43 protein-coding genes, 1 tRNA gene and 1 riboswitch (1 of these 45 running past the window's edge) are annotated in these 57,671 nt (G+C 43.2%); of the genes, 17 read left to right on the top strand and 27 right to left on the bottom strand.

The window, feature by feature from the left end; genetic code table 11:
* The 3 genes from QZ076_RS11540 to QZ076_RS11530 form a co-directional block, all read left to right on the top strand.
* Positions 1–641, top strand: the 3' portion of a protein-coding gene (locus QZ076_RS11540; protein ID WP_293713464.1) for a serine hydrolase. 538 nt of this gene lie to the left of the window's left edge; the window shows 641 of its 1,179 coding nt (coding positions 539–1,179); its start codon lies beyond the left edge, outside the window; the stop codon is at positions 639–641.
* A gap of 22 nt (positions 642–663) precedes the next feature.
* Positions 664–1,779, top strand: coding sequence for a carbohydrate-binding family 9-like protein (locus QZ076_RS11535; protein WP_293713463.1), 1,116 nt, complete (start codon positions 664–666; stop codon positions 1,777–1,779).
* A 314-nt stretch (positions 1,780–2,093) separates the two neighbouring features.
* Positions 2,094–2,744: an HAD family hydrolase gene (locus tag QZ076_RS11530; protein ID WP_293713462.1), complete on the top strand. Its 651-nt coding sequence runs from the start codon at positions 2,094–2,096 to the stop codon at positions 2,742–2,744.
* 39 nt (positions 2,745–2,783) lie between these two features.
* Here QZ076_RS11530 and QZ076_RS11525 read toward each other — a convergent pair whose 3' ends face one another.
* Together QZ076_RS11525 and QZ076_RS11520 are read right to left on the bottom strand one after the other, a co-directional pair.
* Positions 2,784–3,371 carry a YIP1 family protein gene (locus QZ076_RS11525; RefSeq protein ID WP_293713461.1) on the bottom strand — a complete coding sequence of 196 codons (588 nt, stop codon included), beginning with the start codon at positions 3,369–3,371 and terminating at the stop codon, positions 2,784–2,786.
* Between the two features lie 2 nt (positions 3,372–3,373).
* Positions 3,374–3,652, bottom strand: coding sequence for a DUF2089 family protein (locus QZ076_RS11520; RefSeq protein ID WP_075558769.1), 279 nt, complete (start codon positions 3,650–3,652; stop codon positions 3,374–3,376).
* Between the two features lie 259 nt (positions 3,653–3,911).
* On the opposite strand from QZ076_RS11520, the gene QZ076_RS11515 reads away from it, so the two are divergent.
* From QZ076_RS11515 to QZ076_RS11505, 3 genes are all read left to right on the top strand, one after another.
* Positions 3,912–4,475, top strand: a complete 564-nt coding sequence (locus QZ076_RS11515) for a Crp/Fnr family transcriptional regulator (protein WP_293713460.1) — start codon at positions 3,912–3,914, stop codon at positions 4,473–4,475.
* A 110-nt stretch (positions 4,476–4,585) separates the two neighbouring features.
* A complete protein-coding gene (locus QZ076_RS11510) occupies positions 4,586–5,737 on the top strand; it encodes an acyltransferase (RefSeq protein ID WP_293713459.1) in 1,152 nt (383 codons plus the stop codon).
* Between the two features lie 142 nt (positions 5,738–5,879).
* Positions 5,880–7,280, top strand: a complete 1,401-nt coding sequence (locus QZ076_RS11505) for a C1 family peptidase (protein WP_293713458.1) — start codon at positions 5,880–5,882, stop codon at positions 7,278–7,280.
* Between the two features lie 151 nt (positions 7,281–7,431).
* On the opposite strand, the gene QZ076_RS11500 is transcribed toward QZ076_RS11505, so the two are convergent.
* The 7 genes from QZ076_RS11500 to QZ076_RS11470 all read right to left on the bottom strand — a co-directional run bounded on the left by QZ076_RS11500 (position 7,432) and on the right by QZ076_RS11470 (position 22,205).
* The gene (locus tag QZ076_RS11500) at positions 7,432–9,753 is read right to left on the bottom strand and encodes a GH92 family glycosyl hydrolase (protein ID WP_293713457.1); all 2,322 of its coding nucleotides are present in this window, start codon (positions 9,751–9,753) and stop codon (positions 7,432–7,434) included.
* Between the two features lie 100 nt (positions 9,754–9,853).
* The gene (locus tag QZ076_RS11495; protein WP_293713456.1) at positions 9,854–11,770 is read right to left on the bottom strand and encodes a glycoside hydrolase; all 1,917 of its coding nucleotides are present in this window, start codon (positions 11,768–11,770) and stop codon (positions 9,854–9,856) included.
* A 17-nt stretch (positions 11,771–11,787) separates the two neighbouring features.
* A complete protein-coding gene (locus tag QZ076_RS11490) occupies positions 11,788–14,919 on the bottom strand; it encodes a glycoside hydrolase family 2 TIM barrel-domain containing protein (RefSeq protein WP_293713455.1) in 3,132 nt (1,043 codons plus the stop codon).
* 99 nt (positions 14,920–15,018) lie between these two features.
* Positions 15,019–16,527 (bottom strand): RagB/SusD family nutrient uptake outer membrane protein, encoded by a 1,509-nt coding sequence (locus QZ076_RS11485; protein WP_293713454.1) that lies wholly within the window; start codon positions 16,525–16,527, stop codon positions 15,019–15,021.
* A gap of 28 nt (positions 16,528–16,555) precedes the next feature.
* A complete protein-coding gene (locus QZ076_RS11480) occupies positions 16,556–19,714 on the bottom strand; it encodes a TonB-dependent receptor (RefSeq protein WP_293713453.1) in 3,159 nt (1,052 codons plus the stop codon).
* 185 nt (positions 19,715–19,899) lie between these two features.
* Positions 19,900–21,534, bottom strand: a complete 1,635-nt coding sequence (locus QZ076_RS11475) for a tetratricopeptide repeat protein (protein ID WP_293713452.1) — start codon at positions 21,532–21,534, stop codon at positions 19,900–19,902.
* A gap of 221 nt (positions 21,535–21,755) precedes the next feature.
* Positions 21,756–22,205, bottom strand: coding sequence for a helix-turn-helix transcriptional regulator (locus tag QZ076_RS11470; RefSeq protein ID WP_293713451.1), 450 nt, complete (start codon positions 22,203–22,205; stop codon positions 21,756–21,758).
* Between the two features lie 199 nt (positions 22,206–22,404).
* On the opposite strand from QZ076_RS11470, the gene QZ076_RS11465 reads away from it, so the two are divergent.
* Positions 22,405–22,842, top strand: a complete 438-nt coding sequence (locus QZ076_RS11465; protein ID WP_293713450.1) for a hypothetical protein — start codon at positions 22,405–22,407, stop codon at positions 22,840–22,842.
* 110 nt (positions 22,843–22,952) lie between these two features.
* Here the strand turns inward: QZ076_RS11465 and QZ076_RS11460 are convergent, their stop codons facing one another.
* Together QZ076_RS11460 and gltX are read right to left on the bottom strand one after the other, a co-directional pair.
* Complete coding sequence (locus QZ076_RS11460) at positions 22,953–24,191, bottom strand: glycosyltransferase N-terminal domain-containing protein (RefSeq protein WP_293713449.1); 1,239 nt, start codon at positions 24,189–24,191, stop codon at positions 22,953–22,955.
* A 3-nt stretch (positions 24,192–24,194) separates the two neighbouring features.
* Positions 24,195–25,712: a glutamate--tRNA ligase gene (gene gltX / locus QZ076_RS11455; RefSeq protein WP_293713448.1), complete on the bottom strand. Its 1,518-nt coding sequence runs from the start codon at positions 25,710–25,712 to the stop codon at positions 24,195–24,197.
* A gap of 94 nt (positions 25,713–25,806) precedes the next feature.
* Here gltX and QZ076_RS11450 point away from each other — a divergent pair, with 94 nt between their 5' ends.
* Entirely contained in the window at positions 25,807–27,837 is a 2,031-nt protein-coding gene (locus tag QZ076_RS11450) for an HDIG domain-containing metalloprotein (protein WP_293713447.1), read from the top strand.
* On the opposite strand, the gene QZ076_RS11445 is transcribed toward QZ076_RS11450, so the two are convergent.
* The 11 genes from QZ076_RS11445 to mutA form a co-directional block, all read right to left on the bottom strand.
* The gene (locus tag QZ076_RS11445; protein ID WP_293713446.1) at positions 27,812–28,300 is read right to left on the bottom strand and encodes a low molecular weight protein-tyrosine-phosphatase; all 489 of its coding nucleotides are present in this window, start codon (positions 28,298–28,300) and stop codon (positions 27,812–27,814) included. The genes QZ076_RS11450 and QZ076_RS11445 overlap by 26 nt on opposite strands.
* A 178-nt stretch (positions 28,301–28,478) precedes the next feature.
* Positions 28,479–30,941, bottom strand: a complete 2,463-nt coding sequence (gene priA / locus QZ076_RS11440) for a primosomal protein N' (RefSeq protein WP_293713445.1) — start codon at positions 30,939–30,941, stop codon at positions 28,479–28,481.
* Between the two features lie 69 nt (positions 30,942–31,010).
* Positions 31,011–31,604: a porin family protein gene (locus QZ076_RS11435; RefSeq protein ID WP_293713444.1), complete on the bottom strand. Its 594-nt coding sequence runs from the start codon at positions 31,602–31,604 to the stop codon at positions 31,011–31,013.
* Positions 31,605–31,869: 265 nt separating this feature from the next.
* A riboswitch (cobalamin riboswitch) is annotated at positions 31,870–32,069 on the bottom strand.
* 41 nt (positions 32,070–32,110) lie between these two features.
* Positions 32,111–32,932: an N-acetylmuramic acid 6-phosphate etherase gene (murQ, locus tag QZ076_RS11430; protein WP_293713443.1), complete on the bottom strand. Its 822-nt coding sequence runs from the start codon at positions 32,930–32,932 to the stop codon at positions 32,111–32,113.
* Positions 32,933–32,945: 13 nt separating this feature from the next.
* The gene (locus QZ076_RS11425) at positions 32,946–33,779 is read right to left on the bottom strand and encodes an acetate and sugar kinases/Hsc70/actin family protein (RefSeq protein WP_293713442.1); all 834 of its coding nucleotides are present in this window, start codon (positions 33,777–33,779) and stop codon (positions 32,946–32,948) included.
* Positions 33,780–33,799: 20 nt separating this feature from the next.
* A complete protein-coding gene (locus QZ076_RS11420; protein ID WP_293713441.1) occupies positions 33,800–35,086 on the bottom strand; it encodes an MFS transporter in 1,287 nt (428 codons plus the stop codon).
* Positions 35,083–36,027 (bottom strand): DUF4922 domain-containing protein, encoded by a 945-nt coding sequence (locus QZ076_RS11415; RefSeq protein WP_293713468.1) that lies wholly within the window; start codon positions 36,025–36,027, stop codon positions 35,083–35,085. The genes QZ076_RS11420 and QZ076_RS11415 overlap by 4 nt, the downstream gene beginning before the upstream one ends.
* Before the next feature lie 3 nt (positions 36,028–36,030).
* Positions 36,031–37,491, bottom strand: a complete 1,461-nt coding sequence (locus tag QZ076_RS11410; RefSeq protein ID WP_293713440.1) for a glycosyltransferase family A protein — start codon at positions 37,489–37,491, stop codon at positions 36,031–36,033.
* A gap of 98 nt (positions 37,492–37,589) precedes the next feature.
* Positions 37,590–38,801 (bottom strand): J domain-containing protein, encoded by a 1,212-nt coding sequence (locus QZ076_RS11405; protein WP_293713439.1) that lies wholly within the window; start codon positions 38,799–38,801, stop codon positions 37,590–37,592.
* Between the two features lie 125 nt (positions 38,802–38,926).
* A complete protein-coding gene (scpA, locus tag QZ076_RS11400) occupies positions 38,927–41,074 on the bottom strand; it encodes a methylmalonyl-CoA mutase (protein ID WP_293713438.1) in 2,148 nt (715 codons plus the stop codon).
* Positions 41,075–41,086: 12 nt separating this feature from the next.
* On the bottom strand, positions 41,087–42,949 hold the full coding sequence (mutA, locus tag QZ076_RS11395; protein ID WP_293713437.1) for a methylmalonyl-CoA mutase small subunit: 1,863 nt from the start codon (positions 42,947–42,949) through the stop codon (positions 41,087–41,089).
* A gap of 274 nt (positions 42,950–43,223) precedes the next feature.
* Here mutA and QZ076_RS11390 point away from each other — a divergent pair.
* Positions 43,224–43,296, top strand: a tRNA-Glu gene (locus QZ076_RS11390).
* 237 nt (positions 43,297–43,533) lie between these two features.
* Positions 43,534–43,749, top strand: coding sequence for a winged helix-turn-helix domain-containing protein (locus tag QZ076_RS11385; RefSeq protein WP_028726872.1), 216 nt, complete (start codon positions 43,534–43,536; stop codon positions 43,747–43,749).
* 72 nt (positions 43,750–43,821) lie between these two features.
* On the opposite strand, the gene QZ076_RS11380 is transcribed toward QZ076_RS11385, so the two are convergent.
* From QZ076_RS11380 to QZ076_RS11365, 4 genes are all read right to left on the bottom strand, one after another.
* Positions 43,822–44,178 carry an RNA-binding protein gene (locus QZ076_RS11380; protein WP_293713436.1) on the bottom strand — a complete coding sequence of 119 codons (357 nt, stop codon included), beginning with the start codon at positions 44,176–44,178 and terminating at the stop codon, positions 43,822–43,824.
* A gap of 219 nt (positions 44,179–44,397) precedes the next feature.
* Positions 44,398–45,597 (bottom strand): ectonucleotide pyrophosphatase/phosphodiesterase, encoded by a 1,200-nt coding sequence (locus QZ076_RS11375; protein WP_293713435.1) that lies wholly within the window; start codon positions 45,595–45,597, stop codon positions 44,398–44,400.
* Between the two features lie 84 nt (positions 45,598–45,681).
* A complete protein-coding gene (locus QZ076_RS11370) occupies positions 45,682–48,843 on the bottom strand; it encodes a carboxypeptidase regulatory-like domain-containing protein (protein ID WP_293713434.1) in 3,162 nt (1,053 codons plus the stop codon).
* 111 nt (positions 48,844–48,954) lie between these two features.
* A complete protein-coding gene (locus QZ076_RS11365; protein WP_293713433.1) occupies positions 48,955–50,958 on the bottom strand; it encodes a tetratricopeptide repeat protein in 2,004 nt (667 codons plus the stop codon).
* A 269-nt stretch (positions 50,959–51,227) separates the two neighbouring features.
* Here QZ076_RS11365 and QZ076_RS11360 point away from each other — a divergent pair, with 269 nt between their 5' ends.
* The gene (locus QZ076_RS11360; protein WP_293713432.1) at positions 51,228–51,419 is read left to right on the top strand and encodes an Arc family DNA-binding protein; all 192 of its coding nucleotides are present in this window, start codon (positions 51,228–51,230) and stop codon (positions 51,417–51,419) included.
* A gap of 160 nt (positions 51,420–51,579) precedes the next feature.
* Here QZ076_RS11360 and QZ076_RS11355 read toward each other — a convergent pair whose 3' ends face one another.
* Positions 51,580–52,599 (bottom strand): SPOR domain-containing protein, encoded by a 1,020-nt coding sequence (locus QZ076_RS11355; RefSeq protein ID WP_293713431.1) that lies wholly within the window; start codon positions 52,597–52,599, stop codon positions 51,580–51,582.
* 85 nt (positions 52,600–52,684) lie between these two features.
* On the opposite strand from QZ076_RS11355, the gene cbiB reads away from it, so the two are divergent.
* Genes cbiB through cobC form a run of 6 tightly spaced genes read left to right on the top strand, consistent with a single transcriptional unit; the run spans position 52,685 to position 57,164 of the window.
* On the top strand, positions 52,685–53,635 hold the full coding sequence (cbiB, locus tag QZ076_RS11350; RefSeq protein ID WP_293713430.1) for an adenosylcobinamide-phosphate synthase CbiB: 951 nt from the start codon (positions 52,685–52,687) through the stop codon (positions 53,633–53,635).
* Positions 53,636–53,651: 16 nt separating this feature from the next.
* A complete protein-coding gene (locus QZ076_RS11345; RefSeq protein WP_293713429.1) occupies positions 53,652–54,260 on the top strand; it encodes a S4 domain-containing protein in 609 nt (202 codons plus the stop codon).
* Positions 54,261–54,263: 3 nt separating this feature from the next.
* Positions 54,264–54,782, top strand: coding sequence for a bifunctional adenosylcobinamide kinase/adenosylcobinamide-phosphate guanylyltransferase (locus QZ076_RS11340; RefSeq protein ID WP_293713428.1), 519 nt, complete (start codon positions 54,264–54,266; stop codon positions 54,780–54,782).
* A 15-nt stretch (positions 54,783–54,797) separates the two neighbouring features.
* A complete protein-coding gene (gene cobT, locus QZ076_RS11335; protein WP_293713427.1) occupies positions 54,798–55,835 on the top strand; it encodes a nicotinate-nucleotide--dimethylbenzimidazole phosphoribosyltransferase in 1,038 nt (345 codons plus the stop codon).
* A gap of 33 nt (positions 55,836–55,868) precedes the next feature.
* Complete coding sequence (locus QZ076_RS11330; protein WP_293713426.1) at positions 55,869–56,621, top strand: adenosylcobinamide-GDP ribazoletransferase; 753 nt, start codon at positions 55,869–55,871, stop codon at positions 56,619–56,621.
* Positions 56,622–56,633: 12 nt separating this feature from the next.
* A complete protein-coding gene (gene cobC / locus QZ076_RS11325; protein ID WP_293713425.1) occupies positions 56,634–57,164 on the top strand; it encodes an alpha-ribazole phosphatase in 531 nt (176 codons plus the stop codon).
* The last annotated feature ends 507 nt before the right edge of the window (positions 57,165–57,671 follow it).

The following is a 57,671-nucleotide window of genomic DNA, read 5'->3' as shown; positions in this document are numbered from 1 at the left end:
TATACTACGGCGACGATTTACAGAAGATAGCATTCGGCATGAAAGAAATAGAGGAGCCGGGCGTCAACTTTATCTATCAGAGTGGCGTAACCCAACTATTGGCTTTTATCGTCGAGAAAGCAACCGGAGAAAATATCAGTACCTACGTCTCCCGTAAATTCTGGACACCGATGAACGCGGAAGAAGATGCACTCTGGAGTCTGGATAAAAAAGACGGTATCGAAAAAGCATATTGCTGCTTCAACAGTAATGCACGCGATTTCGCCCGTTTCGGACAACTGATACTGAACAATGGCAACTGGAACGGCCAACAACTTATCTCCGACTCTTACCTGAAAGAGGCAACGACCCCCGATACCCATTTATTATTCAAAGAATATAATGAGACAAACCATTGTTACGGGTTCCAGTTCTGGCACCTTACCTACAACGGTATGGAGATACCTTACATGCGTGGCATCCTCGGACAATACGTCTTCATCATCCCCGAACTGAATGTGGTAATCGTACGCCTCGGTCACAAACGCAGCGAAACACGTTCCGAACAACATTATCCGGATGATATAGATACCTGGCTCGGAGCTGCTGTGGAAATGATACAGGCTATTCAAAATAATAAAGATAATAACGAATCAAAATAAACACTCTAAATTAAATCGACAAATGAAGAAAACAGTATTTACTGCGCCTGTCGCAGCATTATTACTCCTTTCTTGTGCACAAGCGCCACAAGACAAAGGTAAAGAGATTACTTACACACCGCAGGCCCCCTACAACCCGCCGACGTATGTGTGTTACAAGGCTCCGGCTCCTATCAAAATCGATGGTAAACTGTCGGCTGAAGAATGGGATGCTATCCCCTGGACAACCGACTTTATAGATATCGAAGGCGACAAACGCCCCAAACCTCTCTTGCAGACACGGGCAAAAATGACTTACGATGATAATGGTATGTACTTCGCCGTCCTGATGGAAGAGCCTCATGTATGGGCAACAATCACAGAACACGACGCCGTAATCTATCAGGACAATGACTTTGAAATATTCCTCAACCCGACAAACGATACACACAATTACCTGGAATATGAAGTTAATGCATTGGGTACGGAATGGGATCTGTTCCTGAGCAAACCTTACCGCGACAACCCTCAGGTACTGAATAACTGGGAGTTTGGCGGCATGAAATCTGCCGTATATGTGGATGGCACGTTAAATAACCCGAAGGATACCGATAAGTCATGGAGCGTAGAGGTATTTATCCCCTGGTCGTCCATCTACCAGGTCGCAAGAGGGAAAAAGGCTCCTGTTGCCGGCGAACATATCCGTACCAACTTCTCACGTGTGGAATGGACAACCGAAGTACAGGATGGCAAATACGTGAAAGTGCCCATCAAAGGTGAAGACAAAATACGTGAATACAACTGGGTATGGGCTCCGACAGGGGTAATCAATATCCACATGCCTGAATACTGGGGATTTGTACAGATATCGGATAAGGTAGCGGGAACAGGTGAAACTCCATTTGTAACAGATCCGAATGATGAAGTAAAATGGCTTCTACGCAACCTGTATTACCGTCAGAACGAGTATGCAGCCACATTCGGCGAATATGCTCCATCCGTAGCAGCTCTCAAACCCGAAGAATTATGTCCGGCTGAACAAGCAAAGCAGATCAGTCTGTTCAACACTCCTTCCATGTATGAAATCACATTGCCCGGCACAGACGGTAATGTTTGGCATATCAGACAGGATGGTTTGGTTTGGGCCTCTAAGAAATAAATAAGTAATGATTAGAAAATATTGAACCTACTTTTGGCTTGATCCAAAAGTAGTCAAAAGATCAAGGCTGCACCTGTTATAAAGTATGTCAGTATCGGCAATCCCAAAAGAACGCTTTGCGTTCTCTGAAAGGCCTTCGGCGGGTGAGCGTTCGCGAAGGGGAAAGACGAAGCGTTAGGGAGGCTGCGCTGTTTGAGCGAAGCGAGTTCGCAGACGACAGCGGAGTCTTTCACCGTAGTAGCGAAGCCGGTACAGCCTTGAACTTTTGGTTACTTTTCTTTCAAGAGAAAAGTAACATTCAAATCTGGCAATAAATGAAACAATACAAATACCTCTTTTTCGACCTCGACGGTACTATCACCGACTCTGAAACCGGGATCACACGTTGTGTTGAATACGCACTGAACCATTTCGGCATTCAGGTAAATGACTTACGGGAATTATCCCCATTCATCGGTCCTCCCCTTTTGGACTCATTCAAGGACTTTTACAACTTCACCGATGAACAGGCAACTATTGCCGTTGCCAAATACAGGGAAAGATACGCCGACAAAGGCATTCTGGAAAATGAATTATATCCGGGAATCAAAGAATTACTCGCAGATGCTCAAAAAGACGGCAGAACAGTAATACTGGCCACTTCCAAACCGGAAATCTTTGCCAAACGCATCCTCGATCATTTCGGGTTGAGTAACTATTTTTCCTTTGTCGCCGGTAGCGGCCTGGATGGCTCTCTTCATACTAAAACAGATGTTATCAAATACATCTTACAATCGAATAATATAACGGATCTAAGTTCAGTTGTAATGATAGGCGATAGAAAACACGATATTATCGGTGCAAAAAACACAGGTCTTGACTCTATCGGCGTCTTATACGGTTTCGGTAATTATAAAGAACTATCAGAAGCCGGAGCAGACCATATTGTAGAAGATATCCCGGCACTCCGTAAATTACTCTTATAGCAGTAATTTACGGAATATACCATATTTCTCCCATCTATATCAATAACACAAACCAATCAGATAACGGCAAAGAATATCCCCACCAAACACAGCCACACAATAGAGAATACCCAACGAATACCCTTTCAGATTACAGGAGACCTTCAGCGCTTTGAACATCCAGACTAATACCCAGACCAGAAATATCACACCAATCAATGAAAGCCATATTCCTACCAGAAAACCAGGTTGTGCCAACAATTCTGTCGGCGGCACATTCATATCCACTTTTGCCAGATTTTGCATCGGAGGCAACATATTGAACAAATTCATAAAAATGAAAGGAATCTGGGCAAAAGCGACTGTCCCCAACACATCGATCACCCTGATCCGGGAACGCGACAAGACCAATCCCCCCAGATAAAACAAAACAGCCGGTACAATCCAAACCACCAGATGTTCGACAGCATAACACCACCAGGCTGGATTCAGGGCCGGCCCAAAGTGCAGTAAACCATGATAATGCCATCCGGAAAGATAACTGATAACAGTAGAGATAACCATTCCTAAAAGTCCCCACCCTAGCGCTTGAAAACCGGCAATCCATTCAAACGGATTAATAAGAAAATTCAACCATTGTTTTTTCATAACTATTCAATCTTATTTAATTTATCAATCAGATCATCCAAGATATTCCTGACAGTCGGATAACTCACCCCCATATTCTTCGCCATATCTTTCAAGCTGCCGCTCGACTTGATAAAATCAACGATAAACAGTTGCTCCTTCTCGGTCAACCTTGCCAAAGGAGGCAGCTCGAAGTTTCCACAAACCTCTGTATCACATTGTTCGCAAAACAACCGTCCCACTCTCAGGGGAGAATCACAGGCCGGACATTGCAAGGGTAACCGTTTCTTTTTCTCATCCATTTTGTTCTATCTTTACACAACAAAGATAATAACATATTCAATATTATCAAGTACAATATAAATATTATTCATATTCAAATAAATATTATTACACAACATATTCTATTACACGCAATCTCCGGTCCGAATAAATGCTTCTCTTATTTAGATTGATTAATCTACTTTATCACCTTTTCTATGAAAATATCTTCCCGATAGAAGAAATGTTGGGTTATTCCTCTTATTTTTGCAAAGGATGGAAAACAATCAAGAATCTCTTATGGTAAATATTATAGACAAGATAAACTCTTCATACCCAATTTCCGATACAACGATACAAACATTAAAAGAACATGTTACTTTATGCCATTTCCCTAAAAAGTATCAGTTGATAAAGGAAAATATGTTTTGCAAATCGGCCTACTTCATCGAGAAAGGCATGACTCGTTCCTTTTGGCTGGTGAATGGAGAGGAAATAACGACCTCCTTTGCCCATGAAGGAAGCATTGTCTTTAGTATGGACGAACTATATTATAATAAGGTAAGTGAAGAGTTTGTAGAAACACTCGAAGATGTAGTAGCCTATCAAATATCATTGACCGATTTACTTCAGCTTTTTAAAACCAATATTGAATTGGCGAATTGGGGAAGAGTTATTCATCAAAACGAATACAGGCGCTTGCACCGTTCACATAAAGAACGTCTTACGTTATCAGCAAAAGAAAGATTCGAAGAATTCAAACAACAATTCCCAGAAGTTTATCAGCGAGTACAACTGGGATATGTCGCATCCTACCTGGGGATAACACCATCGACACTCAGCCGCCTCAGAGCACAGAAATAATCATTATCCGGTAAAATTTGACATAGGACAAATTTTAGCACGCATAAGTTTTATAATTTTGGAGCTTCATTAGTTACATGTAGTAATAATCTAAATAATAAACTCTTATCATGCAAAACATTTCTTCCGCTGCGTTTACAGACAGTAAACCTCATTACGATCTTCTCGACGGATTAAGAGGAGTAGCAGCACTTTTAGTCGTATGGTATCACGTCTTCGAAGGCTACGCTTTCGCCGCAGGCACTACCATCGACACTATCAATCATGGTTATCTGGCAGTGGATTTCTTCTTTATCCTGTCCGGTTTCGTTATCGGCTATGCTTATGACGACCGCTGGTCGAAGACGCTGACTATGAAAGATTTCTTTAAACGCCGTTTGATCCGTCTTCACCCGATGGTTATCATGGGAGCGGTTCTGGGAGTTATCTCTTTCCTGATTCAAGGCAGTGTAAAATGGGACGGGACACACGTCTCTATCTCCCTGGTCATGCTATCCCTACTTTGTTCATTATTCTTCATTCCTGCGATACCGGGAGCCAATTATGAGGTCAGAGGAAATGGTGAAATGTTCCCGCTAAACGGTCCCAGCTGGTCGTTGTTCTTCGAGTATATCGGCAATATTCTTTACGCCCTGTTCATTCGCCGTTTGTCCACAAAAGCATTGACTGTTGTCGTCTTTTTGATGGGAGCGGCACTGGCAGCATTCGCCACCCTCGACGTATCCGGTTACGGTAACATCGGAGTCGGGTGGACATTGGACGGAGTGAATTTTATAGGCGGATTATTACGCATGCTCTTCCCCTTTTCTATGGGTATGCTTTTATCCCGTAACTTCAAACCCATCAAGGTGAGAGGTGCATTCTGGATCTGTTCGATCATATTACTGGGATTGTTCTCTGTACCATTCGTGGAAGGGACAGACCCGATTTCCATGAACGGACTTTATGAATCATTTTGTATCATCCTGATTTTCCCTATCCTTATCTGGGTGGGAGCATCGGGAACCACTACCGATACAAAGTCGACAAAGATATGTAAATTCCTGGGAGACATTTCTTTTCCACTCTATATCATACATTATCCTGTGATGTACCTGTTCTATGCCTGGTTGATCGACAAGGAACTTTACACACTCGCAGAAACCTGGCAGGTAGTCTTGTGTGTTTGTGCTTTAAATATAGTTCTAGCTTATTTATGCCTGAAACTATATGACGAACCGGTAAGAAAATGGTTAAGTAAGAAGTTTCTAGCCAGAAAATAAGAAATACTTCATCCGAAAGGAATTTTAGTTTCATCCGAAAGAAATATCATTTTCATTCGGGAGAAACTGAAATTCCTTTCGTTTTTTCCGGCTATTTATCGTAAGTTTGTGAACCAATATAAACTTACAAACTAAATATATCATGAAACAAAACAACCTATGGATAACCGCCCTCGCATTGGGTATTACGTTATCCGCCTTCGGACAGCAGGCCGACAAAGGAATTTCTCCGGAAATGCTGCAACAGATCAAACAATCGTACAAAGGAACTCCTACCGACAAGGCTATTCATAACGCCATCAGTAACAACGACATCAACAAGCTGGCAGTAAATGCCGACAGCAAGAACAATTTCGATACTTACTTCTCTAATAAAGTAAACAGTAAAGGTATTACCAATCAGAAGTCTTCCGGTCGCTGCTGGTTGTTTACCGGCTTGAACGTATTCCGTGCACAAGCGATTGCTAAATATAATATGGGAGATTTCCAGTTCTCACAAAATTATTCCTTCTTCTGGGACCAGTTGGAAAAAGCCAATCTGTTCCTGCAAGGGATCATCGACACACGCGAAAAGCCGATGGATGACAAAATGGTGGAATGGTTATTCAAAAATCCGCTTAGCGACGGAGGACAATTCACCGGCATATCCGATATCTTAGGTAAATATGGCGTGGTTCCCTCTGACGTAATGGTGGAAACCAATAGTAGCGAAAGTACGGGAAGAATGGCCAACCTGATCGGTCTTAAGTTAAAAGAATTCGGCCTGCAATTGCGCGACCAGTCTGCCAAAGGAGCCAAAGTCGCTGCATTGGAAAAAGACAAAACAGAAATGTTGGGAACCATTTACCGCATGCTGGTCCTCAATCTGGGTGAACCGCCTACGAAATTCACCTGGACACGTAAAGATGCACAAGGCAACCCGGTTGAAACAAAAGAATATACTCCTAAATCATTCTTCGACGAATACATCGGCAAAGACCTGACAAACAATTATGTCATGCTTATGAACGATCCGAGCCGTGAATACTATAAGTTATATGAGATCGATTTCGACCGTCACCGTTATGACGGAAAGAACTGGACTTACGTAAACCTGCCGATCGAAGAGATCAAAGAGATGGCTATCGCCTCTATCAAAGACAGTACAATGATGTATTTCTCTTGCGACGTAGGTAAATTCTTCGATCGTGAACGTGGTCTGTTGGATGTGAACTATTACGACTACGGTTCACTGATGGGAACTACTTTCGGTATGGATAAAAAACAGCGTATCCAAACATTCGCCAGCGGATCGTCACACGCCATGACCTTGATGGCCGTCGATCTCGATGCAAACGGTACACCTAAAAAATGGATGGTAGAAAACAGCTGGGGACCGGGTGCTAACAGTGGCCACCTGATTATGACCGACGAATGGTTCAACGAATATATGTTCCGTCTGGTAGTCGAAAAGAAATATATCACTGATAAAGTGAAAGACGTTCTCAAACAAACACCGACCCGCCTTCCGGCCTGGGACCCGATGTTTACAGACGAAAATTAAGAATTGTATTGAAAATACGGAGAAAAACAACCCCGGCAGATTATTGGTCACTGTCGGGGTTATTTTTACTTCTTATCCAGGTTCCTTGTTTCCACAAATACTCCACCCTTGTTTATGATGAGACCAGCCAGTAACGGCTGAAGTCTTTGTCTCATTTTCCCCAATCCGAAGGCTTTGCCCCCATCTGCAATACCAACGTTCCGCCCTTCATCAGGTCGGCATGCATCAGATAACATTTATCGTAAGGATTTCCATTTAAAGTAGCCTGCTGGACATATATATTTTCAGGGCTATTATTGCGAGCTTCAATCACAAATGTTTTTCCCTCAGCATAGTCCGGGTCTAAATTGAAGACGATCTTCTCAAATACCGGACTCGTCAGTTCATACCGCTGATCTCCTGGACAAACCGGATGTAATCCACTAGCCGCCAATACATACCAAGCCGACATCTGTCCTACATCCTCATTACCGACCAATCCCAGCACTGAATTTTTATAAGCATTCCGGCAGATATCCCGTGTCCATTTCTGGGTAAGCTCGGGAGCACCCAGGCGGTTAAACAGGAACGGCACATGGTGAACCGGTTCATTGGCATGGTTATAATATTGATTCCATAGGTAACCTTCGGGAGTCTGTTCAAACATATCCGTCAGATCGGCCAGCACTTTTTCACGGCCGCCCATCATTTGAACCATGCCTTCCACATCGTGTGGAATAAACCAACCCTGCTGGTATGCGTTACTCTCCGTACAACCATATCCTTCCGCCAATCTTCCCTCTTCGGGTAAAGGCTGGAATTCACCTTTATCATTACGTGGCCTGAACCAACCATAATCGGTATCATAGATTGTAGAATAGGTCATAGCTCTGCGGTCGAAATATTCCTTATCGGTATCCTTGTCCAACCACTCAGCCAGACGGGCCATACACCAATCATTGTATGCATATTCCAATGTATGAGAGATAGACCCCGGCGTATATCCTTCTTCGTTATTACCAAACAACCGGGAAGTATTCAAAGCATAACGATAAGCCTTATCTATATCATAAGAACGGATTCCTTTTGAATAGGCGTCACACAAAACGGACAGAGCCGGATTTCCCAACATACAACCGGAATAGGCATTCAACAATTCCCATCGCTCCAGATATTCGTTCCCGCTCTGATCGGCAATCTCCACCAACGAGTTGATCTGGTCATTGATCAGGGTGGGATTAATAATGGTTTGCAAAGGCATCTGGCTACGGAAAACATCCCATCCACTGAAAATAGTCCGTTTAGTGAATTGATCCGTCATATGCACCTGCTTGTCTGCTCCCATATATTCCCCGTTCACATCACTGCAAATCCTCGGGTCGATCATAGTATGGTAAAGAGCAGTATAAAAGATATGTTTTTCCTCCTCCGTTCCTCCGGTCACAGTTATTTTGGACAGAGCATCGTCCCATAACCGGCGACAGTCAGCCAGTGTTGCGTCAAACTCCCAGGCATTCATTTCTGAATGCAGATTCTCTTCCGCATTCTTCATACTGGTAAAAGAGATCCCGCTTTTCATGAGGATTTGTTCGCCCGCATCGGTATCGAATTCGGCATAAAAACCCAAATGCTTTCCGGTCAACGACTTCACATCAGGAATAACGCGGGCATTCCGGACAACTTCATGATAACGTTCGCTCTCGATGTCCTCCCGTTTACGCGTCCAATCGTCGGGAATATCAGCCGACCATACGCCATGCGACCGGAAAGGACGGGAAAATTCAGCATAGAAATAGACTGTGTAATCCGATTTTCCTGCACCATTCCCCCAACCTCCGCCTTCAGGAGGACATTTCATTTCGCCCCTGATCGTATGGTCATTGATCACTTCGACCGCTTGCCAGGTGGAAGTTCCTCCTACCCTGCGTGCCAGGTCTATTTGTATACGAGCCTCTTTACTCTCCGGGAATGTAAAACGCAACATACCGCTATGAGGGAGGGCCGTAGCTTCCGCTTTTATCTGATAATCGGTAAGCATTACAGAATAATAACCGGCAGAAGCCTTCTCCGATGCTTTATCATACCGGGAACGATAACCGTTATCCGGATCTTCCAGCGTACCCGAAAAAGTATGTAACTTACCGACTGTCGGCATTACCAGTAGATTCCCCAGATCGCCATACCAGCCGATCCCACTCATTTGTGTAAAAGCAAAACCTTCAATAGAAGTATGTTCATCACTATAACCGGACCCGTTATCGCCTCCGGTAATCGTATTAGGACTGAGCTGGACCATACCGAACGGAGAGGTTGCCCCCGGAAAGGTCTTACCCAAACCATGATATGAACCTCCCGCCTCCATACTGGTCGAAGCTCCGATAAACGGGTTTACATAAAAGGAAAGAGGATACTCTTCTGGCTGATCTTTCACAGACTTGCAGGAAGATGAAATGACACAGAGAACCACCAAACACAAACGAACTATTTTCACCATATTATTATTGATTAAAGATTAAGAACGGAAGCAAAGATACTATTTCATAAAAAAAGCCACCTCATAATGAGACAGCTTTTTCTTCTTTATACATTATATCTTACTTTCCATATTCTTCATACAGCATTAGCAAATGCGCCGAACTCCAACTGAAATGAGGAGCTTTCAGGCGTGCTCCATTATGAGTATCATAATTTTCATGAATAGGGGCATCTTCCTTTAGTCCCTGCAAGCGGGTAAAGACCTGATCGGTGAAAGCATCTGCTTCTTTTTTATATCCATACTTACGGATGCCGGATATTCCGAAGTAGACCTGATCCAGCCAGATAGGTCCCCGCCAATAACCAGCCGGCATAAACTTCGGATTGTCTGCCGCAATCGTAGGGAAAGGGATATAAGTAGCGAACTTCGTGGTATCGCTGAATATTTTCATGGCAGCAGCAGCCTGCTCCCGGGATGCGATCTCCGTCCACAAAGGTATGCATGCTTCCGTCCCTTCTTCCATAACGTATGTACCATCCAACCGTTTATCAAAGAAGAAGCCGGAGTCGGAAACAAAAAAGTAATCCCGTATTTCCGCCGATCTGTCAGGATCTTCAAAAACTTCTCCGGCGATGGGTGCCAGTTTACCTAATAAGCGATGCTCGAGTGCAAGAAAAGCATTCAGATCGACAGACTCCTGATCCATACTCCATGCACCATCGCTGTTCTTTACCATAACAGCGTCGTCGAAACGGATCGCATTGTCCATACCGCTTTCCCAGGCAGCAGCTTCAAGGGTTCCGTCACAGGCTCCAAACTCACATATACCATTATTGTTATGGTCGCGATGGGTAAACCACCATTTATAATAATGAAGTAATTTGGGATACATCTCTTTTACAAAAGCAGTATCATCCGTTGCTTTATAAATCTCATCTACAGCCCATACTGCCAAAGGAGGCTTACTGTCTCGCGCATTATTCTCGGAGGCATCACTATAAATACAATCGATAATCATACCTTCCGGTGTCTGATAATCAAACATAGTACGTACCTGCTCCTTTGCCAGGTCAGGAGCAAAACGAGCCAAGGCTACTGCATGTTTCCATGAGTCCCATCCCCAAAATCCGACAAAGTAGCCGACAGCATGACTGGGAACGACTCCATCATGAAATAAATCGCCACGTGCACTCCGCCAGTTGGCAATCAAAGTGACTACTGCCTTAACCGCTATCCTGTTATAAACTTCCGGCATGTCGGGACGAAGAACTTTCTGCAGATAGCCTTCCCAACGGGAAGCTGTAGACTCCCTATATTCTACCGGAGAAGCCTGAACAACGGCAGCTCTATGCAATACCGCCTGCCTGGACGCTTCATTTTCAAAAAAAGAAATGACAACATTCGATTTACCAGGAGTAAGCGTTAAAGTTTCATATCCTTTCTCAGACGACAGGATACCCATTTCCGGACTGAATGTCAAAGCAACTCCCTCACCCGAAGGCCAGGTCAGCAAAACCCGGTTCTTATCTGTCGTACAAGTAATATCACCAGGAAGAACCTCTCCGGCAAAACGAAGCAAAGTATTTTGATCGGAAGAACAGGTCAACAGGGCCGTAGATTTATCAACAAAGACCAAACGTTGTTCTATCCGTCCGGTTTCAGAGGAAGAGGACATATATAATTCACCCGGAAAATAAGAGACAGAGTCCGGAGTATACACGACATCCGGATCTTCACCGTCGAAGCGGACTTTTACCAGAGCATCCGAAAGCCACTGACGTTTATTCATATCCAGATGAAAAGGGCCGCAGAAGCCGTTCACCCATTGTTCCTGCCGCGGTAAAGTAAATCCATACCATGCACCGGCATCCGTAAACCAACCCCGGCAACGCGAAGCTGAGTCAGGCGTATAACGAATGTCTAAAATGTTACTGTAATTGTAAGCCGTACCGGATGATACCGGCTGCTGCACAGAGCAACCGCCCCATCCGATGATAGCTATCAATAAAGCACTAATCAACAGTTTGTGTTTCATATCAGCCTCCTTCTAATTTATCTATTCAGTTTAGAAACTTTGATCAGGTCTGTTTGCTTATTAACAGGAATAATAAAGAAACTATACTCTTGTCTGACAGGTGTAATTGTGTATTCCGGATGTGTCTGGGCTCCCCAGGTATTATCTCCGCCAACACCCATTTGCTTGCTGTCGATATTAAGCCAAACCATATCTTTCTTTTCAATGCTACCCCCATGAACATGCTGGATACTGGAAGGTATATATTCTATATCCTTCATAGGGAAATTCCAGGCACTGACGGTCAACGGTTCACAACCGGACTTAACCAGGATACCGTTGCCTGCCTGATCCTGAAGGGCTACCCAACGGACATCCGACTTGTTGGCTGTTTCCTGCGCACGTACATAAGGATGATACTGTTCCCAAACGGAGGCTTTATACAAATCTATATCGGCTCCCGATTTACGGTCCCAGTAGTTTTCCTGCGGGCCACGGCCAAACCAGGTCATCTGATCATAATCGCCTTTCAGTATCATACGCATACCTACCCGGGGTATTTCCGGTAATTGTTTGTCGCCGGGGACAAAAGAGTAAGCAGTCTTTATAATGCCATCAGCATAAACCGTATAGACTACGGAGGTGGATGATTCCTGAAGAGGCATATCATAGGTAACTTTCACGACAACAGACTTTTTATCGGTAGCAATATCAGTAGAGAACGCTTTTAGTGACAATTCATTTCCGGCATTTTTCCACGTTTCACTACGATCACCCAGTTTATTCGCCACATCGTTATCTGTAAGCGGTCGCCAGAAGTTCGGGCGAAGTCCCTCTTTCAGGTAGTTGTTTCCATCTATCATATATTTAGTGATCTCACCGTTCTTCTTTGAAAAAGTAACCGACACAGAAGCTCCATTGATCGTTATATTCTCTGCCTCATCGACAGTAGAAAGAGTCCCGGACAAAACCGGTGCGGATACCGATGAAGAGGCCACTGGTAATTTCCACTGCTCCGAGGCGGCCAGATGTCCTTTTGGAACCAAAGGTGTTTCCTCTCTGGTCAAAGCCGATATATGAAGAAAATACTCAGTACCGGGTTCACCTTGTATAGTAGGTATCCGGACAGGAACTTCTGCCGATTGATGCGGCGCAATAACAGGGACATCCAGTTTGCCCTGATAAAGAGTTTTCCCGTCTGCTTTTACAGTCCATACATAATCATAAACGTCGGAAGATACAAAGTCGTGACGGTTGGTTACTTTAATCAGACCGGATGAAAACGGCACTCCCTCAAAATGCATATACTGATAAATTTTCTTTACCTCCCAAATATGCGGATGCAAACTGCGATCGGCAGCAACCAGTCCATTGGCACAAAAGTTCGAGTCGTTCACAATACCTACAAATCCCATATCACCTCCATAGGCTTGAATATCGTGTCCTTTTTTATCTTTGATGGCAAAAGTCTGGTCCACCCAGTCCCAGATAAAACCTCCCTGCAGATTATCGTATTTATAAATCAAATCCCAATAGTCATTCAGGTTTCCGACACTATTACCCATCGCATGCGCATATTCGCAAAGGATAAGTGGACGAGGCTGGCGTTGGTTTACCCATTGGCGCAACAACCAGACACGGCCATACATCGGACAATAAATATCGGACAGCCCTTTTACGCCTCCGCCTTCATACTGAACCGGGCGGCTGGCATCACGTTTTTTCGTCCAATGATACAAGGTTTCAAAATGCTTTCCATATCCGGACTCGTTACCCAAGCTCCAGGTAATGATGGCTGTGATATTTTTATCGCGTTCCACCATGCGTTCCATACGTTCCATAAAGGGAATATCCCAACCTTCCATATTGGCAAGCGTACCATCGGGATGAGCTTCCATTCCATGTGATTCGATATTCGCCTCATCCACCAGGTAAAGACCATATTCATTACAAAGGTCATACCATTCTTCATAGTTGGGGTAATGACAGGTACGTACGGCATTAATGTTAAACTGTTTCATCAGGCGGATATCTTCTATCATACTTTCCACCGAAATGGAACGTCCTTTATGCATATCGTGCTCATGACGGTTCACGCCTTTTATCAGTATCGGAGTTCCGTTTACCTGCAACATGCCATTTTTCATCTCCACTTTTCGGAAACCAAAACGCTGAACAAAAGATTCTGTCACCCTACCCTGCTTGTCAAGTGTATTTACTACCAGCGAATAAAGATTGGGAGTTTCTGCCGTCCAATGTTTTACACCGGGGAAACGTTCGGTAAAGATGAAGATACTGTCTGTTTTTGCTTTAGCGGTAAACTGTCGGGAAGCTATTTCTTTTGTTCCATCCAACACTTTGAGTTGAACGCCCGTTCCTTTCCCGATCTTCCGGTTGTCCAGCGTCACTTTCACATCCAGAAGACCATCCTGGTAATTATTGGTCAGATCTGCAGATATTTCAAAGTCTTTCACACGTTCCTGCGGACGGGCGATCAGTCTTACATCGCGCTCGATACCACTGTATTTCCAATAGTCCTGCCCTTCCAGATAAGAACCGTCGCTATATCGGTACACTTCAACAGCCAGTGTGTTTTCTCCCGACTTCAAATATTTATTAATCAGAAATTCCGAAGGAAGACGGCTGTCCTCGGCATACCCTACAAAATGGCCATTCAGCCAACAATAATAGGCTGACTCCACGCCTCCAAAGTTCAATAGGATATCCTTTCCCTTAAAATCAGCAGGAACCGTAAAAGTCGTTACATACGAACCCACCGGATTATAGTCTGCCGGCACATGAGGAGGCTCTGCCGGAAACGGATAACGTGTATCTGTATAAATGGGAGCATCAAAGCCCTGAAGTTCCCAGCTACCGGGCACTTCTATATCTTTCCAGCCCGATACATCGTAACCTTCTTCATAGAAAGTAACCGGACGACTGGCTGGATTTTTAGCATAATGAAATTTCCAGGTTCCGTTCAGGGAATAGCGCTGTTCTTTCGATGCATCCCTCTGTAAAGCCCCTCTCTCAGAAGAATAAGGAATAAAATGAGCATGTATCGGTTCGCGGTTGATCTGATTAACCCGTTGATCCTCCCACTCTTTGGGTTGTGCTTGCAAAGCGAGACTCACCAAAAGCGCACTGGCCGCATAAAAAAGATGTTTCATACAAAATTGTTTTTATAAAAAAAGGTGCCTCTCGCATGAGGCGAAGAGACACCCGGTTATAGAAATAGTTGTGTCTATGATACTTTTGTTAAGCTTTCATCAATGAAGCGCATTATTTGTGTTTATTTCCTGGATAGGAATCGGATAGAAGCTATTCTTTTCCGGATTAAAATCACGACCTACGGCCTTCAAGGCTTCCTGTGTCTTTCCCCAACGACGAAGGTCATAAAAACGGAAGTTTTCCAGTGGAAATTCCAGTATGCGTTCGTGTTCAATCTGTTCACGAACCTGTGCTTGTGATGTGCCTTTCATATTCGGCATATCTGCCCGTTCACGAACCTGATTGATCAGGGAAATGGCTTCAGCCGTTTGTCCCAGTTCATTCAATGCTTCGGCTTTCATCAATAATACGTTTGAATAGCGCATCAACGGAATGTTCGGAGCAAAGTAATTGTTTTCCATACCTTCGTAATCGACCGGCATAAACTTCCGGAATGCAGGTTTGTTCTTTCCATCAAACCAATCATCGTAAGTATATCCGTATACACGACCGGCCTCCGGATCATTAAAATAATCGCACTGGAAGAAAATAGTTTCATACAAACGACTGTCGTAACGGCCTGTCGTTGCAATCTGGCCTTCTTTCATATATTCATTCATCAACATCGTGTTCGGAAGGATTTCATCCCAACCCCAGAGTTCGGAGCATCCGATCCAACGGTGAAGCTGTGTTTTATACCATGCACCGTTTGCATCAGACATCGACATCTGCAATTCGAAAATACCTTCTTTGGAGTTTTTATTGCTTCCATCGAACATCGACTTGAAGTCTTTCACCAGATCATAACCCTGCACATTATTAAAAGCATCTACGGCAGCTTTCAATTCTGAATCTTTATTACCTGATTCTTCATAAGCTCTTGTCAGATGTGCCCAACCGATATAAGCATAAGCAGCCCCTTTGGTTGCACGTCCTAACTGATCGGAAGTACGACTTTCCGGCAGTGCGGTTGCCTTGGTTAATTCGCCGATAATGAAATCCCAGGTTTCTTCACGTGTAGCCAATGCTTTATCCAACTGGTCCGTTGAAGAAATATAAGCATCACGAATAACGATTTCTTTCCAGTTCAAAAGAAGTTTCATATGATAATAACCACGTAGGAAATGGGCTTCATTCAAAATGGTATTCCGTTCTTCTTCCGTTATCTTCTCGGTCGGAATATTCGGCACGTTTTCTATAACCTGATTACAGTAGTTTACACCTCTGTAAGCATCCTGCCAATAATAGGTGAACTGGGAATTACCATTTGTATAAGTAAAGTTTGCCAACTCTACCCAGTTCGGATAATTCAATGCATCGGAACCTAAATTAACAATATCCTCGCGGTATGCCTCCACCGGCCATTTTACTTCCGAAAAACCCCAGGTATCAGTAAATGATTCCAACTGGGAATAAGCCGCAGCCAATCCTGCCTCCGCATCTGATTTGTCACGCCAAAAAGAATCGGTAGTCAATTGGTCCGGTGACGATACTGTTAGAAAATCATCGCAACCCGTGATTGCTCCCATTAATAAGAAAGAAGCAACTATATATTTTATCTTTTTCATTGTCTATATGATTTTAAGTAATTTGTAATTAGAATGTAAGCTGCAATCCTACGATATAAGAACGTGTGAAAGGATAAATTTCCTTATCCACACCTGTATTCAATATCTTTTCTGTAGAGAATTCAGGATCGATACCGCTGTATTTGGTTATTGTAAACAGGTTCTCGCCACTTACATATAATCTAAGTTTATCAACAAACAGTTTTTTCAATAATGCTGAAGGTAATGTATACCCGATCTGTAATTGACGCAGGCGAACAAAGTTTCCATTTTCCAGGAAACGGTCGCTTTCACGTGAGTTATTGTTCGGATCCTGCAAAACTGCACGGGGAACACTTGTATTGGTATTACTTGTAGTCCATGCATCTAATGTGGAAGCCAGCATATTGGTACCCGAGCTCATTCCTTCAAAGAAATAACGGTTACCGTTATATAGCTTATGTCCCCAACCGCTACCCAGCAAGAAAGAAAAATCAATGCCTTTATAAGAGAAACCAGCAGAAAGGTTGGCTTCCAGTTTCGGCATACCGGAACCGCAAGACTCTTTATCATCTTCGTCTATCTGGCCATCTCCATTCACATCACGAAAACGGATATCTCCCGGGCGGGCATTCGGCTGTAATAAATCACCATCGGCATTCACATGAGCGGCTACTTCTGCTTCATTCTGGAAGATACCGTCGGCACGATACAGGTAGAAACTAGCAATAGGTTCACCTACACGCGTCTGAGTCGGGAAGTGTTCCGTACCCCATTTCAAACCATCACCATATAAAGCTTGCTTCGGATCTGAAAGTTCCAGAACTTTGTTGCTTGTTGTTGTCAGGTTCAGTCCTACATTATAATCCCAGTCGCCTTTCTTATCAGCCCAGTTGATCTCCATTTCAAAACCGGAGTTACGGATTTTACCAACATTCATCACCGGGTTATTCAGACCTACGGAAGGAGCCAGTTTCTTGGTGATCAGCATATCCTCCGTCTTGTTATAATAATAGTTCAATGCTCCCGATAAACGACCGTTCAATAAACCATAGTCGAAACCAATATTCTTTGTATCGGTTGTTTCCCATTGCAGGTTACGGTTTGCCAATCCGGTAGCTATACTTCCCGGCCATGGACTCGAGCCGTTACCCTGAACAGCACCCATCGACATATCGTTTCCGCTGGTAATCAATGCCTGGAAGTCATAATAGCCAAGTGCTTGCTCATTACCTAAACGTCCCCAGCTGGCACGCAATTTCAAATTACTGATCACACCGTCTTTCGGGAAGAATTCTTCTTCCGTTATTCTCCATCCTAAAGCAACTGATGGGAAAACACCCCAGCGGCTATCTTTACCGAATTTGGAAGAACCGTCTGCACGAACAGTAGCTTGCAACATATAACGTCCGGCATAAGAATAATTTACACGGCCAAAGAAAGAGGCACGGTTATAATCGTATAATGAACCATCGCCACTATAAGTACCGCCTTTACCTGCTCCGATAGTAGCGAAATTAGGATCTAAGAATCCTGACGGTTTCTCAGATGTTACCAACTGTCCGTCTTTTACCTCATAAACAGTTGTTTTACCATCCACCTGTATTTCATTCCAGTTGTATTTACGTATCTGAATAGAATTACCGGCCATTACATTCAGGGAGTGATCTTTGAATTGTTTATCAAAAGTCAATACGTTATCTATCACCTGATCTTCCCAATAATAGGACTTTTCATATTGAGAAGGGTAATCCTGTTTTGCCTTTACGTCTGCCACATAAGCCGGCATGTGACGCTTGTAACGATAATGTTCTCCACGATAAGAGTAAGCGGTTTTGAAGGTAAGCCATTCAGCCAAATGCATCGTCAATGCGGCATTGGCATCCATATTATATGTTTTACCACCACCCTGACGATAAGTATAATCCGCCATCACGTTACGGTTGCTGGGCAGTCCATCATGGTCTGTCAGTCCAAAACCGTATTCTTTCGTATCATCATACACCGAAACCAGTGGAGAAATACCATATACTTCTTTCAGGGAATATTGCGGCTGCTTTTCATCTTTAGCCATAAAAGACAGGTTGGCATCCAAGTCAAATATATTCTTGGTAACAGACAGTTTCATGCGGGCATTATCTTGTTTGAAGCTATTACCCAACAGGACACCTTTATCATCCGAGTGATTATAAGACACCGAATAACGGGCTTTTTCACTTCCACCGCGAACACTCACCTGATAGTTTTGTGTCAATCCGCCACGGAACATTTCGTCTTGCCAGTTTGTATTAGGATAAGAGGAAGGATTAGCCAGGTAGTTTGTTATATAAGCCGGATAATCGACCGTTTTATTCGGATATTGAAGATTATAATTGTCATACATCTGTTTATGTACCTGTACATAACCCTCCGAGTTCAAAAGTTCCAGCCGGTTAGCTACTTTCGAGAAGTTCAGATAAGCATTTACGTCTACCTTCAGATCTCCTTTTTTACCGTTTTTAGTTGTTACCATAATAACGCCATTGGCGGCAGTAGAACCATAAATAGCGGCAGCAGCACCATCCTTCAATACTTCCATTGCAGCAATATCCTGAGGGTTCACATTGCTTATATCACCGGGAAATCCATCGATAATATACAATGGTTCATTATTACCGAAAGATTTCACACCACGTATCTTAACAGAGATTCCCGCACCTGCGTTACCTCCTTTTTTCTGGATACTGACACCGGATACTTTACCTTGTAATGCTTCTGCCGGATTGGTTGTTGCACGGCTCGTCAGTTCTTCCACATTAACCGAAGATATAGCACCTGTTAAATCGCTCTTTTTCATTGTACCATACCCTACAACGATAACCTCATCCAGTTTTTCTGCATCTTCTGCTAATCGGACTTCCAAACGAGGTTGCCCGGTATAAGTAATCTGTTGCGTTGTATAACCGATATAAGAAAAGAGAAGAATATCTCCTTTTTTTACAGACAACTCAAACTGACCATCCATGTCGGTTGTTGCCCCTTCCGTAGTTCCTTTTTTCAGGATGTTCACACCGATGGCCGGTGCTCCGGTTTCATCATAAACAACACCTTTTACATTTACGTTTTGAGCAAAACCTAAAAAGGGTAAAAGGGAAAGGAGCATCAAGACGATCGATGTCCTCAGGAAAGAACCGGTAGTTAACCGGGATTTACATTGCGATATTCCCATGACTGTTTTAATTAGATTAAATTAATAAAGTTTTGCTGCAAGAATAGCTGATTCTTATTCCTTTGTCAATACTTTATCGGCCTATCTAATATCTACATATCTCTGAAAAACGGGAAGTTTTTATCTACATATAAAAACAGAGTGCAATTGATTATCTGATAATTAGCTCATAAAAAGATACTACATCATATACTTTTCATATATTCAGTCAGACTCTCGTCCGTTTCCAGATTCAGATGTTTACGCAACCGGTATCTTGCCATGTTTACCGTCTTCGGGGTCGAGTCTATTACGGATGCTATTTCTTTTGTCGACAAACCTATGCGAAGTAAAGAAGCCAGACGTTGTTCGTTTTTCGATAAATCCGGATGGAGTTTGGAGAGCTTATCGATAAACCGGGCATTTACTTCATCTATTAATAATTCGGTTTCTGTATTCCTTGCATTAAACTGGGATATATAAGCGTTAATACTTCTCAAATGGGCATCCATTTCCGAACCGGATAATTTGTAACCTTCTTTAAGCATCGACTGAATGTTTGCCAGTAAGTCATTACGACTACGTACAAAAAAGGCGAAGTTTGTTAATTCGTGCCGGTTATAGTCCAATTCCTGCTGCGCGGTCTGGGTTTCTACTTCAGCTTGTTGCAGCTTCAAAGCAATCAGCTCCCTCTCTTGCTCTTCCAGCTTTCTGGAAGCTTCCAATATTTGTATTTTCTTTTGTTGGCGGGTGTGGAAAGTAACATATAATAATATAAGTAATACAGCAATGGCAATAAGTATCGCTATAAAACTTTGCATTCTCAGGCTCTTGATCTGAAAGGCCTGTTCCTGAACTATCATTTCATGCTCTTTCGCTTTTAAGCGTTTCTGAATAAGGTTCAGCTCTATCTGTCTCATCTCATCTTTTGCAGACAGGTTCTGTTCCATATCATAAAGATCTTTCAGGTTTGCATAAGCACGGGGATAGTCGTTCATCGCCTCGTGGATCCACGAGGCGTACCGATAATTATCGGTAATCAATTCTTTCGCATTGATTTTACGGGCATATATCATGGCTGTATCCAATGCGGCCAATCCTTTCTTATACTCCTTTGCGTAGAAGTACTGTGTTCCCAAGTTATTATAATTTTCTCCTAAAGACCAAACGGTTCCTAAAGAGTCGTTAATAGCAATCGCCTCCCTCAACATCCGGATTTTTTCATTCGTATCACCTTCATACAAACAGAGGTTATTAAGATTTACAGCAACCAACTTTCTTTCTCCCAACTCTCTGTTTATCTCTAAAGCGGCTTTAAAGTTTTCTTCTGCTTTTCTATTATCCGGCGCAAGTATATAAACCAGGCCACGAGCATTGTAACACATCGCCAGGCTTTTCTGATCATTGGCTTCTTTACAAATATCGATCGCCTTATCGACATATTGAAAAGCAGCATCCAAATCCCCTAACTTAGTATAACACCCCGAGAGTCGCACATAGATATAGGCACTCAGGTTTGGCCTGTCGGAAGGGACATTCTCCAAAGCATTGGTCATAGATTCAAAACCCATATCAAAATCACCCTGATTCATATAAGCTTCTCCCAATGTAGACTGTGCTTTGGCTAAAAGACGCTTATCGTCCTTTTTCTGCGCTTCGGTTATCGCCACATTAGAGTAATAGATCGCTTTGGAAGGATCTATTTTAAGCATTTCTTCTGCCTTACTTATCAAATCAGTGATAGTATCTTCCGTACTATTTTTTTGCGAAGACGCAGACAAACAGATTAACAGACAACATATGGTACTCCAAAGAAAAGCGGTTTCAACTAGTTTTTTCATCTAATCCTGCTGTTTAAATTTCACAAATGTAAATAAATCATGCGAGAATAGAAAAAAGAAGCACAGTTGTGCTGCGTTGGTGATACTACTATACCGGCTGAGTAGCTTACCTATGCCGGAAATCCAGGTCGGTAGTATCGTCGCTTCTCTCCTTATTGCCTACGACCGGGACAATATGAGGAAATAATGAGCCATAGCATATTTACAAGACGATGAAATACTTATTTCTTCTCGTTCAATAGCTTTTCGAGTAAGGCTACTTTCTCTTTTTCGTTTGCCAGCATACGTTCGTATAAGGTGGCATTCTCCTTACTTAGTTCGATGATCTTTTCGACAGGGTGAATCGTTTTATAGTCATTAAATTCAGTAGAATAACCGATATTATTGCTACAACTACCATTTTCATACTCAAAGTTATTATTCTCAATAACTACCGAAACCGGAGTTTCTTCCATATTTTCAATAACCTCCGGTGCGACATTAAGAATAGCCGCTATTTTCACCAGATAATCTTTTCCTATTTCACGCTGTTGTTCCAGCCAGGAAACAAGTTGTTGAGTAACGCCCAGTTTTTCAGCCAATGTCTCCTGCTTTACACCTTCATACCTGCGTATCTTGCTTACATTAGCTCCCTGATGAACTCTAGTATCGTTTATCTTTTCAGTTTCCATGTTATTATCTTATTTAAAGAGTGAAACAAATATATGAACAAATCTCCATATTTCGATGAAGACACGGGATTATAACAAAACATCCGTTCTTTTTTCTCTTTATATGCGTTTGTAAAATACAAACAGTCATTTGTATTTTACAAACGAAATGCTCACAGCCATTCAAAATTATATGCTGTCTTTTGCAAAAAAGATCGTTATGAATAAAATATACACATTACTTCTAATGTCGCTAGCCTTATCTTTTGTGGTATTCTGGAAGAGTTACAAAAAGAAAGAGAAAGAGCCGTTTTGCGTTACTTACCATGTGGCTGTACATACACTGCCTGTACGCAGAATAGTAATTACATACACAGATGAAAAAGGGCTGGAACAGGAAACTTTTACCGGTAAAAGATGGGAGAAAAAGGTTTGTTTATCGCCGGATGGGATTGCTTCGTTACGGATAGATGAGATTTTCGATTCCAAAGATTATTATCCCGGTTACAATACTTTCGAAGAAGAAATGCATGACTCGATAGCTAAAGATTTTATTATGAAGCCACTTTCGATATGGATTGAACATCAAAAGAAAACTGTTCTTAATGCAGGAGACAGGCATTTACGGGTATCTTTACTGGCTTCGGAGATAGATTGAAAGGAATAACAATGCTTTATTATGATGGCGTCTGTAAGGGTGGTTCGCGAATCACCCCTACCAACGACACACATTCATATTATTGTAATCGTTTTGCTTTCTGACGATTTTTACAAACCAAGCTTCTTCAACACCTGATCCGTCGCTCCGGCATTGCCGCTGACGAAATTTCCGGCAGCGCTACCCGAGGCATCCAGGACTTCATGATAAGTAAGCAGTTCGTCCATTTTGTCACAGAAAGCCTGCTTATCTGAAACAGAGAAGCCTCCCCCGACTTTAATCAAGTCGCGAGCTTCTTTAAATTTCTGGTATTTAGGGCCGAATATAACAGGGATACCATAAACGGCAGCTTCCAACGTATTATGTATGCCGGCACCGAAACCACCTCCGATATAGGCAATCGTTCCATAGCGGTAAATAGAAGATAAAAGGCCGAAGCTGTCGATAATCAGACAGTCTTTTCCTTCCAACAAACTTTCATCCTGCATCACATCCGACAGACGTACCGAAGGGCGTTTCAATAACGACTCGATATACATCAGATGTTCGCGGTGTATCTCATGAGGAGCTATAATCAGCTTCATTTCAGGATGTTCGTTGAAGTAAGGGATCAAAATCTCTTCGTCCTGCGGCCAGGAACTTCCGGCCACTAACGTCAGGCTTCTTTTTCCGTCTTTATCATATACGAAATGTTCCACCTGCGACAGGTCGCGAGCTTGCTTACGAACATCCAACACACGGTCGAAACGTGTATCTCCCGTAATAGTCACATTCGTAATGCCGAACTCTTTCAGCAATCCGGCCGAACGGTCATCCTGCACAAAAAGATGGGTGAAGCAATAAAGCATTTTCCGGTATGAGAAACCATACCACTGGAAGAAGAGTTGATCCGGGCGAAATATGGAAGAAATAATATAAACAGGTATATCCCTATATTTCAACTCATGCAGGTAATTTCCCCAAAACTCATATTTGATAAATACGGCAATGGCCGGGTTAGCCAGGTTCAGGAACTTCTTTACCCGGTAAGGCGTATCGAAGGGCAGATAACAAATGACATCTGCCCCGTTATAATTCTTACGAACCTCGTATCCCGAAGGGGAAAAGAATGTAAGTAATATCTTATACTCCGGATGTTCCGCCTTGATTTTCTCCATCATCGGACGGCCTTGTTCGAATTCGCCCAACGAAGAAGCATGAAACCAGATGTATTTTGCATTCCGGTCGATCTTCTCCCGAAGAATGGAATTCGTCTTCCACTGCCCCAGACGCATCATCCGGGCCTTCTTATGGAATGGAGAAATCAACGCAATAATAAATGCGTAAAAGTGGATTGCCAGACTATACATAACTTATTTTAGCACTTCAATCGCTCTTTGAATACGACGAATAGATTCTTCTTTTCCTAATGCTTCAGTAATATCAAAAATATGAGGACCTTTTCCTTCACCGACCAGTGCCAGACGGGTAGCATTCATGATGTTACCTAAATGGTATCCTTTGCTTTCGATCCAGGCCTTTACTTCTTCTTCCGTTCCTTCGATATCGAACGGTTCACGGGTACGAAGCACTTCGATCAACTCAGTCAACTGGGCAGCAGAATCAGCTTTCCAACGTTTCTTGGTTGTTTTCTCGTCATATTCGGTCGGAGCAACAAAGAAGAATGCACAAACATCCCATAATTCTTTAATAAAAGATACACGGTCTTTCATCATTCCGACTACCTTTTCCACATAAGCCGGTTCGGCTTTTACGCCGTGGCTTTCAAGGATAGGCATGAACAAAGCGGCGACTTCTTTATTATCTTTTTTCTGGATATACTGGTGGTTGAACCATTTTCCCTTTTCATAATCGAACTTGGCACCGGCCTTGCTGCAACGGGTAAGATCGAAATATTTGATCAGTTCATCCATATTCATCATTTCCTGATCGTTACCCGGATTCCATCCCAATAAAGCCAGGAAGTTTACAACTGCTTCCGGCAGATAACCACTCTCTCGGTATCCTGAAGAGATATCACCGGTTTTCGGATCATGCCATTCCAGCGGGAAAACAGGGAAACCTAAACGATCGCCGTCACGTTTACTCAGCTTACCATTTCCTTCCGGTTTCAACAACAGGGCCAGGTGGGCAAACTGCGGCATTGTTTCAGTCCAGCCGAAATAACGGTACAGCAATACGTGAAGCGGTGCACTCGGCAACCATTCTTCACCACGGATCACATGAGTGACTTCCATCAAATGGTCGTCTACGATATTTGCCAGGTGATAGGTTGGCAGCTGGTCGGCCGATTTATATAATACTTTGTCATCCAATATAGAAGAATTGATCACCACTTCTCCACGGATAATATCGTTTACATGAATATCTTCATTCGGTTCGATCTTTACACGGACTACATACTGATTTCCGGCATCGATCAACGCTTTTGTTTCTTCAGCAGAAAGAGTCAGCGAGTTACGCATCTGAAGACGTGTCGAAGCGTCATACTGAAAATTGGCGATCTCCTGACGTTTGGCATCCAGTTCAGCCGGTGTATCGAATGCGATATAAGCATGACCATCGTTCAACAGTTGGTCTACATATTCTTTGTAAATAGCTTTCCGTTCGCTTTGGCGATAAGGGCCGTATTCGCCTCCGAAGTTCACACCTTCATCGAACTTGATACCTAACCAGGTAAGAGCTTCAATGATATAGGCTTCTGCGCCGGGAACAAACCGTTGAGAATCGGTATCTTCAATACGGAGAATAAGATCACCGCCATTTTGTTTGGCAAATAAATAATTGTATAAAGCTGTACGAACACCGCCGATATGCAGCGCCCCTGTCGGGCTCGGTGCAAAACGGACTCTAACTTTCCTTTGAGTCATAATTCTTTCATTCTATAATAATGCGGCAAAAGTAGGCCTTTTTTTTCTCTTAATAAACTTTTTTACGTACATTTCGACCTTAAATGAGAAACTTATGAAACTGAAAAACTATAACATACATCCGGCGGTATATTTCATTGTCGCATCACTACTGATTGCTTACTTTTTTCCACGGGAAGGAAAGTTCCGTTATCAATTCTATGAAGGTAAACCCTGGAGATACGGATTACTCACGGCTCCCAGTGATTTTCCGATCTATAAGACCGATGCCGAAGTAGAAGCAGAAAAGGATAGTGTCCTGAAATATTTCGAACCCTATTTCCGTTTAGATGCATCCGTTGAAAATACCGAAGTCGATAAGTTGCGTGCCGATTACACCAACAGGCTGAGCCATAAAGCAACACCGGCCTACATGCACTATATCGAAAACAGTCTCGTCAATTTATACAAGAACGGTATTATCTCATCGCAAGAACTGGATGACCTGAAAAAGAACCAGTACGAACGAGTCAACCTGCTTGAAAATAACGTGGCGCATTCCCGTTATGCCAGCGACTTCTTTACGATTAAGACTGCTTACGAGTTTATTATAAACAATTGCCCGCCGCGCCTGGATAAGTCGGTCTTGCAATCGTGTGATATCAATAACTACCTGACAGAAAACATTTCATACGACAACACGATGTCGGAAAAGGTCAAAGAAGACATGTTGCGCAGTGTGGCTCTTGCCAATGGAATGGTACAAGCAGGAGAACGTATCGTAGACAGGGGGGAAATTATCGACAACCATACATACAACGTCCTCCGCTCACTTAAGATCGTACACGAATCCAAGTCGGGAGGCGCCCAACGCCAAAGTATTATCCTGGGGGGACAATTCGTATTGGTACTGGGGCTTATATTCTGTTTCTGGTTGTATCTCTGGTCTTTCCGATTAAAAATTTTACATAACAGGCGGAATGCTTTGTTTCTTATCCTTTGTATATTTGTCAGTTGCATACTGACTGAATTATGTGTGACCTACGCATTGTTTAATATATATATATTACCTTTCGCAATCGTTCCGATCGTGGTACGAACCTTCTTCGATTCACGCACGGCTTTATTTATTCATCTGGTCATCGTATTGATCTGTTCGCTGATGGTTCCTTTTCCGCATGAATTCCTGTTATTACAGATCATTGCCGGCATGGTGGTCACATTCAGTCTGAAAGACCTGTCGGAACGTTCCCAGCTGATTCGTTGTGCATTCCTGATCTTTATGTCTTATACATTATGTTATATCAGCCTGGCATTATACCAGGAAGCTGATTTCAACAAGATCAACTGGCTGATGGTCCTGTATTTCGGTATTAATTTCATCCTTTTAATGTTCACCTACATTCTGGTATACATGCTGGAAAAAACATTCGGGTATGTATCGAGCATCACTTTGGTCGAACTGTCCAATATCAACACTCCTATCCTGAAAAAGCTGTCGGAAACTTCCCCCGGCACCTTCCAGCATTCGCTGCAAGTGTCTATCCTCGCCTCTGAGGCTGCGGCTAAGATTGGAGCCAATGCCCAGTTGGTGCGTACGGGGGCGATGTATCATGATATAGGGAAGATGGCTAACCCTGCTTTCTTCACAGAAAATCAGAGCAGCGTAAACCCACATAGTCAACTCTCTTTCGATCAAAGTGCCAAAGTCATCATCAATCACGTCACTGACGGCGTCAGAATTGCAGAAAAGGCTTTGTTACCGAAAGCTGTCATCGACTTTATCCGTACGCATCATGGGTTGGGTAAAGCGAAATACTTCTATAATTCATTCAAGAACCAATATCCGGACAGGGAAATCGACGAAGAGACATTTACCTATCCGGGGCCGAACCCGTTCTCTAAAGAAACAGCCATATTAATGATGGCCGATTCAGTAGAAGCAGCTTCCCGCAGCCTGAAAGAACATACGGAAGAAAGTATCAAACAGCTGGTGGACAAGATCATCGACGGACAAATAGCAGACGGACTATTGAAAAGTGCCCCGCTGACCTTCCGGGATGTAGAAACGGTTAAAACCGTCTTTGTCGACAAACTAAAAACGATGTTCCATACACGTATCAGCTATCCGGATCTGAAGAAATAGTTTCCAGCAATCCCTGGCAGGCATCTTCCAGCAAATCGAGTACCAGCTCGAAGCCGGAAGCACCTCCATAATACGGATCGGGAACATAGTCGTATAACTTATTACGGCTATACTCTGTCATTTGATGTATTTTGGCGACCGATTCCAGATCAGGAGCTTTACGCTTCAGGTCGTCTACGTTGCGGTCGTCCATACCGATGATCAGGTCGAAGTCATAGAAATCCGTCGTACGAACCGGACGGGAGATGGAATCCAGTACATATCCCCGACGGGAAGCATGTGCCCTCATCCGTTGATCGGCCTGATCGCCTTCATGGTATCCCATGATACCGGCCGAATCTATTTCGATCTGTTTTTCAAGACCCGCATCCTTCACCAATTTCTTCATCACAGCCTCTGCGGAAGGTGAACGACAAATATTCCCAAGGCATACAAATAACAATCTTATTTTTTCTTGTTTCATAACAATGATATTATCTTTTAGAACAAAAACATCTGTCTTACTTCGAGCAAACCGTCTTGCCATACGATTGGCAAAGTTTTGCCAAGCCTAGTGGCAGAGTACTGCCATAAGTGTGGCAAGACTGTGCCATACCGTTGGCAAAACCCAGTCGTTGCAACAACACAGTAGTGTTACTTCCTTAAGCAGGATCTACATCGTAGTGCACCAACAACTGTTTGAAAGGAAGATAGCGTTGCATTTCCGAATGAATAGACTCCAAGATCTCCCTGACCGGAGCAATCGCTGCCGCTATTTCGATTTTCAGAACAATCTTCTTAATATGAAGTGTTTGCACACGGGTCACCGGCGGCGTAACAGGCCCCAATACACGTTCTCCCAGACGGACGCGCAGCTTCTCGGCATATAGAGCAGACATCTCCTGCAGGATCGCCTCATTACGACTGCGAAGTACGAGCACAATCAACCTGTAATAAGGCGGATACCTGAACATACTGCGTTCGCTGAGTTGCAAACCGACCATTTCTTTATAGGCAAAATGCTGCACCATACGTATCAACGGATGTTCGGGTTGCGAGGTCTGCAAGACAACCGTCCCCTGCTTGTCCCTTCTTCCGGCACGTCCACTTACCTGCACCATCAACTGGAATGCCCGTTCATGCGCCCTGAAATCCGGATAGTTCATCAGGTTGTCGGCATTCAGTATACCTACCACACTGACATTTCCGAAGTCCAGTCCTTTCGATAACATCTGGGTTCCGATAAGGATATGCGTTTTACCTTTCTCAAAGTCGGCAATGATCCGTTCATAGGCTGTACGGGTACGGGCTGTATCAAAATCCAACCGCTCCACTTTTGCCGACGGGAACAGGGAAGCAATCTCCTCCTCCACCTTTTCCGTACCAAAACCCATCATCTTTAATTCCGTGCTCTGGCATTGCGGACAATGAGGCGGTAACTGAATCTTATAGCCACAATAATGACAAACCAGCTGATTATGATATTTATGATAAGTCAGGCTGACATCGCAATTTACACAATGGGGAACCCAACCACAACTTTTACATTCGATCAACGGAGCAAATCCACGGCGGTTCTGAAAAAGAATAGCCTGTTCGCCACGGGCCAGAGCCGTGTTTACTTTCTCTACCAATAATGGAGAGAAAAGCGTATCCTTCATGATCTTTTTCCGTTTCAGTTCTTTGATATCGACAGAGATAATCTCTGGCATCAGGCAGTCGCCAAAACGTGTAGTCAGTTCAACCAAGCCATATTTGTCGGAAGTAGCATTAAAATAGGAATCGATCGAAGGCGTAGCCGATCCTAACAAGGTCTTGGCCCCGTGCATGCCGGCCAGCACGATCGCCGCATTACGGGCATGATAGCGGGGCGCCGGATCCTGTTGCTTATAAGTATTCTCATGTTCCTCGTCTACAACGATCAATCCGAGATCCTTAAACGGAAGGAAGAGTGAAGAGCGTACTCCCAATACCAGCATAGGACCATTCCCATGCAATAATTTATTCCAAACCTCTACCCGTTCGTTATCCGAAAATTTAGAATGATACACCAACAGTTTATCGCCGAACAATTTTGCCAACCGTTCGGTTATCTGTGTCGTGATAGCTATTTCGGGCAGCATGTAGAGCACTTGCCGTCCCATCTTCAATACCTCATCGATCAGCCGGACATAGATTTCCGTCTTGCCACTCGAAGTAACTCCATGAAGCAGGCAAACTTCCTTCGAAGTAAACACGTCATGTATTTCGCTATAAGCCTTCTCTTGTGCCGGACTTAACGGGCTGAGGGGTTGCAGGCGGCAGACCGGCACCTGTAAACGCCCCACTTCTTTTTCATAACTTACCAGAACACCACGCTTCAAGAGTCCATCCAGGATCGTGGAAGAGCAACCACTACGTTCCAGCAACTCCTTCTTAGAGACTTCCTGAACCAACGCCGGATTCAAGGCATGGCTCAGATCCAGATAGCAAACTAATAAAAGTTCCTGTTTCTTCGCCCGCTTAAAATCAGAAAATACGACCTGTAACCGTTCTTCCGTAGCATATTCTTCCGATAAGCGAATGAAGGTTTGCATCTTCGGGACAAATCCCCGTTTCATTTCCTCACTCACCACTACCGCTCCACGGACCATCAGGGAAGCAACTACAGGAACCACATTACGGAGTCCTGTCTTTTTCTCCAGTTCCGACACAGTCAGTTTCAGGACACCGGTAAAAGCGTCCAGTACCGATTGTTCATTCGGCCTCAAAGGACCATCAGCCTCAAAATCGGGATTATAGGTGACAGCCGTTTCGCTTTCCAGCTTCAAGCCGGAAGGCAAGGCTGCTTTATAAACATCCCCCAGTTTACACATATAGTAGGATGAAATCCATTTCCAGAAACGAAGTTGCGGACGACGCAATACGGGAGTCGCATCCAACAAGGCATAAATCTCTTTCGTTTCAAAGTCCGTAGCCGGCTTACGTTCATGCACATCCATCACAATAGCCGTATAATAGCGCTTCTTACCGAAATGGACGATCACCCGGCAACCGGGAATGACAGCAGTCTCCAGATCGGAAGGAATACTATAGGTATAGCTATTCTCTAACGGAAGGGGCAATATGACATCTGCGTATTTCATTTACGAGGTCAAAAGTAACAAAAAAGGCCGGACTGTTAAAGTCCGGCCCTGCATATCTTTTATCTGTTATCAAAACAGAACAGCGGCTGTTATAGACCATCCACGGTTCTTAGCACCTCCCAAATCCAGTTTATCGGCACTGTAATTGTCAGTCAATCCCAATCCGTAATTTATCCCTACCTGTAAATGGCTTATCAATTCAGCCCCTACACCGAAGTTAAGTCCTGCACTGAAGTTTTTTGCTTTCATCTGTTCGCCTAAAACATTCCAGATTTTATCTCCTCCGACACGGAAACCGATATAGGGTCCGGCCGACAGATAAGCTTTAACAAGGGGAATACCGAATTTCCATTTCAAATTAACCGGTACATCGAGATAATCCGTTTTTATACTGGTATTTTCAGTACCTTTCGCTTTCAACTCCAATCCTTTCTGAGAATAAAGGATCGCCGCATCCAGTCCGATTCCGACCAGTGGGAGTGTTGTCTCGATCATCGGACCGATCTGGAATCCTGTCACATTCTCCGCTTTCAATATATCGGAATTCAGATGAACGGACGATATGTTTACTCCTCCTTTTAATCCGAACTTCAGCTGTGACTTAGCCGGCACGGCTATGAATACCATCAAAATAATCAAAACTAAACCTGTAACCTTCTTCATATTGCCTGTTGTTAATTAATTATGTTTGCAAATAAACGCACTTTTCCTATAATAAACAAGTATTCCTATCGTCCTGTTCATTCTTAAAAAGGAAAGCATGCACCGGTTACGGAGCTCATCCCGCAAACCGATCCATGCCTCTTTTCCTAATTATTATGGCAAAATAATTAAAAACAAAAACGTTCAAACAGCTAGACGGAAAACGGGAGTAAGAATAGTGGAGACGATAGCTATCCCCTGTTCTCTTCCGGCCTTTCCTCGAAGCCGTCGAAATAATATGCCTTGCAGGTCTTCTGACTTACTTCCGGTTTGAGCGCCTTCCCATTCAAAAAAAGAACAGTGGCTATAGTATTGCTCAATCCGTTATGAAGATTACAGCAGCGGGACTGTCCGGGATTTACACCCGATTCCCTTTTAATCCTTTCCTGCGGATACAGGTCCGGAACAATGCACGTCGCAAATATAGAGATATTTTCGTTTCGTTCGTTATCGGTTGATGAAAAATATCAAATATTATGTTTTCGATATTCATCAACGGCAGCCTTTACCGATCCATACATGAGAAGGAGTCGCTGCGACTGGCCATAACTCAGCCCCAACTCATCTGCCACCATCCGCGTTCCCCGGTCGACCAGTTTCTGATTAGTCAATTGCATATTTACCATCCGGTTGCCTTTTACACGACCCAACCGGATCATAACAGAAGTTGAAATCATATTCAGAATCATCTTTTGCCCCGTACCGGACTTCATACGGGAACTGCCGGTTACAAATTCCGGACCGACAATCATTTCGATCGCCACATCGGCCTGAGCAGCCATAGGTGAATCCGGATTACTGGAGATAGAGGCTGTCAGTATCCCCTGCTCACGGGCTTTACGCAAAGCTCCAATCACATAAGGGGTTGTACCGGATGCAGCAATACCGATCACCGTATCTTTGGTTGTGACCTGATGCTCCTGCAACTCTTCCCAGCCACGCTCCACATCATCTTCCGCATTCTCTACCGGATTGCGAAGAGCTGTATCGCCACCGGCAATTAGACCGATCACCAAAGTGGGGGGCATTCCGAAAGTAGGAGGTATCTCAGAAGCATCGAGCACTCCCAACCGACCGCTTGTTCCGGCCCCCAGATAAAAGATACGACCTCCCTGTTTCATCCGGGGAACGATCTGATTTACCAGTTTTTCTATCTGAGGGATTGTTTTTTGTACAGCCAGTGCGACCTTCCGGTCTTCTGTATTTATATCTTCCAGCAACTCCCGGACAGATTTATGTTCCAGGTCATTATATAATGAATCTTGTTCTGTTATTTTAGTAAATGACATCTTAAATATAAGTTTACTTACCATGATACGCAATCAATCCCTCCATCGGACTTTGCGCAATCGTTCCGAGACGGAGCCCCAAATCAAAAGCAATATCTTTCAGTATATCCTGATAATACCAGGCGACTGAACCGACCAGATGGACAGGCAATTCAAAACAATCATACTGCTTCACGTTCCGGGTAAAAAATGCCAGAAAGCTACGGGTGACCAATTCCCAAATGGCAGGTTCATCCAAATGCTCCCGTATAAAAGGGGAAAGGCCGGCCAGAAAACGATTGGGGAAAGCTTGCCTGTAAACCTTGTCCATAATCGATGCCGGAGTCAACCCATATTGTGTAAGAAACTGCTCTTTTAGAGCCGGAGGTAACTGATCTTTCAATACATCTCCGATCAATAGTTTTCCCAATACGGCACCGCTTCCCTCGTCTCCCAGAATAAATCCCAGGGGAGAAACATTCTTTATAATCTCTTTACCATCGTAATAGCAGGAGTTCGAACCGGTTCCCAGAATACAGGCTATCCCCGGCTCATCGCCACATAAAGCACGAGCAGCAGCCAAGAGATCGCTTCCTACCTCAACAGGAACAGACAGATACCGGTTGACAGACCGCCGTATCATTTCATTCTTTTCTGGGAAAGCACAGCCCGCCCCGTAAAAATATACGGCGGAAGGTATAAGGTCTTTTAATGCAGACAGTAATCCGGTTTCAATCTCCTTCCCTATCTCCTCCTCCGTCTGAAAGAAAGGATTCATACCTCGCGTTTGAAAACGAAAGGCGGGTTTTCCTCTTTCTATTACACACCAATCTGTCTTGGTGGAACCACTGTCGGCTATTAATATCATATTTCCGTTTTATTACTTAATTAATCGATCGTTCTGTCTTTTTTACCGAATGCCGGATCTATCTTAAGGAAAGCTGTCACAGCCAGTGTGATCAGACAACATCCCATCACCCACCAGAAGAAGTTCACATATCCCAATTCTTCCTGCAACCACCCGGCAATCATTCCCGGAAGCATCATTCCCAATGCCATAAAAGCAGTACATATCGCATAATGAGCTGTTTTATGTTCACCATCGGAGAAATAGATCAGGTACAACATATAGGCAGTAAAACCAAATCCGTAACCGAACTGTTCAACAAACACACATACATTAATAATCAGCAGGCTTTCAGGAAGTGCGCTACTCAGATAGATAAAAACCAGGTCAGGCAACGTAATTGCCAGTGCCATCGGCCAAATCCATTTCTTTAATCCGCCATGCGCTGCCACGATTCCCCCGATAATACCACCCAGCGTCAGGCCTATAATACCGATCGTGCCATACACCAGTCCGATCTCGGAAGTAGTAAGTCCCAGCCCCCCCACTTCGCGCGGATCAATCAGGAAAGGTGTTACCAGCTTGACCAGTTGTGCCTCGGGAAAACGATAGAACAGCATGAACAGTATAGCGACCAATGCCTGCTTCTTCCTGAAAAACGAGACAAATGTAGCAAAGAATTCTTTAAATATAGTAGAAGCAGTAACTGTTACAGCCGCTTTATCGGACTTCGGGACCGGTAAAATATACTTATGATACAGGCAGAGACCGATAAATAGTCCGGCCAGGATCAGGAAAGTGATCGACCAAGCGAACGGAATCTTTCCGGTGCTAACCTCCAAAGCTCCGGCCAACATCACAAGTAATCCTTGTCCGGCAATGGTTGCAATGCGATAAAAGGTACTTCGTATCCCGACATAGAAAGCCTGATCGTGCGAATCGAGTGCCAGCATATAAAAACCGTCCGCTGCAATATCGTGTGTAGCCGAACTGAAGGCCACCAACCAGAAGACAGCCAGGGTCAACTGAAAGAAATAATCCATCGGGATTGTAAAAGCGATACCGGCTAATCCTGCTCCTATCAGGAACTGCATGGTGACAACCCACCAACGTTTCGTTTTCAACAGATCGACAAACGGACTCCAGAATGGTTTGATTACCCAGGGGAGATACAGCCAACTGGTGTACAGGGCTATATCGGTATTACTGATTCCCAGCCGTTTATACATGATAACAGAGATTGTCATCACAGCAACATAAGGCAATGCCTCTGCAAAATAAAGTGTTGGAATCCAACTCCAAGGAGAAGTTCTCTTTGTCTGGTTCATAAGAAGTATGATTTAGATTTACAGATTAACTGATCCATCTCCTCTGCGGAAAGGCAGGTTTCACTGATAATTTGTTGCAGATCTCCGGAAGTCACTTTCCTGAAGTCTTTTTCCAGTGGAGTGATAAAAACGCCGGCCATTTCGACTGTTGCCGGACTGATCAAGATATTGGCATCCCCCTCGGCATAATAGCAGGCGGGATGCAGTTTCTTTCGTGGATAAATGCAGGTGATCCACATCCCCTTTTCCCGCCAGGCTAATACGTTCATCATAGGTTCGCATTCGCCCGTCCTGATCTCTAGTAAAGAATAAATATGATTAAAAAGAATGGCAGAATCATCTTTACTGCCGGAGATGATAATAAATGCCGGTTGCAGGAAATCCCTCAATGCATACAAGCCTGCTTGTCCGAAAGAGATCATAGGCTTTTTCGGAGTTCTCCGCCAATTTGTTTCAAGTGGCAGAAAGCCTTTATTGCCTGCCTGGAAATGCATGTGGTCGGGAGCTGAGGCGCCGCACTTCGGTCCGTTATAAAAGACAATAAAGTCTGTCAGTACCTCCGCCAGCGAGAGCATATCTTTGTAACGCAAGAGTATATGCTGTTCCTGATGTGCCCGGATCGGGATGGTCAGATGTTCACGAAAGATAGGATACGGATTCACCATGATCTGATACTCTTCCCCAAAGTCAATCCATTGTTGATTACCGGGACGGTTCGCCTCACAAAGGAAACAGGGACGGGCAGCCAACGACTGTTTATCGATCTTCGCTGCCGACGAACGGATACGCTCCGGATTGAACTGAAGAATGACGGGATAACCGTTCACCTCCAATGTACGGGTCTGCACCTTTTCGAGAGCAGCATAGTTTACCTGTGCCAGTTCCCAAAAGGTTAGATGTTCGCGTATTAATTCTTTAGCCTGTTGATTTATATTTTTCATCATCTATAGTCCCAAAATAGATCTACGCGCCCTTAACTCAATTGAACGCAAACTGTCTTTGTAAGCATTGTATTCATTCATCTTCCGGATATCCAATGCGGCATCCGTATTATCTTCCCAACGGCGGCACAGATACAGGACATCATAAATACGTCCGATCCGATAGCTACGGGAGATAGCCAAGCCTATCGCATAATCTTCACCATAACTGACATTCGGCATCTTTATCTCGCGAAGTATCGGAGTATAAAAAGCCCTCGGCGCTCCCAGTCCATTAATACGCAAGGCATTGTTGCGTCCGTTCTCCGGAGTCCATTCCCGGTGATCGATAATACCCGGCGGTATCTCATTCAAGTCGAAGTCTGTCATTTTATAAGTTCCGATCACCATCGCACATTTCTCGGCATAGAAGGTATCGACAATCTTCTGCAACGTATCCGGGCCGCTATACATATCGTCACTGTCGAGCTGTACACTGAACTTACCGCACAGCGGATGAGCGGCAGCCAGATTCCAGCATCCGCCGATTCCCAGATCGTCGCGTTCCGGAATAATATGAATTAACCGATCATCGGAAGCATAACGCCGAATCACATCGGTCGTGCCATCCGTTGAATGATTGTCAACAATGATAAGATTAAATTTGAAAGATGTCTGTTGCATGAAAACAGAACGGATCGCATCCTCAATGGTACGTACCCGATTGCGGACAGGGATGATAACCGAAGCTTCATACTTAAACCCTCTCGATTTAAATTTAGCCATTACCACCCTCTTTGCTCTGCACTTTCGGCCCATGCAAGAGGTAAATGCCAACTCCATATCCAGCTGTACCTCCCTGTTTTTGGGGTTCACATAGTCAAATTGCTTCTCTCCGCTTTTACGAAGATCGTCTTCCTCGAAAGTATACAGATACTCTTTGATATGAAATATATTACGAAAAGAGCTTTTTCTGAGACGAAAATGGTACAGGCCGGCATATTTATATTCGGTAGCCTTTTTCGAACACCGTTCGAAATAAGAAGCCAGCGCATCATAGCCAATCAGCATCAACGCTCCGAAGTCAAAATCATCCCGAACACTTCCCGGCTGATAATCTATGAGCGGATGCTCGCGCCTGATTCCATTACATATATCATAATGGTCGGCATAAATAATTTCACAAAACGACTCTTCCGCCACTCTCAACAGTCGTTCCAAAGCATCCTGTCCGAATGTGACCCGGCCAGGGCGGGTGTAAAGCAGTACGTTTTTTCCATCTGCATGTTCATAAATCGAACGCATGGTTTGTGTACTGGTCAGTGTATCGACGGGAAGGATCTCGCAACCGGGATACGGCTCGGCTTCGGGGTTGGAGGTCATCAGGTAAATCTTATCGATCAGGCTTGTTTTATTCAATTCCTCCACAACAGGAGCGATCTGTTCAGGGGAGATATAAGGTAAAAAGCAATTAATCGGTTCCATATAGTAATAAGCTTATTGTTATCGAGGTGTAAACATAAACAAAAAAGGCCGTTTCTCAAACGAAAAACGACCCTATTACTTTCTTCTAAAAAATAAATTTATCCCCAATTCCAGTCATCTTCTCCCAGGAAGCCGCCATCGCCGTGACTTTGCCCGTACCGCTTCAGGAATGATTTCAAACCGGAAACAGTAGAGACTGAAGATACATATTCTTCGATACCTTTCATATCTTTTTTGTGGCGAGTAAACAACATATTCATCTGAATAGGCAGATCCTTCCATGCAAAGTTACGCAGTTGGGTATACGGTCCTTCTACACCAGGAATCGGAGCATTTTTGACAATTCTCACCTGTTCACCAAAACAAATCAATAAATAACGGAGTTTCGTATTATATGCCATAAGGTCTTTTTCTTCAGTCGGAGCTTCCATCGCTACTTCTTCCATCCATTCGATCTGTGTGATCAAAAGATCTGCCAGATTTTTTTGTGCATTATCGACAGCTAAAAGCTTCAAAAGCTCTTCTTTTCGGGCAGTACGCACTTCATCTTCCACCTCTCCTTTGTAAAATTCTTTTACCATATCTACATAGAGTTTTTTCATTTCTCCAATAGCCTGGCTTATCTGAAGTTGCTCAAGCAAAAGTCTCTTTGATACTTTTTTTTCTCCAGCATCTTTTGTTTTCCGTCCGACACGCTTCGGTTTCTCTCCGGTAGCTGCCAGAATCGCTTTAAGGTCTTTCGCTTCAATATAATCAGAAATAGCAGTCAACAATTCGTCTTCCGTCTTCGCGGCCTCCATTGCTTTATTGGGCCTAATACCACAACGATTGACAAACAGGCTTAAAGTATCTTCTACAGCTTCCTGATCCAACTCCTCACGACTCATACCGAGAGTCAGTTCGTCATATTTATATCTCAACTCTAAAAGATGTTCCCGTTGTTCGTCGGTAGTTACGAAATCTTCGACTCCCTGGCTTTCCTCTGCAAAAAGATCGAGAAGTGTATCCTTTTCGCCGGAAGTCAGTTCTCCACTCTCATAAGCCTCATCCAGATACACAAGATACTTATATTTTAAAGCTGTTTCTTTTTCAAATACAAGTTTAGCATTCCGTTCAAAAAAATCCTTGATACGTTCTTCCTTTTCCGGTATCAGATAGATTTCCTCTTTTTGGCTGGCAATCTTCTTTCTTATACAATTTAATTCTAATTGTGCACCGGATAATTGCTCTCTTTCTTTTTTATCGGATAAACGACGGGAGATATCGTTTCTTCCTGTCCTTCCCTCATGAAAATGTCGTTGTTTTGCCATTTTTATATATATTTTATTATGTAAGTATGTTCTTTGTGTATATAGATTCGTGCACATTGGAAAAAAAGAACTGCGTAGTTCTCTACAGAAAACTACGCAGTATCAATCTGTAATATATTCAGCTATTATTCACCTAACAGGATTTCCAGGATCTGAACAGCAGCCTTAGCCACTGAAGTACCCGGGCCGAAGATAGCAGCAACACCTGCTTTGTACAGGAAGTCGTAGTCCTGTGCAGGGATTACACCACCGGCGATGACGATGATGTCTTCGCGGCCTAACTTCTTCAGTTCGTCGATAACCTGCGGGATCAATGTCTTGTGTCCGGCAGCCAAAGAAGAAACACCCATTACGTGAACGTCGTTTTCAACAGCCTGACGGGCAGCTTCTGCCGGAGTCTGGAACAACGGTCCCATATCCACGTCGAAACCACAGTCGGCATAACCGGTTGCAACAACTTTTGCACCACGGTCGTGTCCGTCCTGACCCATCTTAGCGATCATGATACGCGGCTGGCGACCTTCTTTCTTCGCAAACTTTTCTGTCAGCTCGCAAGCTTTGATGAAGTCTGCGTCTTTCTTTGTTTCTGATGAATACACGCCTGATATAGTTCTGATGATTGCTTTATAACGTCCCACAACAACTTCGCAGGCATCCGAGATTTCTCCCAATGATGCACGCAGGCCGGCAGCCTTAACAGCCAGTTCCAGCAAGTTGCCTTTCTTAGTTTTCACACATTCAGTGATATCGGCCAATGCCTGTTGAACAGCTGCTTCATCGCGGTTTTCACGCAACACCTTAAGAGCTGCCACCTGTTCGTTACGAACGGCAGTGTTGTCGATTTCGAGGATATCGATCGGATCTTCTTTCGGCAAACGATATTTGTTAACACCAACGATTGTCTGAACACCAGAGTCGATACGAGCCTGTGTACGAGCTGCAGCTTCTTCGATACGCATCTTCGGAAGACCTGTTTCGATAGCTTTTGCCATACCGCCCATGCTTTCGATTTCCTGGATCAATGCCCAACCTTTGTGTACCAGTTCATTTGTCAAAGATTCTACATAGTAAGAACCGGCCCACGGGTCGATTTCCTTACAGATCTTTGTTTCTTCCTGGATATAGATCTGTGTGTTACGAGCGATACGTGCAGAAAAGTCTGTCGGCAATGCGATAGCTTCGTCCAGCGCGTTAGTGTGCAGAGACTGCGTATGTCCCAGTGCAGCAGCCATCGCCTCGATACAAGTACGGCCTACGTTGTTGAACGGATCCTGTTCTGTCAATGACCATCCTGAAGTCTGGCAGTGAGTACGCAATGCCAGTGATTTCGGGTTCTTGGCACCGAAACTCTTCACGATCTTCGCCCACAACATACGTGCAGCACGCATCTTGGCGATTTCCATGAAGTGGTTCACACCGATCGCCCAGAAGAATGACAGACGCGGAGCAAATGCATCCACATCTATACCAGCGTTTACACCGGCACGAAGATATTCCATACCGTCACACAGTGTATAAGCCATTTCAATATCTGCTGTCGCACCGGCTTCCTGCATATGGTAACCGGAGATAGAGATAGAGTTGAACTTCGGCATCTTCTGTGATGTATATTCGAAGATATCAGCGATGATCTTCATTGAGAATTCGGGCGGATAAATATAAGTATTACGCACCATGAATTCTTTCAGGATATCGTTCTGGATCGTACCGGCCATTTCTTCCAACTTAGCGCCTTGTTCCAGACCTGCGTTGATGTAGAATGCCAATACCGGAAGAACGCCACCGTTCATTGTCATGGAAACAGACATCTTGTTCAAAGGAATACCTGCGAACAATACTTTCATATTTTCCAGCGAACAGATAGATACACCTGCTTTACCAACGTCACCTACAACACGTTCGTTGTCGGCATCGTATCCGCGGTGTGTCGGAAGGTCGAATGCAACAGACAGACCTTTCTGACCGGAAGCCAGGTTACGGCGGTAGAATGCATTTGATTCTTCTGCTGTAGAGAAACCGGCATACTGACGGATTGTCCAGGGACGCATAGCGTACATACCGCTATACGGACCACGCAGATAAGGAGGCAGACCGGATGCATAGTGCAGATGCTCCATACCTTCCAGGTCATCTTTCGTATAAACAGGTTTCACCTCGATATGCTCAGGTGTTTTCCAATCGGCTTCAATGCCGTTGGCTTTTGCCCATTCGGCAGCATTGGTAGCTGCAAAACCGGCATTCTTGATATCTATGTTTTTAAAATTTGGTCTCATAATTGTTTCTACTTAAGCGATTCCTAATTTTGCGTTGAAAGCCTTCAATGTTTCGAGCACGTTGCTCTTTACATTGATAAATTGATCGATACCCTGAGCTTTCAGGTCTTCCATACATTCAGGAGCACCGGCTACAACGAACTCAGCACGTCCGGCCAATGCTTTATAAGCGGCAGGAGCGTATTCTGCATATTCGTCATCACTAGAACAAAGAACAACGATCTGAGCACCCGCCGCCATCGCTGCATCAACGCCGGCTTCTACTGTTTCGAAACCTAAGTTATCAATTACCTTGTATCCTGCACAAGCAAAGAAGTTGCTTGAGAACTGTGAACGGGCAATACGCATAGACAGGTTACCGATAGTTAACATAAACACTTTCGGAGTTTTACCGCTATTTTCCGTTGCCAGACGCAATGCTTCGAATTCAGATGCACCACGAGAGAAATCAAGAGGAGTAACAGTTGATTCACCACAAGAGTGACCACCGCCACAACAACAGGAAGCTGTTTCTTTGATCTTACCGGCAGCTACTTCTGTGAAGTTCGGGAACTGGTTAGAACCCAGCAGGATTTCACGACGGGTAGCAACCGCTTTCTTACGAGCTACGTTAGAAGCATTTACTGCATTCTGTATGTTACCGTTAGCCACTTCAGCACCGAAACCGCCTTTGTCTTCTACTTCCAGGAACAGTTTCCAGGCAACGTCTGCCAACGAGTTAGTCAGTACTTCTACATAATAAGAACCGGCAGAAGGATCGACTACCTTATCCAGGTGACATTCTTCTTTCAGTAACAATTGCTGGTTGCGTGCGATACGTTCTGAGAAATCATCCGGAGTCTGATAAGTTTTATCGAACGGACGGACAGTGATAGAATCGACACCGGCCAAAGCTGCAGACATTGCTTCAGTCTGAGAACGCAACAAGTTTACGTGAGCATCGTAAACAGTCATATTCCATTCGGAAGTCTGAGCATGTGCATTCATCTTGCAGGCGCAGTTGCATGCAGGATTGTAAGCAGCAACGATCTCAGCCCACAACCAACGGGCAGCACGGAATTTAGCGATTTCCATGAAGTAGTTAGAACTGATCCCCAGATTGAATTTGATCTTCTTGGCAACTTCGTCTGCACTGAAACCGGCTTCAGTCAGTTTAGCCATCAGTTCGTTACCCCAAGCCAATGAATAACCCAGTTCCTGAGTGATATAAGCACCGGCATTGTTGAAATAGAAACCGTTTACAGCTAATACTTTATAACCAGGTAAAGCCTGTCCTGCTTTGAGCACAGCAGATGCAGCTTCCACCCAATTTTCATTTTCTTTCCCCTTCACCAACGGTTTTTTGAAAGGATCGTAATTGACGGAACCGAAACATTTGTTCAGGTCCACGTCTTTTCCTTTCAGATAGTACTCCAGGATACCGATCAGCTTTTCAGCCTTGCAGTTGCAAGTGTTGAAGTTCAGTTCAGTAGCTTCCGGACAGATACCATTTAATAAAGTGGCAATATTTTCGGCATTTACTTCATCGCCTTTGATGATGAAACCGAGTGAAGTAACCCCTTTGTTCAAAATGTCAAGCGCTTTTTCGTTAGCTTCTTTGAAACAAGTTACTTCGATGTTCTGGCGTACCTTCCAATCGTTATCCTTCTTTGTTCCGCGAACATAAGGGAATTCACCGGGAAGAGACTCGGTTGTCTTCAGTCCTTCGATGTCTTCTGCACGATAGAAAGGATTTACATTAAATCCTTCGCCTGTCTTCCAAACAAGCTTTTTCTCAAACGGAGCACCTTTCAGGTCAGCCGTAATCTTCGCCATCCACTCTTCAGTAGAGACCGGAGCGAATTCTGAGAAAAGTTTTTCTTTTAGTTCTGCCATAATATTAGTTATTTTAATACTGGTATTAGTAATTGTTCAATAGTATATTGTTCAATAACAGGGGGCAAAGGTAGAATAAATAAACAGGAAGAACAATGAAATATAAGCGAAAATGCGCTCGCTTTTAACGCCTTTTAGTGGTATAAGGACAATTCTTGTATCATTCTGACAGAGCAGGATAAAATTCTTTACATTTTTTCTGCATAAAGAGAACACCGAAAAGAAATAATACTTAATTTTGCAGCGTCAAACAATGAAAACTATGACACGAAACGGTGCATTCGTCTAGTGGCCTAGGACGCCGCCCTCTCACGGCGGAAACTCGGGTTCGATCCCCGGACGCACTACAAAAAAAGCCTGCTGATTCATTTCAGTAGGCTTTTTTGTTTAAACGATAATCAAACCCCAAAGGTTCCCCAGCTGTTTCTGTGGATTAAAGTTAACCGATCCGTGATTATTTCCAATAAGGGTTAACCAGAACACCCTATCTTTTAAAACAAGCTAAAAAAGCAGTTCAAATATATCATTTTCTCTTTAAATTCAGTTTACTTAAAACATACCATAAACATAAAACAGAGTTTGTCATGACGAAAGGAACAATTGGATTAAATGCAGGTACCATCTGGAATCTGTTACTGGATGGTGGATGTTGGAGTTTTGAGGAGCTGAAGAAAGCGACCTCATTGTGTGAAGCTGATTTATGGTCTGCAATCGGATGGCTTGCCCGCGAAAATAAGATTCAGATCAAAAGTGCAAGTAGTCAACTAGCTTTTTGTCCGGGAATGAATTATGACTTTTAACGTTTTACATTCCTTACGATAGTAATAAAAAAAGCGACCGTTTCCGATCGCTTTTTTTATTTTATGATAGAATTAATATCTTCCACCGCCTCTATTGCCACCACCGTAGCCGCCGCCTCTGTTTCCGCCACCGTAGCCACCGCCACGATTGTTTCCGAAGCTACGACCACCTCTGTCGCCTCTGTCTTCTCTAGGTCTGGCTTCTGTTACATTGATGATTTTTTCATCATAGCTTGCCTGGTTTAATTCTTCAATTGCTTTTTTTGCTAACTCTTCATCGGCTAACTCAACGAAACCAAATCCTCTTGAACGGCCGGTTTCTCTGTCTGTAATAACTTTTGCAGAAGTAATTTCACCATATTCTGCAAATAATTCTCTTAAGTCAGCATCTGTGATGTTGTAACTTAAATTTGAAATGTAAAGATTCATTTTGTAAACTTTAATTTTAATTGTTTATTGAGCCTGAATGTGTTGGATAAAAAGTTTACTTTACAAATCAAGTTGTGAGCAATTACTTCTAATACAAACTTAAGTCAATCTCAAATATGCTACAAATGTAATTGATTAATCCGGGTATTTTACTATAAAATCAACAAACTTCGTGAAAAATTCTGTTTTTTCAATTTTGTCCATATTTATTTCTTACTCCTACCGGAATAAGGTATTAACTACCAGACTGTCTCCATCGTTAGGAGCCGGCTTAATATCTAATAAACGTGCGATGATCTGATACAAATTCACATTTGCCATAGCCGGCAATTCCGCATGCTGTTTGAAAGACGGTCCGGCAGCATAGAATATAGCCTGCATTTCCGGAGCGAAATTATCATACCCGTGTGTAGCAGCAAATCTTGGACGCGATTCGGTCCGGAAATCCAAATAGGTTCCGACATCCGGCATTACGAACAAATCACCAATGCGGGGATTCGAGCCATAAATATATTTCTCAGGTATCTCATTTTTCTTCCACACGCTAATGTGAGGTACCTGCTTCAGAATTGCATACGCTTTATCCCTATATCCGGCTTTCGGATACAACAAAGTCGGGACACCGTCAAATACGTAATCAAAACTATCTCTGGGTAAGTAATCATTCAGATTGACATATTTATCCGGAGTATAGGTTGCCATCCCATGATCGGAAAGGACAATAAAATCTATTTTATCAAAGATATCCAGTTTGCGGGCTTCATTAAAGAAATGATTCAACACCCGGTCCAGTTCTTCTACCTTTTGCAAGGTTGTTGAAGAATCGGGGGTACAGATATGGCCGATCCCATCCGGTTCCTCTATATACCACATAACCAAATGAGGGCGTATATCTTCCGGCAAACACAACCAGGCTACCACAGAATCCGCACGGTCTGAATAAGGGACCTGTTTATCAAATGGTTTCCAGATAGAAGGCTGACGTCCCTGAATCGGATATTCGCTGCCTACCCAGAAAAAAGAGGCGGTACGTACACCTTGTTTCTCCGCGGTATTCCAGATCGGTTCTCCCCCATAAAAACCGGGTGTCGGATCTGCCATACGATAAACACTATCCAGGTCGGGAGCATAGTAAAAATTATTGACCAAACCATGATGGTCCGGATGTAAGCCGGTTGCCATACTATAATGGTTAGGAAAAGTGACACTGGGAAACGATGGACGGAAAGTTGAACGTATCCCGACTTTTGCCAGAGAGTCTAAGGTTGGGGTATAAGCACGATCCGGATAATCGGACCGGAAACCATCCATGGAAAGAACAACTACATAACGGTCATTATGCTTAGGCGAAGAACAACCGGAAAGAAAGATTCCAGAAAGAACCATACATCCTAAAAACAGATTTAAATATCTTTTCATATCCATAATTACTTCAAAAAGAAAGAGGTTCACAAAGATAGCGAACCTCTTCCGATTATTTAATTCAAATCGCAAAATACCCGGTTAGAAAATATAGCGTAAACCTACCTGAGCCTGCCAACGTGAAGTTATTGCCGTATTCGTATACATATCACCCGGATCACGGAACTGATAAGTAAACTGACCATCCTTACCAGCAGATGCAGTTACAGGCGTCAGATCATATCCAGTAGAAGTCTGATGATATAATCCCCATTTCTTATTGAATAAATTTCCGACATTCAATATATCAAAATTTACTTGCAGAGTATGCCTTCTTCCTGCCACATTCACAAAGAAATTTTGCGCAATATGAAAATCAAAATGATGCTCAAACGGCATTACTAATTGATTGCGTTTCATATGGTCCCCTTTTGTTCCTCTGATTTCTTTATTTCCTTCAATCCATTTAATAAAAGCATCCTTTTGTTCTGCTGCAGTTGAGGTTACTTTTCCACTTGAAACAATATCAGTAAAAACCATTTTCTCACGCTCTGCATCTGTCGGTATATATAACAAGTCATTTCCATAACCATCACCATTTAGATCTTTGGAGTAAAGCAAAGAATAACGCCCACCAGTCTGACCATTATAAAACAGACTCACAGTTGTTGCAAAATGTTTTGCATATTCTTTTGTATAAGATACAGAAGCGACTATACGATTACGTACGTCAAACATGGACCAGCTTAACTCCGGAGCAACATCTCCTCCATAAACAGGATTATATTTCCAGCCGGAATAAGCCTGTGAAGAATTTCCATCCGTTAAGGACTTAGCTTGCCCATAAGTATATGCAACCATCGCATTTAAATCGAAATCAAAAGACTTCTCAACTTTACCTGTTACATTATACGTATATCCTTTATTCGTATTAGTTAAATACATTATTTGTGTAAAGTTGTCATCGACCTTTTTATAAATAGGACGATTATCTCCCCCATTATTTAAGCTACCATTAGGTTGATAATTGATATTTTCATATAAAATATTATTTAAGGTTTTTGAATATAAACCCTCTAAACTCACACGAATATCATAAGGTAAAGTATGCTCCAAGGCCAGATTTGCACGAAAAACAGAAGGATATTTAAAATCTTTATCAACAACATTCACCTCTGAGGTAGCCGGAGATTCATATTGCTTTGACGGGTCAATACTAAAATGAAAATCATCAGGACCCACTTTAGGCATATTATAAGAATTTAAAGATGTACGGCTTACCTCTATACCTGTATTCGTAAAGCTATTTGATATCCAGACAAAAGGAATACGTCCAGTAAAAATACCTACACCACCACGTATTAAAGTCTTACGGTCTTCATCTAAATTCCAGCGAAAGCCAACACGAGGCGACCACAACACTTTAGTTGAAGGTAATTGGTTAGTAGCAACATTGTACTGTTTTGCTATATCCGAATTATTGAATGTTTCGTTTGCCAACGGTTCATCAAAAAACAACGGTATATCCATTCTCACTCCATAAGTTAACCGAAACAAATTTGTCACATTCCATTCATCCTGTGCATAAAAGCCTAATTGTGCAGCTCCAAATTCAGGAGCCCAGCGGTTTGTTCCGGTTATTTCCGTGCGTGCTACCGAATAATCATAATACTTAGGAGCAACTTCATTAGCGGTCCCTACAGACAGAAAATCATCCAATGAGCTATAAGTATAAGAGCCATAATTGTTTGCCAGATAAAGATTACTCATTTTAAAAAACTCATTATATGTCCCCACTGTGATAGAATGATTTCCTATCATTTTAGTCAGATTATCCGTTAATGTAAAAATATCCTGATTTAATGAGTTCGCCATAGAAAATCTTTCCGTCCCAAATTCCAATGAAGTGTTTTTAGACAGTTGTTCTATCTTGACATAAGGCATAGCTTGTCCCAGCGGATCACGATTATCACGTACACGAGTCCATCCCACACGCAACTCATTCGCCAATAAAGAACTTATCTGTGTATTTAATTCCGCAACAATAGAATGAGTGGAGTTCTTCATATAATATCCATTATCATTCAAACGGGCTGCAGCCAATTTATTGGAAAAATTCATACTACGTGCATCAAGCAAACTATACCGGAGTGTAAATTTATTTTTATCATTCGCATTCCAGTCGATACGGGCTAAAAATTTATTCGAATAAGTATCTACATCCAAAGGACCATAACCACCTCCATTATAACCTCCCGTCAATTGAGATATTTTATTAATAATCTGGTCTACTTCATTTTTATCCAATTTGGAACTTTCTGTTCCAATATTATTTGTTGTTGGATAAATTTCTTTCGCACGTTCAAAGTTCGTAAAAAAGAACAACTTATTTTTAATGATTGGGCCACCCAATGTAACTCCATAGGTCTCGGACGATTGATCATCCAAACGTGTACGTTCCTTTACATCACCAGGCGTTTTGCCATAAAATTTTTCATTATTATAATATCCATACACAGATCCATGAAACGTATTCGTTCCGGATTTTGTGATTGCATTAATACCACCACCTGTAAATCCACTCTGACGAACATCAAATGGAGCAATTACCACCTGAATTTCTTCAATCGCATCCAATGAGATTGGATTTGCTCCAGCCTGATCACCATTTGTTCCACTGGCAGACAATCCAAACACGTCATTATTAGCCGTTCCATCGATCTGAAAGGAGTTATATTTATTACTTGACCCAACAAATGACATTCCACTACTCGTGTTAATCCCCATTGGATTCATTTTTGTAATATCGAAAATACTCCGGTTAACAGAAGGCGTTGACAAGATCTGTTCCTGATTAAAATTCTGAGCAGCTCCTGTTTTCTGAGAATTAAACAGAGCAGCCTTCGAAGCTGTTATAACCACTTCGTCCAACGATAACGATTCCGTCAAATTTACATCGAGCAGATAAGTTTCACCCAATTGAAGAGTAACGTTTTTATATATAGCTTTCTGATATCCGACATAAGACACTTCTACCGTATACGGACCACCGATACGCATTCCCTGTAAACTATAACGTCCGTCGACGTTTGTCACTGTTCCATAAGTAGTACCGGAAGGCTCGTGGACAGCTTGTACTGTCGCCCCAATCAGCAACTCGCCTTCCGCCGTGACTTTCCCACTAATTCCGGAAGTGGTAACCTGAGCATTCATAGTGAATGTCAGACAAAAAAGAAAAAGAATGAATACAAATATGCCCCTCATACTAAGTAGTGTTTAAATAAAACAATCAATACATTTTTTATAAAACGCTACAAAGATATATAATCTATATTACGAAACCATTACGATTCCTTTTGATTTTTAGGGTCTTTCTTAAATATTTCTATTTTCTCTCAGACTATCTGCAATATCCTGATGCTGCCTGGCAAGCTCTTCTTCCCCCACATAACGATATGCTTCGGCCAGATACTCGTGCGCTGAAGCGTGTTTCGACTTTATGGATACAGCTTTTTGAAGGTCTGCAACAGCTTCTTCATAATACTTCATACGCAGGTAACATTTTCCACGATTATACCGGGCTTTAAATGAAAGAGGACTCAACCGGACAGCTTCGTTCAAAGCAACCTGAGCATCATAGGTTTCACCCAGATCCAGCAATGTAACCCCTTTACGAACCCAGGCATCCACATATTCAGGATAAAGTTTCAACGCTTTATCAAAAGAACGTAAAGCGGCATTCGGATCATTGGCCTTTGTAACACATTCATTCCCCATCAAATAATACTCATGAGCATATTCTTTCAGTATTTCCCGCTGTGCATACAACTCCTCTTTCAATTTCTTTATTTGCTCCTGCTGCGTATTGATCCGTTGAAGTTTGGAGCGAAGCAGCCTTTGAACCAAAGGGTTACCGAGTTCATTACGTTTTCCGACTGCCATGGAAAATGACTCTACAGCATTCTTCATATTTCCACGGTTAAAATCATGAACTGCACGTGCATAAAGGAGTTCAGCCTCGCTTTCACGAAGACTTTTATCAATGAGTTCCTTATTATTAAAGATCTGACTGAACTGAACAATCTCCTTACGTACAAATATATCATGAGAAGTAACCCGACTCTTTAAGACCAGTCCTTCAAGCGAAGTACAGCGACTTAGAGCGACATAAGTTTGTCCTCCGGCAAAAACACCTCCGGTAAGATCCACTACAACCCGGCTAAAAGTAAGTCCCTGACTTTTATGTACAGTAATAGCCCAGGCCAGACGGATAGGTAATTGTTCGAACGTTCCGACAATTTCTTCCTCTATCCTCTTTTCCTTCTCATTATATTTATACTTATAATTACGCCATGAAGTCGGCTCAACCAAATGTTCGATTCCATTTTCAAGCAAGACATAAACATTGCCATTCTCGTCAATACCGGATACCATTCCGATAGTTCCGTTCACCCAGCGCCGTTCATGATCATTATCGATAAAAATAACCTGTGCCTGATCTTTTATTGCCAGATTCAGTTGAGTAGGCAAAGATGATTCCGGGAAATCGCCATCTATACGCCCTGTAGAAATAAATTCTTCACCGGGAAGTTCCGATAATCTTTTTTCATTGATAAAATCCACCTGGTCACGACGCGTAGCTAATGTTATATACATATCTTCGTTGCATGGGACAAACTCAGGAAAATAACGGCCATTCAATGTATCCAGTTCCTGCTTCCTGGCCGCATTATTGCGTATCCGGTCCAAGATATTGATAAAGACAGGATCCGTTTGGCGATATACTTTCTGCAATTCTATAGGCACCAGGTTGATAGAGTTAAAAACACGTGCCGAGAAAAAGAACGGGCTGGCATAGAACAGACTCAATATTTCTTTCTGGTCCGACGGGACCACCGGTTCCAACTGAAAGACATCTCCAACAAACAGCAACTGTTTACCTCCGAAAGGCAAACGCATATTTCCGGAAAACACACGTAAAATACGGTCTACACAATCAATTATATCGGCCCGTACCATTGAAATCTCGTCTATAATGATCAGCTCCACTTCTGAAATAATCTTCCGGTGTTCCTTTCTGTATTTAAAGAATTCAAAAATTCTTCCATCTTTCAGACTCAGATCCGGATCATCAGGCAACATTGGACGGAACGGTAATTTAAAGAAAGAATGTAACGTCACTCCCTCTGCATTTATCGCAGCAATCCCGGTCGGTGCTAATACAACATATTTCTTTTTGGTATGAGCACAGATATACTTAAGAAATGTAGACTTCCCCGTACCTGCTTTCCCGGTCAGGAAAACAGACTGGCGCGTGTGAGTGATCAGTTGCAAAGCATCCTGAAACTCCTTGTTGTCTGTATCTAATTGAAATTCCAATCGCGTAAATTTTAAGTAGACAAAGCTAAAGAATATTTTAAATACTGCCCTAAAAAAGAATATAATTTATTTGGATATATCCTTTTTTAAGGCTTAATTTGTGATATCAAAATAATATCAAATAATTATCATTACGAAATCATAAGAAAGAGCATTTAATGACATCAGTATTTCTATTTTACCGGCAATATTATCGATGTTTGATCGACCGGTTATCAATACCGGAATATTGCACCAATGATTCTAAATTTTTAATATTAATATAAGTGATGGCCAAAAAAGAGAATGCAACCAAAAATTTTGTCCTGCGAATCGATGCAGATATGATGGATGCTATCGAAACATGGGCTGCGGACGAGTTCCGCAGCACCAATGGCCAGATCCAGTACATTCTGGACCAGGCTTTACGCAAAGCCGGCCGGCTAAAAAAGAAAAAACAATCGAAACAAGAAGAGAAATAAATTACGATAACTCTAAAACACGTCTACATAAAAAACTTTTTTATCCCGGGAGAAAAAGAAAAAGCATCCGAAAGAAATTTTATTTTCCTTCGGATGCTTTTTTATATCAGTATTAATACGACTCGTAGAAGATCAGAAATATATACAATAAGCTGTTCTATTACCGACTGATAAACAACCAGGCATCTTTATATTTATCATTGGTACGAAGTGTAGCCATATAAGCCTCAGCTTGTTCACGATTATCGAATTTATCTGCATAAATACGGTATTTTCCATCACGGGCCACTTTACTAACATGCTTACATTCTTTACGGTCTACACCGGCAATGTATTTATCAGCCTGTTCCGCTGTCGGAAAGCTGGCTATTACGATGTGATACATTTTAGGAGCAGGTATTTTTTCAACAGATTTAGAAACAGTCTCCTGTTTTTTGACCTTAGGAACAGCGGTTACTACTACAGTATTCTTTTTTATCTCTGCCGCTTTTGACTCCTTTTCCACAGACACAGTCAACGAAACTTCTTCCACTTTCATTTCCGGCACACTTTTAGCAACCATTTCCGTTGGAACAAAACTGGCCGTATAAGCAGCTTGGTTCACATCCTTTACCGGAGTTGATACCAACAGGAATAAAGCGAGAGCGGCCGCAGAAGCAACAGCGACACGGAGAAATTTTCGATTAACCGGAATGTATAAGATATCTTTTTTTTTCTTTCCCGCCAATAGTACAGCTTCTTCACGTTCTGCCAAAACAGGTTTCAACTGCGGAAAATGAAATGCAGCTAAACCATAAGAAACAATACTAAAGGAATCTGAATTACCCGGATGGAAAATAACCTGTCCTTCCATTCCCAGGCTAAAGGTCCCTAATACACCCAGGGATAACTTCTTTTCCTCCTGCAAAGCAGCTTTCATATCTTCAACATCTTCCTCCAACATTAACTGTGCTTTTCGGTAATTCACATCATACATTTGCATATATGATTCCGAAAGTAAGCCGTCGTTATGTTGTAATGTGATGTTAAAAACAATTTCTTTGCGTTGCGGATTAAACAAATGATCTGCCCCGTTGTAAACGGAAGAGACCGTTTGCAACACAAAACCACCGAATTTCGGCACAATTACGCAATCGTGCACCAGCAATAGTCGCTCTATATGTGTTATTATCCTTAGCATAAGACAAAGGTAGATATTTATTCGTGAATTTACAAAACAAAAAACGGTACAATTTTCTACCTTTGTCTCTCATATAACAAATGCAATGTACTGGTCATATCAACCTATATATTTAATAAAAGTAATCCCCTTTTTAGGAGGATGGCTGGCAGATCGCCTATTGGGTGATCCGGAAGGGTGGCCCCATCCCATTATATGGTTTGGCAAACTGATTTCTTTCGGTGAAAAGAAGCTCAATCAAGGGGATAATCGTTTCCATAAAGGGGCTTTGCTAACACTTGTCCTTGTTGCAGGCGTCTATCTACTGACGTATTTGCTTTTGCAATGGGCACAAATAATCAACACCCGGTTTTATGCTCTGCTTGCCGGAGTCGGAGTTTTCTACTGCCTGGCAGGAAAAACGTTGATTACAGAAGTAAAAGCCGTTTTTGAAGCCGTAGACCGGAGCGTGGAAGAAGGACGTACACAGGTCGGTCGTATTGTCGGCCGCGACACATCTGATCTGTCTCCCCAGGAAATCAGAGCGGCGGCTTTGGAAACATTAGCGGAGAATTTGAGTGACGGAGTAATCGCCCCCATGTTTTGGTTTGCTTTTTTGGGACTGCCCGGCATGATGGCTTATAAAATGATCAATACGCTCGACTCGATGATCGGCTATAAGAATGAGCGGTATAAAGATTTCGGTCAGGCTGCCGCCCGGTTGGATGATGTTGCCAATTACATCCCGGCACGGTTAACAGCCTGCCTGATGTTGCTGGTTTCAGGCAATTGGCATAAAAGGAACTTTCTCCGGCAGTTCGGTCGTGCACATCTCAGTCCCAACTCCGGATATCCGGAAGCTGCTCTGGCTGCTATCCTCGACTGCCGCTTCGGAGGGGCACACGACTATTTCGGCCAATCGGTTGAAAAGCCATATATCGGTATCAACAACAGAATCTTTACTACAGAAGACATGTTAATTGCTACTAAAATAAATAGCAATACAGAACTGGTAATGGGATTGCTTGTTTGTTTTCTATCACTATTAATACATTAAAGACAATTATAGACAAATGGAAATAAGGCTAAACAAATTACTTAGTGATGCAGGTTATTGCTCACGCCGGGAAGCGGACAAATTCATAGAGATGGGACGGGTTACCGTTAATGGCAAACAACCGGAAGTCGGACAGAAAGTAAGTAAATCCGATATTGTCATGCTGGACGATATCCAAATCAATGTCGGTAAATACGAAGGCCAGGCTCAGGAACATTCGCGCGCCGTGGTCGGTAAAACCCAAAATCTGGTTTTCGGAGAAACAGCAAAAGCTCCGGAGAAAAAAGAAAAAAAGGCTGCCTCTGCCCCTAAAGCGGAAAATGGCAGTAAACCATCCGGTTCCGGCAGCACGCTAAGACCCGGTAAATACGTAAAATACAACAAATATGCTGCCGCAAGAAAAGCAACAAAAAGCGGAGTAAAACCGAAAGAGAAGCTCAGTCCGGAAGAAAAAGCTCTGAAAGAAGCGTTACAACCGAAGTTTGGCAAATCGTTGGGAAAAGCGGCAGTGGCACAACGTCTGGCTGCATCGCCCAAGTCTGCGAGCCTGCGGAAGACCAGTAAAAACAACCCTCTGAACAAGGCTAAACGCACTACATTCCGTAATAAACCTAAAGATGAGTAAAGAATGTCTGGCAAGCATATTGTACTTGTAACAGGAGGACAACGTTCCGGTAAAAGCGGATATGCGCAAAAGTTAGCCTTATCACTAAGCCCCAATCCGGTTTATCTGGCTACTTCGCGCGTATGGGACGAAGAGTTCCGCCAACGTGTCCTCCGTCATCAGGCCGACCGTGGCCCGGAATGGACAAACATCGAAGAGGAAAAATACCTGAGCCGCCACAACCTGGACGGCCGGGTAGTTGTAATAGATTGTGTCACTTTATGGGGCACCAATTTCTTTTTCGACAACGACAGCAATGTCGAACTGTCACTCAAAGAACTGAAAGATGAATTCAACCGGCTGACCGAAGAGAATGCTTATCTCATCTTCGTCACCAATGAAATAGGATTAGGAGGCGTCTCTCCCGATCCGGTACAGCGCAAGTTCACCGACTTACAGGGATGGCTGAATCAATACATTGCCTCCCGTGCCGATGAAGTCGTACTGATGATAAGCGGAATACCCATGAAAATAAAAGAATAACAAAATAATATGACAATGATTACTTTCCACATTGAAAAACCGGATACTGCTATTGCAGAAGCACTACAAGACAAAATTAATAATCTGACCAAACCCAAAGGGTCGTTAGGCAGGCTCGAAGAAATAGCCCTTCAGGTCGGACTGATCCAGCAGACACTTACGCCTGCTTTAAATCATCCGGTCAACGTAATATATGCTTCCGACCACGGCATAGCCGATGAAGGCGTAAGTAAATCACCCAAGGAAGTCACCCGCCAGGTGATCCATAACTTCCTGAACGGTGGAGCCGGTGTATGCTTCCTGTCCCGTCAACATGGCTTCGAAATAAAGATTGTCGATGGCGGGGTCGATTTCGATTTTCCTTCAATACCACAATTGATAGACCGTAAAATCCGGAAAGGAACCCGTAACTTCCTGCATGAAGCAGCTATGACCCGCGAGGAAATGGAGTTGGCCCTTCAGTATGGAGCCGATATCGTTACCGACTGCTATAAAGAAGGAAGCAATGTCGTCAGTTTCGGAGAAATGGGCATAGGCAACACGGCCGCATCCAGTATGTGGATGACTTGCCTTACAGGTATTCCTCTGATCGAATGTGTGGGTGCCGGAAGTGGTTTGGACAGCAGTGGCGTACAGCATAAATATAATGTATTGAAAGCGGCTCTCGAAAACTATAAAGGAGACAACAGCACATTAGATGTGATCAGTTATTTCGGAGGCTACGAAATGGTCATGGCTGTAGGTGGAATGCTCCGGGCTGCCGAACTCAAAATGGTTATCCTCGTCGACGGTTTCATTATGACCAATTGCGTATTGGCCGCTTCCCGTCTCTACCCCGATATGCTACCCTACTGCATTTTCGGACATTGCGGAGATGAAGCAGGACACAGGAAAGTGTTGGATGCCCTTCAGGCAAATCCGGTCTTAAACCTGGGATTACGTTTAGGGGAAGGATCCGGGTCAGTATGCGCTTACCCGATCATAGACTCGGCCGTACGCATGATAAATGAAATGCATACTTTCCAGCAGGCTGCTGTGACAAAATATTTCTAACCGGATGGTATTTCCTTCCTAACATTTATAGCTATGTTACGTATATTGGCTGCATTCATATTCTTTACGCGTTTACCTTTCTGGAAACTGGCAGAGGTTCCGGCCGAATACTTCAAAAATATAGTCAGCCGGTGGGCGCTGGTCGGTTGGTTTACTGCCGGACTGATGGTTCTTGTTTTATACGCAGGGGCATTGGTTCTACCTGTCAGTGTTGCTTTGGCTCTGGCAATGCTCACTCGGCTACTGATTACAGGATGCCTGCATGAAGACGGACTGGCCGATTTCTTCGATGCATTCGGTGGCGGAACCAGCCGTGAACGGATTCTGGCGATCATGAAAGATTCGCATATAGGCAGCTATGGGGTTATCGGTTTAATCTGTTATTTCGGATTATATTATCTATTGCTGAGCAACCTTCCTATCGAGTTAGCCGGATGTGCCATCCTCGCAGGAGACCCTTACAGTAAAGGAGTCGCAGGAATGATTATCAATCGCCTACCCTATGCCCGAAAGGAAGAAGAGGCAAAAAGCAAAACAGTATACAGTCGTATGACGACCTACGAATATATATTCAGTCTGGCTTGTATGCTGATACCTTTATGCTGGCTGCCCAAGCCGGTTTATTTGCCGGCTGCCCTGCTGCCTGTTGCCACCTGGTATTTACTGACAACACTCATGAAAAAGAAGATACAGGGATATACAGGTGATTGTTGCGGAGCTACATGCCTGTTATGCGAATTGAGCTTTTATCTGGGTATAACTGTTATATATACGGTAACACTATAGAATACATATTATATGAATATCTATTTGATCAGACACACCTCCGTCGATGTTCCCGCAGGCTATGCTTACGGGCAGACAGACGTACCGCTGCGTTCTTCTTTTGAGGAAGAAGCGTTAAGAGTAAAAGAATCGCTCTCCGGGCTTACCTTCGACAAAGTCTGGTGCAGCCCGTTAACCCGTTGTGTGCGTCTTGCCACCTACTGCGGATATCCGGAAGCCAAACGGGAAGACCGTATAAAAGAACTGAATTTCGGAGAATGGGAGATGAAGTCATGGGAAGAATTATCTGCCGATCCGCGTTCAGAAGCCTGGTTTGCAGACTGGATCAATACCAAAACTCCGGAAGGAGAATCATTACTGGATCAATATAACCGTGTCAGTTCTTTTCTGGACGAGATCAGAAAGGCGGACATGCAAAACGTTTGCCTGTTTGCTCACGGTGGTGTTTTGACTTGTGCACGGGTTTATGCAGGCTTATACGACATCAAAGATGCTTTCAAAAATGTACCTTCCTACGGAGAAGTTATTAAACTGAGCTTCTGAACCAATATACTACTAAGTTATGAGTTTATCTTATATGTACCAGCTTTCTCCCTATGTAGTATCCCCCCGCTCCCTATAGCATATGGCTTGCTACCCTAAAGGGGACGACCGTACAGGGTATAGGGTAAAAGCGTAAGGCTTTTATCTGAAAAACTTAAGTCTTTTCCGTAACGGGTAGGCAGCGGAGATGAAACCCACAAGCAGCGGAGGTGAAACCGATAGGCAGCCATTTTTAAGGAGTACATACCTGCCGGAAAATGTTTTACAGAATTCCGGGTTCAGGCATTCATTCAAACAGATAGATCACTGATTATAGGATCATTAGGATATGAAGCCACTTTCGTTTATGCCTTCATCGAATGAAAGCACAAACAAGTGTGGATTCATATATACAAGCGTTGTATATCAATATACAAGACAACATCATGAATCCATGAAGGCGCTTTTATACAAAACCCAAAAAGGAACCAACCTTACGATTGATTCCTTTCATTTGTTTTGAGTCTC

This window comes from uncultured Parabacteroides sp. (assembly GCF_905196875.1).
In the GTDB taxonomy this organism is placed as follows: domain Bacteria; phylum Bacteroidota; class Bacteroidia; order Bacteroidales; family Tannerellaceae; genus Parabacteroides.
The sequence above is the reverse complement of the archived record's forward strand: the minus strand, read 5'-3'. Positions and strand labels throughout refer to the sequence as shown.

Bases quoted from the DNA above. Each gene is read 5' to 3' on its own strand.
- QZ076_RS11535 (WP_293713463.1), top strand. From the start codon at position 664: ATGAAGAAAACAGTATTTACTGCGCCTGTCGCAGCATTATTACTCCTT.
- QZ076_RS11530 (WP_293713462.1), top strand. From the start codon at position 2,094: ATGAAACAATACAAATACCTCTTTTTCGACCTCGACGGTACTATCACC.
- QZ076_RS11525 (WP_293713461.1), bottom strand. From the start codon at position 3,371: ATGAAAAAACAATGGTTGAATTTTCTTATTAATCCGTTTGAATGGATT.
- QZ076_RS11520 (WP_075558769.1), bottom strand. From the start codon at position 3,652: ATGGATGAGAAAAAGAAACGGTTACCCTTGCAATGTCCGGCCTGTGAT.
- QZ076_RS11515 (WP_293713460.1), top strand. From the start codon at position 3,912: ATGGTAAATATTATAGACAAGATAAACTCTTCATACCCAATTTCCGAT.
- QZ076_RS11510 (WP_293713459.1), top strand. From the start codon at position 4,586: ATGCAAAACATTTCTTCCGCTGCGTTTACAGACAGTAAACCTCATTAC.
- QZ076_RS11505 (WP_293713458.1), top strand. From the start codon at position 5,880: ATGAAACAAAACAACCTATGGATAACCGCCCTCGCATTGGGTATTACG.
- QZ076_RS11500 (WP_293713457.1), bottom strand. From the start codon at position 9,753: ATGGTGAAAATAGTTCGTTTGTGTTTGGTGGTTCTCTGTGTCATTTCA.
- QZ076_RS11495 (WP_293713456.1), bottom strand. From the start codon at position 11,770: ATGAAACACAAACTGTTGATTAGTGCTTTATTGATAGCTATCATCGGA.
- QZ076_RS11490 (WP_293713455.1), bottom strand. From the start codon at position 14,919: ATGAAACATCTTTTTTATGCGGCCAGTGCGCTTTTGGTGAGTCTCGCT.
- QZ076_RS11485 (WP_293713454.1), bottom strand. From the start codon at position 16,527: ATGAAAAAGATAAAATATATAGTTGCTTCTTTCTTATTAATGGGAGCA.
- QZ076_RS11480 (WP_293713453.1), bottom strand. From the start codon at position 19,714: ATGGGAATATCGCAATGTAAATCCCGGTTAACTACCGGTTCTTTCCTG.
- QZ076_RS11475 (WP_293713452.1), bottom strand. From the start codon at position 21,534: ATGAAAAAACTAGTTGAAACCGCTTTTCTTTGGAGTACCATATGTTGT.
- QZ076_RS11470 (WP_293713451.1), bottom strand. From the start codon at position 22,205: ATGGAAACTGAAAAGATAAACGATACTAGAGTTCATCAGGGAGCTAAT.
- QZ076_RS11465 (WP_293713450.1), top strand. From the start codon at position 22,405: ATGAATAAAATATACACATTACTTCTAATGTCGCTAGCCTTATCTTTT.
- QZ076_RS11460 (WP_293713449.1), bottom strand. From the start codon at position 24,191: ATGTATAGTCTGGCAATCCACTTTTACGCATTTATTATTGCGTTGATT.
- gltX (WP_293713448.1), bottom strand. From the start codon at position 25,712: ATGACTCAAAGGAAAGTTAGAGTCCGTTTTGCACCGAGCCCGACAGGG.
- QZ076_RS11450 (WP_293713447.1), top strand. From the start codon at position 25,807: ATGAAACTGAAAAACTATAACATACATCCGGCGGTATATTTCATTGTC.
- QZ076_RS11445 (WP_293713446.1), bottom strand. From the start codon at position 28,300: ATGAAACAAGAAAAAATAAGATTGTTATTTGTATGCCTTGGGAATATT.
- priA (WP_293713445.1), bottom strand. From the start codon at position 30,941: ATGAAATACGCAGATGTCATATTGCCCCTTCCGTTAGAGAATAGCTAT.
- QZ076_RS11435 (WP_293713444.1), bottom strand. From the start codon at position 31,604: ATGAAGAAGGTTACAGGTTTAGTTTTGATTATTTTGATGGTATTCATA.
- murQ (WP_293713443.1), bottom strand. From the start codon at position 32,932: ATGTCATTTACTAAAATAACAGAACAAGATTCATTATATAATGACCTG.
- QZ076_RS11425 (WP_293713442.1), bottom strand. From the start codon at position 33,779: ATGATATTAATAGCCGACAGTGGTTCCACCAAGACAGATTGGTGTGTA.
- QZ076_RS11420 (WP_293713441.1), bottom strand. From the start codon at position 35,086: ATGAACCAGACAAAGAGAACTTCTCCTTGGAGTTGGATTCCAACACTT.
- QZ076_RS11415 (WP_293713468.1), bottom strand. From the start codon at position 36,027: ATGAAAAATATAAATCAACAGGCTAAAGAATTAATACGCGAACATCTA.
- QZ076_RS11410 (WP_293713440.1), bottom strand. From the start codon at position 37,491: ATGGAACCGATTAATTGCTTTTTACCTTATATCTCCCCTGAACAGATC.
- QZ076_RS11405 (WP_293713439.1), bottom strand. From the start codon at position 38,801: ATGGCAAAACAACGACATTTTCATGAGGGAAGGACAGGAAGAAACGAT.
- scpA (WP_293713438.1), bottom strand. From the start codon at position 41,074: ATGAGACCAAATTTTAAAAACATAGATATCAAGAATGCCGGTTTTGCA.
- mutA (WP_293713437.1), bottom strand. From the start codon at position 42,949: ATGGCAGAACTAAAAGAAAAACTTTTCTCAGAATTCGCTCCGGTCTCT.
- QZ076_RS11385 (WP_028726872.1), top strand. From the start codon at position 43,534: ATGACGAAAGGAACAATTGGATTAAATGCAGGTACCATCTGGAATCTG.
- QZ076_RS11380 (WP_293713436.1), bottom strand. From the start codon at position 44,178: ATGAATCTTTACATTTCAAATTTAAGTTACAACATCACAGATGCTGAC.
- QZ076_RS11375 (WP_293713435.1), bottom strand. From the start codon at position 45,597: ATGAAAAGATATTTAAATCTGTTTTTAGGATGTATGGTTCTTTCTGGA.
- QZ076_RS11370 (WP_293713434.1), bottom strand. From the start codon at position 48,843: ATGAGGGGCATATTTGTATTCATTCTTTTTCTTTTTTGTCTGACATTC.
- QZ076_RS11360 (WP_293713432.1), top strand. From the start codon at position 51,228: ATGGCCAAAAAAGAGAATGCAACCAAAAATTTTGTCCTGCGAATCGAT.
- QZ076_RS11355 (WP_293713431.1), bottom strand. From the start codon at position 52,599: ATGCTAAGGATAATAACACATATAGAGCGACTATTGCTGGTGCACGAT.
- cbiB (WP_293713430.1), top strand. From the start codon at position 52,685: ATGTACTGGTCATATCAACCTATATATTTAATAAAAGTAATCCCCTTT.
- QZ076_RS11345 (WP_293713429.1), top strand. From the start codon at position 53,652: ATGGAAATAAGGCTAAACAAATTACTTAGTGATGCAGGTTATTGCTCA.
- QZ076_RS11340 (WP_293713428.1), top strand. From the start codon at position 54,264: ATGTCTGGCAAGCATATTGTACTTGTAACAGGAGGACAACGTTCCGGT.
- cobT (WP_293713427.1), top strand. From the start codon at position 54,798: ATGATTACTTTCCACATTGAAAAACCGGATACTGCTATTGCAGAAGCA.
- QZ076_RS11330 (WP_293713426.1), top strand. From the start codon at position 55,869: ATGTTACGTATATTGGCTGCATTCATATTCTTTACGCGTTTACCTTTC.
- cobC (WP_293713425.1), top strand. From the start codon at position 56,634: ATGAATATCTATTTGATCAGACACACCTCCGTCGATGTTCCCGCAGGC.